Raw genomic sequence first — 50178 nt, forward strand, 5'->3', positions numbered from 1 at the left:
AGATTTCTCAAAACAAGAAACCAAACCCGTATAATATCCCGTCTTTTCAATAGACTTCAATTCTTTTTACGCGTTCCTTACTGTGAGGTTTCATTTTTTCTCGCTTCTTCCGCAGAAGTCTCATATCAACGTATAACAAAATAGAACCTTCAATAAAAAAGAGACTAACCTCAATGAATGCATTCTTTAAGGTTAGTCTCTTTATTTCATTAACTATTACATTTTTTCTGGGGCAGAAACACCTATTAAAGCTAATGCATTACGCAGTGTAATCCCAACGGCTTCAATAAGAGCTAATCTTGCTTTTGAGCGCTCCATTTGTTCTTGATCTAATACTTTTTCCGCATTATAGAAACTATGGAAAGTAGACGCTAAATCAAAAATATAATTTGTAATTCGATGTGGTAAACGTTTTTCAGCAGCTTCTGCTATTGCTTGAGGGAAATCCCCTAATTTCTTCAATACTTCAAATTCTTTTTCAGATGAAATTTGAGAAAGATCAAATTTACCATCTTGCTCTATTCCTAGTTCCTTGCCTTGACGAAGGATACTGCAAATACGAGCATGAGCATATTGTGCATAATATACAGGGTTTTCATTAGATTGTGAAACAGCTAAATCTAAATCAAAATCCATATGAGTATCCGCACTTCTCATTGCAAAGAAATAACGAGTCGCATCTAGACCTACTTCTTCCACTAGATCACGCATTGTTACGGCTTTACCTGTACGTTTACTCATTTTCATTTTTTCACCATTTTTATATAGGTGAACTAATTGAATAATTTCTACCTCAAGTTGTTCTTGATTGTATCCAAGAGCTTCAATTGCTGCTTTCATACGAGGAATATATCCGTGATGGTCTGCTCCCCAAATATTAATTAGCTTTTCAAAGCCACGTTCTAATTTATTTCGATGATAAGCGATATCCGGTAATAGGTATGTGTAAGATCCGTCTTGTTTAATTAATACACGATCTTTATCGTCGCCAAGCTCTGTTGAACGGAACCAAGTTGCTCCATCTTGATCAAAAATATGACCATTCTTTTTTAACACATCTAATGCTGAATCAATTTGACCATCTTGGTATAAAGATGTCTCGGAGAACCAAACATCAAATTTCACACGGAACTGCTCTAGATCTTCTTTAAGTTTTCCCATTTCATATTTCAATCCATATTCACGGAAAAAGTCAAAACGAGCTTTTTCATCTTCGTGAACGAAGCGATCTCCAAAATCAGCAGCTAGTTTTTGTCCAATTTCGATAATATCTTGACCGTGATATCCATCTTCTGGCATAGCAGCATCTTTTCCAAGAGCTTGGAAATAACGCGCTTCAACAGAATATGCTAAATTATTGATCTGGTTTCCAGCATCATTAATATAATATTCTCTAGATACATCATAGCCAGCTTTATCTAGAATGTTACATAAAGAATCACCCACTGCTGCTCCACGAGCATGGCCTAAATGTAAATTTCCTGTAGGATTAGCTGATACAAATTCTACTTGAATTTTTTCTCCATTACCTACAGTACTTTCACCATATTTATCACCAGCATTTAAGATGGTTGGGATTAAATCTGTCATGTATTGATTGTTTAAATAGAAATTAATAAAACCTGGACCTGCAATTTCAATTTTTTCAATAGATGTATTCTCTTTTGAAAAATTAGCGATGATAGCTTCAGCAATCATGCGTGGTGCTTTTTTTGCCACTCTAGCAAGTTGCATAGCCATATTTGTAGAGTAGTCACCATGTGTCTTATCTTTTGGTGTTTCTAATATTACGTTTGGAATTTCTTCTTTTGTAGCAAGTTCAGCTTTAACAACAGCATTAATGATTTCTTGTTTAAGCTTTTCTTGCATTTGCTCAACTATATTCATTTATTTGCTTCCTCCTTGTAAGTAATTTGCATTTCATATTTTCCAACATCATTTCCATGCATGTTCAAATCATATACGAGAACCATCTTGCCCTCTTTATCAAGTTCATTCCATGTTTGATCCATTTTTTTCGTAAGTGTTAACATTTGCATTGTTCCATATGGACTTTCATAAGTACCTGTTGTCATCAAATCTTTCTTAAAACGTTGCCTCATTTTAATCGGACCACTTCTCATAATAAACACTTCATCAGGTGACCATTTTAATATAGTATGAACATTTTGCATATCTTGCTGAACTTCATCATAGCGTAGATAAATTGTATCTTTTTTATGTTGTAAAGTTCCAAATGTCACAAGTTCGTACACCTCTGTGTCCTGTCCATTTGAAATGATTGTATTTAATTGAATGGTTACTTCCTTCGTTACTGACATACTTTTAACACCCTTCTCGATGCTCTAAAAGGCTATATTTCATGCTAATGTATTTAATAATACTATTTATTAAACGTAGCTACAATGATAAGAACGCACAAGAACCAGTAATTGTAGAATAACGTCTAAAAACGAATCTTTCACCAAGAAATCTTGCAAGCATGCAAATTTGCTAGGCTTTTATACTAATAATAGTTTAGCTTCCTCTTATAGCTCTTCTATCTCCATAAATAACCTCTAACTTTCATAAGTATAAAGATTCTTGATTTAAGTTTCAACTATACAGAAATAGCACAAGATGAGATGACTTTCCATATCAAAAGTATCTAAATACTCCTCATCAGATGTCATCATTCCCTCCTGTTCTCCTCCATAACCATCCATTTATGACTTCAAAACAAAAGGCTGTCTTCTTTAATATTGTTATTTTTAAATAAGTTCGGTGAATAGATTTAGTTATCAAAAGCTTGAATGGAGTGTAAAGTGCGATACTCTAGCAAGAGTCTCTCCGCACGCAGAAAGCGAGCATCCTGGAGTGACATACGACTCAACCTATATTCACTACTTGTTCATAGGCAACAAAACAAAGTATCCGTAAAAAACCAAACAAAATGAGAAAGAACATTATGAGACTATTTTTTTCATCTTCATTAAAAATGTTTAAAAAAGGAAGTTTTTTTTCATACTAATAAGAAAAGCGTTAAGTGAAGGTGAGAATTTTGGAAATGATAACAGGGCAAAGATTTCGTAAAACCCCAAAAATAGTAAGAGCAGCGATAATCCTGTTATTTTTAAGTTTATCCCTCTTACTCTTCCTTTATTTTGGCGTACTTATATATGCCAAAATACTAGGAGCACCTCAATTAGCAGTGCCACAATCCTCCATTTTCTACAGCAGTAATGGCACTGTAATAGGAGAAACAAATACAGGTCAAAAAAGATATTGGGTTAACCTTAAGGATATATCTCCTGAAATGATTCACGCCGTATTAGCAGTTGAGGATCGTAGTTTTTATGAGCATAATGGATTCGATTATAAGCGAATTGCCGGTGCTGTACTTGCAGATATAAAAGCAAGAGCTAAAGTTCAAGGTGCAAGCACCATCTCTCAGCAATATGCTAGAAACTTATTTTTAACACATGAAAAATCATGGAATCGTAAGCTTAATGAAGCATTATATACGAAAAGAATTGAAATGAACTATTCCAAGGATGAAATTTTAGAAGGCTATTTAAATACGATTTATTTTGGTCATGGCACATACGGCGTTCAAGCAGCTAGTCAATATTACTTTGGTAAGAATGCTAATCAACTAACCTTAGCAGAAGCGTCTCTTTTAGCTGGAATTCCGAAAGGACCTTCGCTTTACTCACCTTTTCATTCTTTAGAAAAAGCTAAGCAACGTCAAAATGTCGTACTCTCATCTATGAAAAATGCGGGCTATATTAAGGAAAAACAACTGAAAAAAATTATGAATGAGACCATTACTTTAAATGGTCAACATGAGCATAAAGAAAGTATTGCTCCTTACTATTTCAGCGCTGTAAAACAGGCATTAAAAGATCAATTACATTTGGATGAAAAGACGATCGCACTTGGAGGATTGCGAGTTTACACTTCCCTCGATATGAAGACGCAGGAAGCAGCAGAACATGCTTTCAGCAATCAATTAACAGATGACTCAGATTTACAAGGGGCACTAGTTGCCATGAATCCCAAAAACGGTGAAGTAAAAGCTCTAATTGGTGGAAAAAATTATGAGGAGAGCTCTTTTAATCGTGCTACTCAAGCTGTTCGCCAACCTGGTTCTACGATTAAGCCAATCTTATATTACTCTGCTTTAGAAAATGGATTTACACCAGCAACCATGCTAAAAAGTGAGGAAACTACTTTCTCTTTTGATAATGATCGAGCAGCTTATACTCCTCACAATTTCAATTCTGTCTATGCAAATAAAAAGATTACTTTAGCTCAAGCTATTGCCTTATCTGATAATGTATACGCTGTTAAGACACATTTATTTTTAGGTGAAAAACAATTAGCAAAAACAGCTACTAAATTTGGTATTCAAAGTAAAATCGAAGCCATCCCCTCCTCCGCTCTGGGTACTTCTGGTGTAAAAGTAATTGAGATGGTAAATGCCTATAGTAGACTCGCTAACGGAGGAACAGCAGTTGAGCCTGTCTTTATCAAGAAAGTAGAAAATCATAAAGGAGAAGTTATTTATCAGGCACCAAAATACAAAGAAAAAATCCTAGATTATAACAATACCTTCGTCATGACAAGTATGCTAACTGGCGTATTTAATCAACAATTAAATGGGTATTCTACGGTTACTGGTTCAACACTTATTCCTAAACTGTCTCGACAATATGCGGGCAAATCTGGAACGACTAAAACGGACAGCTGGATGATTGGCTATACACCTCAACTAGTCGCAGGAGTTTGGACTGGATATGACCAATCTCAATTAATGGATCGACCTACGGAAAGAGTATTTGCAAAAAATATTTGGGCTGATTTCATGGAAAACAGCTTAAAAAAATCAACATTTAAACAGTTTAAACCAAAAGGTAAGCAGCTCATTGGAGTCAAAATAAATCCTGAAAATGGGAAAATTGCAACGAAAAACTGTCCAGTTGCGGTTTTAACCTATTTTACAAAAGGGACTGAACCAACTGAGCATTGCACGGCGCATTTGGATGAAAATGGAAAACCTTCTGAAAATAATAATACGGATAAAAAAGAAAAACCTTGGTACAAAAAAATCATACCTTTTTGGGGATGATTTTTACACAAAACCTAAAAGCAAACGGACTGTCGAAGATCTATTTTGACAGTCCGTCTTATTTTACACCATAGCCTTCCTTCGAGTGAGTCGCTACAATAACATATTTCTTTTTGTCATGAACAAGGGATAATAAAATACTCATAATATTTTCTTCTATTTCTTTATCAAGGTTTCCAGTTGGTTCATCCGCAATTGTTATATCCGTAATTTTTTCTGTATCCACAGTCGCTAGCCCTTGATAGGCGGCTATCAATTCTTGCCCTTGAAGTATATACACGCCTCCATCAGTGCGACAGTTTGGTTCGAATGGACACTTGAATATTAAAAATAATATATTCCAACGATAAAAGTGAATGTAACGAATAAAGAATACAAGAGAATAACGATACCGATTTTAATATTCACTCATCGCATAAGAAATAACCTTTGCCTCGAATCGTTTGTAGCAAATCTTTTTTTAAACTCTTTTTAATTTCTCCTAAATCTAGTCATAACATAACTCTTTTAAAGCCAAGTCTCTATTAATGAGAAATAAGCAATAAATGCTCTCTATACATCAATCGCTCATGATTTTTCTTGTCTCACCTGTGACTGGAGTTTGCAATCGAACAGCCTTTCTCATAGAGGTCTTGCTTACTTTGCTCATTTCAAAAATCAATAGCTATTGAACATTGTTCTAAAACGATAAAGGTGGAATTCAACTATCATGCTTTGAATTCCACCTTTTTCATTTTATATAACATGCTATCATTTCCTTACATGCACTCACGAATATGTCTTTATCGGAGGTGCCTGGTAGGAAGAAAATGCATCTATTAAAGCTTTAGGATGTTCATAAACTAACAACATCGATTTATACTTTTCTTGTAAAAATTGTTCAGTGACCATATGATCAAATAAAGCTAGCAGAGGTTTATAATAATCAGCAATATTTAAAATGCCACATGGTTTGTTATGTAAACCAATTTGAGCCCATGTAAAGATTTCGAAAAACTCATCTAATGTGCCTGGACCACCTGGTAAAACAATAAATCCATCAACTAAATCAGCCATTTTAGCTTTTCTCTCATGCATAGATTCAACTACGATTAACTCCGTAAGATTTGGATGAGAAATTTCTCTTTCGTGTAATAAATGTGGCATAACCCCTATAACAGAACCGCCTTCTGCTAATACGGTATCTGCTACTATTCCCATAATACCAATACTTGAGCCACCGTATACTAAGGTAATATTACGTTTGGCTAACTCTTTACCAAGAAGAACAGCTCCTTGTTGATACTCTGGAGATGCCCCCATACTCGATCCACAAAAAACAGCAATAGCTTTCATAACAATTCCCCCTGTCATGAATAATTATATACGAAAATCAGCTCTTCTTTTGTGAAATAATGCTATAGAATTGTAAATGATTCTTATGAATCTTTTACAATCTAATCCATTAATATGTTTTTTCCAAACAAAAAAGCCTATTTATCGAAAACTTACTTTTCTAATAAATAGGCTTTTTTTGTGTCCTAGCTTTATAGCGTTCCACGCTGATTCTAAGTTTACCATTTTTATTCAAAACAACAAGTAGTAAAATAAAAATTTCCTATTTTTCAATTTTTAGACAAAAACAAAAGATCCTTAAGCAAGCTGATTTTTCAACTCTTCGCTAGAGCGCTCCCACATTCCTGCATCATGGTTTTGTAAAAATTCTTTTAATACATGCTTTGAAGCAGCATCCATATGTCCTGTTAACATTCTTCTTTTCATCGCTTTGTCTAGATTATTCACATGCTCTGGAAGAGACTTATATCCTCTACGAATACTGCGGTCAACGGTCATTTCACATGCCGTTACTCCCGCATAATAAGGGCCTTCTTCACCGCGTTCAACAGCTACCCAAACCAGCCAATAAGGTTTTCCGTTAGGAACTTCTTCTTTATTTTTTAGAAACTTAATTCCTTTTTCAACAGCACTTCGAGCATGTAAAGCACCAATTTCAATGGAAGCTGCTTTAGCCTCTACATCAATTATAATTGGAGAAATGTTCTCCAGACTTAAAGAACCCGCTCCAAAACCTTTATGTCCATCCGTAGGATCATTTTTAATAATATTAAATTGCACTTTTTTCTTCTGATTATCCATATTTTCCTCCTTCTAAGTTACTTAAAAGAATATTTTATAAAAAAACTCCCCTAAGCCATTCTTGATTGCTGGAATTACAGTATTAAATATAGGATCAATTGTATAATAATCTAATGGAGTAACAATTAAGATTAAAAAGATTAACACACCATATTGTTCATATTGTGTCATTTTCGCTCGAACATTTACTGGTACCAAATCTTCAATAATCCGATATCCATCCAATGGTGGAATGGGTAATAAGTTAAAAACAAATAGTAAGATGTTCAAATTAATTAATATGGTCAAAAACATTCTCACATAAATAAAAGCCTCAGCCGTACTCCCGGAAGCTTCAATACTGAAGTAAATGAAATACCCGATAATCGCAATCAGCAAATTACTTACTGGTCCCGCTAGTGACACAAGAACCCCTGCTAATCGTGGATTTTTAAAATGATATCTGTTAACTGGTACTGGTCTAGCCCAACCAAACCCAGCAATAAGTATAAGAATCGTTCCAAGCGGATCAATATGCTCCATTGGATTTAATGTCAATCTTCCTTGATCTTTAGCAGTAGGATCACCAAATTTATAAGCAACAAATGCATGAGCAAACTCATGTACTGTAAATGCTATTAACAAGACGACAATCACATAAGGTAGCTGCTCTAGAGGAAAAGCTAATATCCTATTTAAGAAATCCATATTTCACACTCCATTATATTCGTATTCATTAGTATAACGTATATTATAAAAAAATTTAACTTATAAAAATAAAGCGTTACCACTGCTTATGTGATTCACAGATTTCTGTGCTGTATCCATTTCCTTGTAACTATTATTTCCAGTTTGAAAAGCTAGTCTTGATTTTCATTTGATATTATGAAAAACTACAATCAGAAAGTATGAAAGGAGTCATCATAGTATGCCATATATTACTGTAAAAATGTTAGAGGGACGCACTGAAGAGCAAAAGAAAGCTTTAGTAGAAAAAGTAACAGAAGCTGTTTCAGAAACAGCTGGTGCTCCGAAAGAAAACATTGTTGTATTTATTGAAGAAATGCAAAAAAATCATTATGCAGTTGCAGGGAAACGTTTAAGCGATCAATAAGATTACATAAAACCCCTTGCAACTTGAATTTTTTTAATTTTATATTAAGTCGAAAAAAGCTAAGCTCCTTTAATGAGACTTAGCTTTTTTCATAAGTTGATCGATATATGTATACGCTTCATCGATTTCATCTTCTGTATATTTTTGTTTACTTTTTAAAGTATTAATTTTTTCAATAACTTCTATTTTAGGTAAAGAATCAAAATATAAAACAGTCGATACCAGTTCTAAAAACCGTGCGTTCTGCTCATTCATGTTGATTAAACATTCCTTCAAAGCTGGAATTTCTAAGTCAAATAACTGTAAAAAATCCTCGCCTGCAGCTGAAATGGAATAACAATATTGTTGGTAACCATTCTTTTTTTCTTTTACTTCATTCAAATATCCCATTTCACAAAGTTCTTCAACTCGTAAAGTTAATTCTTCTGAATAAGGACCATAAAAATGGAACTGATATTTCTCTTGAAACGGAAAAGAGATTTTTTTAGCTATATAAATGATTTTTTGCAATTTTTTTCTTCCAGCTATTTCTCCTACTGCAGAGATGGCATGAATAATTCTAGCATGATCTTTTAACACTACTGTTCCTCCTTAATTACTATGTACATGCTCTAACTTTAAGGTATTAGTAGCCCATCTATAGTGAACGCTAATCAATTCCTAAAATCGCTCGTATTTGTTTTTTGATATTACGTTTCGATGATTCGTCCTTTAAAAAGTCCTCTGGAAAATATAATTTATGATCTGTTCTTCTCTTACCTGTGATGGCAACAACAATTTCCGATTCTCGGGATAGTTCTTTAATCTCTCCGTTATTTTTTAACAGGTGAATCGGTAGTCTTTCTTCTTCTTCACCTGGGCGATAAAAATCATATGGTAAATCCGATGAAGAATCGACTACTAAATAATAGTTCGGATCGATTCCTGCTTTTTTAAATAATGTTGTTAATTCAATAACTTTATTCATTTCATTCGAAGGATGAAATTCGGTATACTGAAATAATTTACGATTCACAAAACGTCTACATAAATCTTGTAAAATAAAATCTTTTTCATTTTCCCATTCTTGAAAATAATACATCATTACGTTCTCATCAAGTTTTAAATATTCTTCTATTGAAACATTTCCTTTAAAAAGAGAAAGAAAATGAATCGGTTTTTGGATAAATTGATATCCGTTTTCATGAAGTTCTTTTGCTCGATGAAGAATTTTTGTCAAAATTACTTCTGCACTTCTCGTCACAGGATGAAAGTATACTTGCCAATACATCTGATAACGACTCATAATATAGTCCTCAACAGCATGCATACCACTGCTTTTAAAAACGACTTGATCCTCACACGGTCTCATAACTCGGAGTAGTCTTTCCATATCGAAATGCCCATAGCTTACACCCGTATAATACGCATCTCTCTGCAAATAATCCATTCGATCTGCATCTATTTGACTCGATATAAGACTTACAACTAGTTTATTCTCGTATGTTTTGGCAATAACCTCAGCTACTTTTTTAGGAAAGGTCTGATCGACACGCTTTAAAATATCATTAACCTGAGTATCTCCTAATATAATCTGTCTCGTAAAATTTTCATGATCTAAATTAAAGACCTTTTCAAAGGAGTGCGAGAAGGGACCATGGCCCAAATCATGTAATAGCGCAGCACAAAGCGATAATAAGCGTTCCTGCTCATTCCATTGAGAACGGCCAATAAAGACATTATCAGCTATTCTGCGGACGATTTCATATACACCAAGCGAATGATTAAAACGACTATGTTCTGCTCCATGAAAAGTTAAAAATGTCGTCCCTAATTGCTTTATTCTTCTTAATCTTTGGAATTCTCTTGTTCCAATCAAATCCCATATCACTCTATCTTGCACATGCACGTATCGATGGACAGGGTCTTTGAAAACTTTCTCCTCACTTAATTTCTCATTAGAATATCCCATAGATTTACCTCAACTTTTCATTATGGCGTGCTTATAAGTTAGTGTAACATTTATACGGCAGTGAAAAATTAAAAATCACATTAAAGTACTAATTTTTACACATCCTAAAATACAGATATGCTATTACAATAACACTACTTTACTTCTTCATTTACAATAAAATAAGGCTACCCTATGTCGTAAGTTCGTAACGATCAAAAGGCAGCCTATATATGATACTTTATGCTTATTTATAAGGCTAAATCCTTATAAAGTAATGTGAATTACAGTTATTTTAACTTTGCTTGTACTTTTTCAATTAGCTCATCTTCAGAAGGAGCTGCTACTGGACGACTATTTACAAAAGCGAAGGATTTCTTTCTCCCAGGCCCACAATACGATTGACAAGCGATATCGATTGATGCGTCAGGGTCCAGTTGTTTTAACTTAGGCACAAGTGTTTTTATGTTGGTTGCTTGACATTCGTCGCACACTTTAAATTCGTTAGCCATTCGCGGTAACCATCCCTTCAACGTAATAAATCTAATGGGTATTTTACTCTTTCTTTCTTAGAAAGTCAAAATGTAACCGTTTTTAGTCTGTCCTAAATACTCATTTTTATGTAAGCTAGGGCCCTTTATGTAAGTACCTTTTTCTTAAAAGCTTAATAATGAATTTTCTTAACATCTGGCTTAGCCATCCACGCTTCTCTCAAAATCTCACGATTCCTTCTCTTTTACTTTATTTTTTATGTATTATCATTACTGCCATTTCTTCCAATCTAGCTTTTTATTTTTTTGTGTATAAAAACAATTGAAATTGACCAAAATATGTACTACTCACATTACCTTTTTTAGGAAAATAAAAAGTTAGATAGAAATAGAAAGGAAGTTAAAAATGAAAGTTAGACAAGATGCATGGACAGAAGAAGATGATTTATTATTAGCTGAGACTGTTTTACGTCATGTTCGTGAGGGCAGTACGCAATTAAATGCGTTTGAAGAAGTAGGCGATAAACTTAATCGTACATCTGCTGCTTGTGGATTTAGATGGAATGCCGTCGTTCGTCACAACTATGAAAAAGCATTACAGCTAGCAAAGAAACAAAGAAAACAGCGTCATCGTTTACTTGGCAAAGAACAAGGTGGCAAGAAAAAACTATTATATACTCCACCAACACCAACTATCGTAGAAGTTGGATTGTTACCTGAACCTCAAGAATTCCTAACTTCAGATATCCAAGATGATTTTACAGAATCAACAGCTCTTTCAAGCTACGAAGATATAGGAAACATCACTACACCATCTAAACTGAGTGTACCAACATCAATCGCATCCATTGATGATGTTATAACATTTTTACAATCTATGAATACACAAAGCTTACAGAGCGAAGTATTAAAAACGGAAAACGAGAGATTAAAAGCGGAGATTCGAGATAAAAAGAATGAAATATATCGTATCCAAAAAAGAAATGATGAATTAGAATCTCAAATTGCAAATCTTGAAGAAAACTCCGAAACCATTCAAGAGGATTATGAAACAATTATGAAAATCATGAACCGCGCTCGTAAGCTAGTATTATTAGAGGAAGAAACGCCTCACAACACTAAGTTTAAAATGGATCGCAATGGGAATTTAGAAAAAGTTGCAGAATAACCACATTTCTCCAATGTGAATGTAAATTCTTTTGAAGATTGCTTTAATCCGTTTATTGTTATAAAAAAATTAACAGCAAAGTAGACCAATGCCTAAAAAAGAATTCGTTAGAATGAGGATAGGCAACACCTTTCTTGTAACATAGCTAAAACGCCCTTTAGTATGCACTAATGGGCGTTTTTTAATAATTTTATAATAGAAATACTGTCTTGCACCAGTACCTTTGCCAGTGTTCCTCCATGAAAAACATCATCGAGTATCTTGTCAAAGTTATGACTAGTGATAACTTTGACAGTTCGAGATCATTAGTCAATCCGTTCAGAAGGTCGATGAGCAGCCTTCTAACCAGCTCGTCTTATGCCGGTCAGAGGCCTACAGCTACAGCGTTTCCATAAGACGTTAGACGATGTCCTCTACATGCAAAGCGCTACCGCTGTTCTAATTAAAGTTCTATTACAACTTGATCTTTAACTGTGTATTCTTTGTCACCACATGTAAATGTGATTTCATCATTATTGTTTGTTACTTTCTTAACAGTTAATGTTCGCTTAGTAACAGTAACTTCTAGGCGATCACCTTGCCAAAAGATTGGGAAAGTTAATGCATTCCATTTTTCTGGTAATGCAGGTACAATGCGAAGCTTACCGTTCAGCATTCTCACTCCACCGAAGCCATTAACAACACATTGCCAAATACCACCTAATGAAGCAGCGTGAATCCCGTGATCACTTGTCTTCATGTTTGGTCCTAAGTCAATTGCGCATGCTTGGTTGAATAGTTTATATGCCATTTCTTTATCACCCATATCTGAAGCTAATACACAGTGTGTAGATAAGCTTAAAGATGAGTCATGAAGTGTTTTTGGCTCATAGTACTCCCAGTTTGCTTTCTTCACATCTTGGCTAAATAAATCTTCAAGTAAGTAGAACAGAACCATAATATCTGCTTGTTTAGATACTTGGATTTCATTTACTTGTGTTAAGTTGTAATCTTTGAACATTGAACCAACGTTTTCTTGGTTTTTGTACTTTGTTAAGTCGATGATTTGTTTAGAAAGGTACGTATCATCTTGTCCGATTACTAAATCTTCTTGACGTGGTTGTGGTAAGTAGATTTTATCTACTTTTGCAACCCATTTTTCGTAAGTTGCATCAAGATCTAACTTCTCGTTTAGACGTGCAAAGATTTCTGGCTTATCTGCCTTCAACATGTTGTAGTAAGCCATTGCATTTTTGATTGTCCAATGAGCTGTATAGTTCGTAAACGCATTGTTGTTTACATGTTCTTTATATTCATCTGGTCCGATTACATTGTTGATGTGGAATTCTTGTTTCTCCTCGTTCCACTCTAAACGAGATTGCCAGAATTTCGCTGTATCAAGAAGTAATTCATAGCCGTATTTCTCCATGAAATCTTCGTCCCCAGTGATTTGGTAGTATTGCCATGTCGCAAATGCGATATCAGAAGTGATATGTTGCTCAATGAAACCTGACCAAATTTTTGTAGCTTCACCCGTAATGATATCGGCAGCACCCCATACAGGTGTTACTTCTCCATCTTCAAGCCATGCAGATTCCCAAGGGAACATAGCACCTTCGTAGCCATTTTCCTTCGCTTTTTTATGCGCACCCGGAAGTGTTAAATAACGGTATTCTAATAGACTACGAGCTACTTTTGGATGACTATAAATGAAGTATGGAAGAACGAATAATTCTGTATCCCAGAACGTGTGTCCTTTATATCCTTCGCCCGATAATCCTTTTGCACCAACGTTCATACGGTTATCATGCGCTGGTGTAAATACTGTTAAGTGATACTGAGCGAAACGAATTGCTAATTGATCAAAGCTTTCTCCACTTTCAATTGTGATTGGGCATGCGCTCCATACTTGCTCCTCCCAAGCTTGTTTATGAGCAACGAATAATGTATTGTATCCCGCTTTTAACACGCCTTCTAAATGCTCTTTAGAGAATGCTTTTAAGCCTTCTAATCCAGCTAATTCAACGTCTTTATCACGGCTTGTAAATACATTTGTTAATTTTTCAATAACAAGTGTTTCACCTTTTGCTACTGAAATGTTGTTGTAAGCATAGTAGATTTTACGACGTTCCATTAAAATTAATCCGTCTACTTCTACAGCTGCATTGTTTTTTTCAAACTGATGAGCTGTATTGAAAACAAAGTCGATATTGCTTTCAGTAGTTGTTTGAATTAATTGCATGATTTTTTTATCAAATAAGCGTTTTTCGCCTTCTTTAAAATGTTGAACACCACTGTTTGACACTTGTGCATTAATACCAGAAGTGATTGAGATTTCAGCATCTTGGTCAACTGGCGTAATTTCTACACGTTGAGCAATCACATGCTTGTCTTCTAAAGAAATGAAACGACGGAAAGTTAATTCATAAGTACGATTTTCATTAGAAGTCCATACTACTTTTCTTGTTAATTCAGCTTCTTTAACGTTTAAAGAACGTTCATAAGATACAATTGTACCTTGCTCAAGATTGAAAGCTTGGCCATCAAGAGTAAAGTCCATCCATAATACATCAGCAGCATTTGGAAGTTCTGTCACTTCATTGTCTGCGAATTTGTTAAACGTTCCAGCAACAAATAAGTTACGAGTTTCTCCCATGTTTTTTTCTTCAGCAGCTGCACGCTGACCCATATATCCATTTCCTAAGCAAAAAATAGCTTCAGCTTTACCTACTAATTTGGGATTATATGCAGATTCTGTTACAACCCAATTCTCATAAGCTCCAGTACCACGGTTGTATTGCATGATTGAATTAGACATTATAAAATCGTCCTTTCCTACGAATAATAAATATAATTTTCTATTGCGATACGTATCATTTTCTAAATTTTTCTTGTGAGCAGCGATTTGTAAAGCGCTTTCTTAACTCAACACCATTCTATCCGAAACGTTTCGGATATACAAGTTATTTTTTATAATTTTTTTCAAAAATACTATGTTATAATCAGCTTGAAATAACAAAAACGTTTCGGAAATTTCAGAAATTAGGTGGTAAAATGAATTTAATAGATCAATTTATAGCAAGCATTGGATTCTCCGCTAAAAAAGTCGCTTCCTGGAGAAGTCAAAGTGTCTGGAAATCATTTTTTTACGTTCTGATTCTTGTATTGCTTTCAAATGCTGTCATTTCAGGATACGCTCTTTTCAAAGGGGCTCAAAACACATTATACGAACAAGTGAAATTGATAGATGACTTTACTATCACAAAAAATGGTTTACAAAAAGCAGGTAAACCACAGGTTATTTCTTTACCTCAAATAGAAACTATGATTATCGTTGGAAGCACTGAATCCTCTCAGCTTCCGATGCATGGAATGAAAAATATTATTGCTTTAGGAGAAACAGAATGGAGTTATGGTAGAGCAGGCTTTCCAGGAGCAAAGTTTGATTATAAGTCCTTCCCTTTACTAGCTAACGAAACTGATGGAGTATTCGATAAACAGGATAGTGTCAAATTAGCAAAAAGCTTTTCTCCACAGCTAAACTACTTTGCACCACTATATCAATATGTCAATATAATGATTGATTTAATCGTCCATTTAGTGATTATTAGCATGCTTGCATTGGCTGGTTATGGTTTTAAAAAATTCGTTAAAATTTCTTATAAAGAAGCTTGGACAATTACAGCTTATGGGATTAGTGCTCCGATATTCGTAAAAACAGTATTTGATTTAATGGGCTTTGAAATTAGCTTCTTCTTTTTACTTTATTGGTCCGTGGTTGGATTTTTCGCACTTCGTACCATCCGATCCATTCAGCATACTTAATTAAGAAAAATGTAAATGCCTTGCAAGTAGAGAACATGTAACAAGATTATATTCTGTCAAAACAAAAAAGAGTGGAAGTTTACATAGTTCAACTAAAATACGTAAACTTCCACTCTTTTTTAATTATTCGATTCTGATAAAATAGGGGCAGCTGTCGAATCCCTTAATGTTAATTGATTATCAAGTTCAACAACTCGATCGGTTTCCTTGTCTTCAATAAAAGAAACCATCATATTAGCTGCTCTTCTCCCCATTTCATATGGATTTTGACTAACTGTAGTAAGACTTGGTGTAACATACTCTGATAATAAAATATTATCAAAACCAATAACAGATAGCTGTTGTGGAATCGAAATATTTAATTCTCTTGCTGCCTTCATGACCCCTAATGCCATTACATCACTGGCACAAAATATGGCTGTAATTTCTGGATATGCTAGAATTAAAGAAATCGCACATTGCTTTGCCTTATCTTCATCAAATTCTCCATTACCAACATACTCCTCACGAAATGGTAAATTACATTCGTCTAAGGCTTTTTTATATCCTTTCAATCGCTCGATACTTACATGAGCAGTATCATGTCCATTAATAAAAGCAATATGTTTATGTCCGAGTCGATATAAATACTTGGTTGCTTGTTTAGAACTTTCTTGCTGATTCGTTGTTACGTAACCTGTATTGTGAGCATTAGTCGGAATATCTATAAGAACGCATGGTTTACTACTCTTTTGCGCTTCTTGCACATAAGGATCATCTGTTTTCAAACCTTGAATAATAATACCATCTAAATTTCGTTCATTACATAATTGCTGATACGTTTTATTTCTTTGCTTCGATGTAGTAGTTGTTAAGACAACTAGTTCATACTCTAAATTTTGCAAGTAATCCATGGCACCACATAATGTTTCAAACAGAAAATTATCTTTTATACCAGATCTTTTTAAATCTGTAATAAGAAATCCAACTGTCTTACTATTTTTCATTACCAAACTTCGCGCAAGCATATTAGGTGTATACCCAAGCTTTTCAGCCGCTACCTGGATTTTCTTTCTTGTGTTCTCATTTACATCTAGATGACCGTTCAACGCTCTCGACACAGTAGTAGTAGAAAATCCTGTTGCTTTTGAAATATCTTTGATTGTTGCCAAAAATCGCTCCTCCTCTCTTTCCTACTAATCCATTTGGTTTACTATAATAACATTTTATATCATACGTTATCCTTACCTAACAATAGATTTAATATTTCCATTATTTTTATTATAAGCGTTTACAAACTTTTTTCAAAAAAGTAATTGAAATCCGAAACGTTTTGGATATAATAAAAGTGTACCCGATGAAAACGGTTTCTAAATACAAAAAAAATACTGCTTTAATAAGGTTTTATTCTGTAAATTCAGTATTTATGAACACTTAAACGTTTTCATAAGGTAAGAGTATGACAACATGAGGAGGATATTCAGCATGAAAAAGTTCATCAAACCTGCAGTTGCAGTTATGACTTCTGCAATGTTGCTTGCTACTGCTGCTTGCGGATCTGACGACAGCAAAGACAAAGCAACTGGTGGAGACAAAGAAAAGGCTCAAACAATTACAGTTGGTTCTTGGAAAGGCACTGAAGCAGAAGCTGCTACTTACGATAAGTTATTAGAAGCATTCACAGAAAAAACTGGAATTAAAGTAGAAAAACGTATTTACAACGATTATGCTACTCAATTACAAACAGATTTAATCGGTGGAACAGCACCAGATGTATTCTATGTGGACGTATCTGAAGCTCCAGCACTTATCGAACAAGGTGTTCTTGAGCCACTTGATTCATATATCGAAAAAACAGATGACTTCAATGTAGATGATTTCTATAAACCAGCTTACGAAGGTTTTACTGGTACTGACGGAAAGCAATATGGTGTTCCAAAAGATAACTCTACTTTAGGAGTATACTATAACGAAAACTTATTTAAAGAAGCTGGCGTTGACCCAGCAACAATTCCAACAGAAGCTACTGAATGGCCAGCATTCTTAAAAGATTTACAATCTAAGCTTCCTAAAGGAAAACAAGCCTTCGTTTCAACAGCAGAACTTACTCGTCATATGCAAGTATTGCAAGCGAACGGAACAAATATCGTAGATAAAGATGGTTATGCAGTTCTATCTAAAGACGATCAATTACAATATCTACAAATGTATGTAGATGCTTTCAAAAATGATAAAACAATCAACACAGCAAAAGATTTAGGACAAGGTAACTCTGGAGATTCATTCGGTGTTGAAGCTGCTGCAATCATGATAGAAGGTAACTGGAGCATTGCAAACTTACAACAAAACTTCCCAGAAGTGAAGTTCGGAACGATGGAACACCCAACAATCGGTGGTAAAAATTCTTCAATGATGTTCACAGTTTCTTACTCAATGAACGCTCAATCCGAAAAGAAAGATGCTGCTTGGGAATTCATTAACTATGTAACTGGTCCAGAAGGAATGAAAACATGGGCTGAAGGCGCTGGCGTTATCCCTAGCCGTGCATCTGTAACTGAAGCAATGAACCTTCAAGACAACAAATTAATGGCTCCATTCATCGCTGCTGCTGATTACGCAACAACATGGCAAAACGGACCAACTTTACCAATTATCATGCGTGAATTCAATAACATGTTACCAGCTGCTATTAAAGGCGAAATGACTTTAAAAGATGCTATGAAAAAAGCAGAAACAACTGCTAACAAAGATATCAAAACACAAATTAAAAACTAATCGAATGATACATTAGTGTCGAACATCGATCTTTTTAAAATATGTATTGAGCTAGAAGGCGCCTACTAAGGAAAATCCTTAGCAGGTGCCTTTTACCAGTACATGGAAGGAGCGAATCATATTGGCTACAGAAACAACGTCTACAATTCAAGAGAAAAAGAAATCAATCAAAAAACGACGTGAAGCCTTAACGGGTTATGGTTTTATGCTACCAGCACTAATCATCATGATTGTCTTCACACTTGTCCCGATTTTCTACGCACTCTTCCTTTCTTTCACAAAAGTAAATTTAATTGGTGAAATGAGCTTTGATTGGGTAGGTTTAAAAAACTACGCAAATGCAATTAATGATGAACGAGTATGGATCGCATTTAAAAATACTCTTCGTTATGTAATTATTGTAGTGCCTTTGCAGACAGCAATTGCCCTATTAATTGCATCTGTACTGAACTCAGGAATCAAATTTCAAAATACATTCCGTACAATCTTCTTTTTACCAACATTAACATCTAGTTCAGCGCTTACAATGATCTTTATGTTCTTGTTTAGCTTAAATGGTCCATTTAATAGCATTTTAGTTCAAATGGGATTCATTGACGCACCAATTAACTTCATTAACGAAACAGAATTTGCTTTAAATACGATTATGGCTATGAATATTTGGTCAACAGTACCATTCTTCATGACAATCTATTTAGCTGGATTACAAGACATACCTCATTCCTTATATGAAGCAGCTGATATTGATGGCGCAAATGCTTGGCAAAAGCTTATCAAAATCACTGTTCCAAACTTAACACCTGTTACAAATTATGTATTACTAATGGGTATTATTGGATGTTTCCAATTATTTGACCAAGCTTATATCATCTCCGGTGGTAGTGGGGGACCAAACAACGCAACATTAACTTTCTCACTGATTATTTATCAGTATGCATTTAAGACAATGGGTACAATGGGATACTCAGCAGCTCTAGCTGTACTATTAACGATCATCATCTTCGCAGTATCTATGATTGCTAAAAGAGTAAACCGTGAAGAGTCGCATTATTAAGGAGTGAACAATTATGAAAAAGTTTAAATGGTCAAGGGCCATCCTGTATGCCATTCTCATCATATACGCTCTTGTAACGCTCTATCCGTTTCTCTGGGCAGTGATGGCATCTTTCAAACCGTATAAAGAAATTGTTGCTGGTGGATTAAACATTCTACCTCAAGATGGAACTTTAGATAATTTTAAATATATCTTCACGAAGGATCCACTTTTCGTGAAATGGATTGTCAACTCGTTCATCATCGCGGGTATTGGAACAATCGTAAACATTGTCATTAATACAATGTCTGGTTACGCATTAGCTCGCTTACGCTTTCCTGGGCGAAACTATGTATTTATCTTAATTCTTGCAGTTATGATGGTACCTGCTCAAATTTTATTAATACCAAACTATTTAATCATGAAATCTCTTGGATTACTTGATTCATATAGTGCTCTTATCTTGCCAGGTGCGATTAACTTCGCCTACATCTTCATGATGCGTCAATTCTTTATCAACTTCCCAAAAGAAGTAGAAGAAGCTGCTCAAGTAGATGGGTTAAGTCGTTTCCAAACATTTTTCAAAATCGTATTTCCAATGGCTCGTCCTTCGATTGCAACACAAGGTGTATTCGTATTTTTAGGATTCTGGAATGAATTCTTAAAGCCATTATTGTATATCTCTTCACCAGAGAAGTATACTTTAACGCTTGGTTTACAATCATTCCAAAGCCAAAACTTAACACAATGGAATTATATAATGGCGGCATCCGTCGTATCGATTATTCCAATCATCATATTATATATCATGTTAAATAAATACTTTATGCAAGGCTTCCGCATAGGTGGAGACAAATAGAAAAGCGAAAAGTGATCGTTCAGCTTCGTATGGACTGGAGACCACCGACTGAGATAAAGGAAACATGAAGAGCGGAGCGATTCGATGTTGACTTATCGAAAAGAGGCTGGCGAAGTCCACTAGAAGCTGGCCACTTGTAGCTAGACAAATAGAAAAGCGAAAAGTGACCGGTCAGCTTCGTATGGACTAGTGACCATCGACATTATGAGACATAAGCTCCTTCCTCTAGCAGATTTCTCTTTTGATCTCTAGAAGGAGCTTATCGCCTCAAAAAAGCTAAACAGATCTATTTAGCTTTTTACCAAACGAAATAAATATTAATTTTTAGAAAGTAGGAACATCCTTTGAAAACTTTAGAAGCAGTTATTTTCGACTTAGACGGTGTTATTACTGACACAGCGGAATATCATTTCCTTGCTTGGCAAAAGCTTGGTGAAGATTTAAATATACCATTTGACCGCGAGTTCAACGAAACGCTAAAAGGCGTTAGTCGTACAGAATCACTAGAACGCATTCTAGCCCTAGGAAACAAGCAAAATGATTTCACAGCTGAAGAAAAAGAAGCTTTAGCAACAAAGAAAAACGATCATTATGTTGAATTAATCGCTAATATAACAGCAAATGATTTGCTTCCTGGTATTGAAAGCTTTTTAAAGGAATTAAAAGCAGCAGGAATTAAAACCGGAATGGCTTCAGCATCTAAAAACGCATTCAAAGTAACTAATGGGCTAGGTGTTCAAGATTTATTCGATCACATTGTTGATGCAGCTACAGTTGCTCAATCTAAACCTCACCCAGAAGTATTTTTAAAAGCAGCTGAAGCTCTTGGTGTAGATCCAGCAAACTGTATTGGAGTTGAGGATGCTCATGCAGGAGTAGAAGCTATCAATGCTGCGAACATGCTTGCAGTTGGAGTTGGCGAAGCTTCTATATTAAATAACGCAGATCATGTGGTATCGTCTACGGATCAATTGACATTAGCTCTTATGAAAGAACTTTTCCATAAATAAAGCTTTACAAATCTAGGAGCCGAATCTAGATAATAGTATTTTAAATTCATAAATTACAAGAAAAACCACAAAGGCTTGGTAAAAAGATTTCCCCTACACTTTACGGAGTGGTATAAGGAAGAATTCTTTTGAAGAGCCTTTTATCATAACGATACTCAACAATTTAGGAGGATTTCCCCTATGACTTGGACATTAACATCCAATAAATTATCTCAAAAAGATTTACTACAAGATGAAAGTTTATTTTTCCTTGGTAACGGTTATTTAGGTATTCGTGGTAACTTTGAAGAAGGCTACCAAAAAGGATTTACAAGTATTAGAGGAACCTATATCAATGCTTTTCATGATGTAACTGAAGTAACATACGGCGAAAAACTATACGGCTTTCCTGAAACTCAGCAAAAACTTGTCAACATTATCGATGCACAAGATTTAGTTATTTATTTCGGTGAAGAACGTTTCTCTTTATTTGACGGAAACGTTCTAGCCTATGAACGTAATCTTCATATGGATAAAGGCTATAGTGAGAGAATCATTCATTGGAAATCTCCAAATGGGCATGAAATTAAACTACATTTCAAACGTCTTGTTTCTTTTATTGCACGTGAGTTATTTGCAATTCAAGTATCGATTGAGCCTGTTAATTATTTTGGAAAAGTGAAAATCATTTCTACCGTAAATGGAGATGTTGAAAACTTTACTGACCCTAATGATCCACGCGTTGCTTCAGGTCATGCTAAACGTTTAAAGGTTGTAATGACTAAAGAAGATAACAATGTGAGTATTGTGATGAACGAAACTTATGTATCGAAATTACAGACAGTATGTACATCTAAACATACTATAAATACTACACATTCTGTTTCACATAACGTATACAATGAAAGCGTACAATCTCAATATACATTTGAACTATCTCAGCCTGTAACCTTTACAAAGTGGAATGCCTATACAGACACCCTTCGTCATGGTGATCAACTTGTTGAAAAAGCTACTCTTGCGTTACAATCATACCCAGATTTTGAAAAAGCTCTAGAAGCTCAGGCTGACTATTTAGCAAACTTCTGGAAATATGCTGATATTACAATTGGTGGCGATTCAGAACTACAGGAAGGAATTCGCTTTAACCTATATCACTTATTACAATCGACAGGTCGCGATTCTCACTCTAATATAGCGGCTAAAGGTTTATCAGGAGAAGGATATGAAGGGCATTATTTCTGGGATACAGAAATTTATATGATTCCTGTATTTTTAATGACTAAACCTGAATTAGCAAAAGACTTATTAATCTATCGTTATCATATTTTAGATGGTGCACGTGAAAATGCAAAAATATTAGGTCATAAACAAGGAGCACTTTTCCCTTGGCGTACTATTTCTGGCACAGAATGCTCCGCATTTTTCCCAGCAGGTACAGCTCAATACCATATAAGTGCTGATATTGCTTATAGTAATATCCAATACTATTTAGTAACAAAAGATCTAACATATATGTCTGAGTACGGAGCTGAGATATTATTCGAGACGGCAAGATTATGGATGGATGCAGGAAACTTCCATAATAATCAGTTTGTTATTAATGATGTAACCGGTCCAGACGAGTATACATGTATTGTAAATAATAACTATTATACAAACGTAATGGCTAAGCATAACTTAAAATGGGCTGCTAAAATTTATCAATTATTACTAGAAAACAACCCTACAGCCTTAAACAAACTTTCTGAGAAGATTACATTGTCTTCGGAGGAAATAGCAGGTTGGCAAAAAGCCGCTGAGCTTATGTTCTTACCATACGATGCAGAACTTGATGTAAATCCACAAGATGATAGCTTTTTCCAAAAAGAGATTTGGGATTTTGAAAACACACCAAAGGAGAAACATCCTCTATTACTTCATTATCACCCTCTTACTCTTTACCGCTATCAGGTTTGTAAACAAGCTGATACTGTATTAGGTCATTTCTTACTAGAGGATGAACAAGCTTTTAGTACAATTAAAAATTCTTATGATTACTATGAGAAAATAACAACACACGATTCTTCGCTTTCACATTGCGTGTTTAGTATTATGGCTTCAAAAGTTGGATATAAAGACAAAGCATATCAATACTTTATCGAAACAGCACGTCTTGATCTAGATAATACACATGGCAATACTAAAGATGGACTACACATGGCAAATATGGGTGGTACTTGGATGGCAATTGTCTATGGATTTGCAGGTTTACGTGTAAAAGAGTCAGGTTTAGAGCTAGCACCTTCTCTTCCAAAACAGTGGACAAATTATCAATTTGCCATCACATATCAAAACCGACAAATTTCAGTTACAGTAACTGATTGTAATGTATCACTTCAATTACTTGAAGGTGCGGCTTTACAGATAAAAGTTTTTGATCAAACAGTTGAATTACAACCAACTAACAAGATTGATTTAGCTATACAATAATCAAAAAAAATCCCTATCAGTAGAATCTTACTGATGGGGTTTTTTTTGCTGTTTTCTAAAAGATTGTTGTTTTTAAATTCGTTCAGTGAAATAAAAGGTCAATTGGAGCTTATGGCGTGAGACCCGTGCAGGAGCAAAGGGATAGGTGAACCTCCTAGAGCGAAATTCCACTCAACCTAAATTCACTTGCCTGTTTATAGAAAACAGCCTTTTTATTTAATCTATTTTCTTATTAAAAACCAATTGTTCATATTCCTTAATCGTCATTGGCTTAGCAAATAAATACCCTTGGGCTAAATCACAGCCAATCATACATAAAAACTCTTCTTGCTTAGTCGTTTCAACCCCTTCCGCTACCACTCTAATATCTAAGTGATGAGCCATCGCAACTACATCCGCAACTAAGATTTCTTCTCTCTCAGTAGTCTTCTCACAATTTAAAAAGGATTTATCTAACTTCAGAACATCAACAGGTAATACTTTTAATAAGTTGAGTGATGAAAAACCTGTTCCGAAATCATCCATAGAGATGAGGAAGCCCTCTTTCTTAAGTTCTTTCATAATTTCAATTAGCAAGTCTATATTATCGATAAAAGTAGTCTCAGTTAATTCAAATTCAATCAAAGAAGGTGGTATACCATATTTTTTTACAATTTCTATTAAACGATTTGTAAAATCTTTTCTGTTTAAGTGAACGCGAGAAATATTAACAGAAATCGGTAAAGGCTCATAGCCTAAATCAAGCCATTCTTTTATTTTCTGACATACTTTTTCTAAAACATAAAAATCCAAATGAATAATAAAATTATTTCTTTCAAAAATAGGGATAAAGTCCATAGGAGACAAAATTCCCTCTACACGATGATTCCACCTCACTAAAGCCTCAGCACCAACGATTCGATGTAGAGCTAGATCATATTTAGGTTGTAAATAGACAAGAAACTCTTCATTCGCAAGAGCCGATTCCATACTCTCTTCAATTAATTTTTCTTTCAAAATTTGATTGTGCATATCAGGCGTATAGTATGCAAAGGCATTTTCTCTGTCTACTTTAAGAGCTCTTCTTGCTGCATTTGCCTTATCCATCATAAGTATAGTGTCCGTTTCATTTTCCTTAATTAAATAAATACCGCATCTCATGAAAAGCTTATAAGGCTTTGATTGCTCTTCACCAAAAGATTTTATTTGAGTAAAAATTTCCTGTAATCTACTTGATAATGTGTCAGGATCTCTCTCCTTCATAAGCGCTACAAAATAATCTGCAGATACCCTACAAAAGAGTTCCTCTTCTCTTATTTGATCTGTAAGACATTTAGAAACAAAAATTAAAGCTTCATTTCCTTCTTTAAAGCCATATGTATCATTAATATTTTTAAATTTTTCTATATCCATATATAAAATGGTATAGTCTTTAGGATTATTCTTCTCAAACAACGCTAATGAGTCTAATCTAAATTTCTCTAAATTTCTTACCCCCGTCAATCCATCAGTATAGGCAATCTCTTTAAGCTGCCTTTCCATCCGGATTTTAGCAAGTAAAATAAATAATATAATTAAAACGAATAATAAAGTAATACCTGTAAATATATAAACACTATATTTTTTTATAATAATCTGCCACGGAGTCCTATATGCTTCCTCGATAGTATTAGAAAAAATACTTACATCAATCTGTTTATCGGTAATATTGGCTATTGATTTATTCAATATAGAAAGCACTCTAGAATCGACTTGATCAGCTATACCAATTCTCATAGAAAGAACAACATCAGTTATTCCTAAAATAGTGTATGCATCATCATTCGAGCTTCGAGCAATTTTATCAAACATATAGATATTAACAATAGTTGCATCCACTTCCCCTTTATCCAAAGCCCTCACACAATCATTTATCGTATTGTATATAACAATATTTGCTCCATCGTAGTTTTTCTCGATATTTTGAATACTAGACATATAGCTCCTAGGCAGCGCTAATGTAATGTTCTTATCATCAAAGTTTGACCCAACCTTCCCCATTTTAACTACAGGAATATCAATAATACTATCTGTTTTTAGTAAGGGTTTAGTTCCGCTAATCTCTGTATATCCAACAATTAGGTCGGCCTTTCCTTGTTCGATATAATCAACACTTTCTTGATAATCACTTGTTCTTATATATTCAAATTCTAGTCCACTGTAGTCAGAAATTAATTGAAATATATCCGCATTAATTCCTTTAAACTTTTCTGTCTCATCATCATAATAAGCGACTGGTGAATAATCTGGATCATATACAACCTTAAGCTTAGGATGTGATTTTACAAACTGGTTTTCTTCTTTAGTAAGAGCAACTTTACTTGTCTGATATTGATAATAACGATCGTACAACTTTGATCCAAAGTAAACATCTTGTAATCGGATTCTTTTTAACGCTTTATTCAATTCCTGTAATAATGATTGCTTCTCTTTTGTAACAGCTATATAAGTGGGGGCGACCGAAAATTTTCCAATGATTTTCACGTTATCTAGTTTATTTATTGTACCAGAAATGATAGCATCTACCTTATGTTCTTTAAGTGCTCTTAGAAGATCTTCGGTATCGTTATAATCGCTATAATTTACAGTGAAATTATTTTCCTCAGCATATTTTTCAAACGCAGTGTTAAAATAATTATTTGGAATCCTTCCGACCTTCATTCCATTAAATTTTTCGAAATTATTATAAAACAACTTATTATTCGACTCATCTACAAATAATGCTCCATATTCATATCCAAAAGCGTATTGTGGAAATGCGTACTCTTTCCCTCTTTCATTCGTATATTGCAATGGTCCAAAGAAATCTAACTCGCCATTCGCTAATTTCTCTAGCCCTTGTTCTAAAGTGACTGGTACAAATTTGTACTTCCAACCAGTATATTTTGCAATTTCTAATAAATAATCATAGATATAGCCTCCGGTTGGCTCCTCATTGTATTTTTGAATAACACTATCCTTTTCTATATAGCCAACTTTCACCACTTTTTTATCTTCCTTAGCTAACGGATTCAAAGGATATGTCATCGATAAAATACAAACGAATATACATAATAATAAGTAGTATTTTTTATTTTTTATGATACTTATAAACGGTTTTGAATTCATAAAAAGTCCCCTATAACAACAAAAAGATATGGTAATATATGTTTTTCGAAAAAATTACAAACCTCTTCATAAATAGATTATCAAATATTTTTATGAAATCATTATATAAATAATAATTTTTTTAAATTTTTAGATTACGTTTAAATTATATAAAAATAGGAATTATTTTTTAGATTTTCTAGTAGTAAACTAAATTCATTAGAGGTTTAGTTTACTAGATATTCTCTTATGCGCCAATAATAAAAACCACTGTTTAAACAGTGGTTTTTTAAAAGCTGTGTGCTCATAGTGTTTTATATCAAAATTGTTTAGCTCTGCTATGATTAAAGATTCACTTTATTATTCCGTTCTTGCATACGTAATAAATAAGATTCGTAGCGATTTGCTTCCTCTTCTGTCAACTGAGAAGAATACATTGATTTGCTATGCTCTTTTAACGTTTGAAGAAGCAGCATGATTACATCTTGTATAGTTAAATTTGATCGCAATAATTCATTTAATGATGCCATTACATCAGGAACAATAGTAGGGTAAACGAATTTCGTTTCCTCATTTCCTTTAGCGATTGTATAAAACTCTTTAATCATTTTAGCACGTTCAGAACCACTGCCAGTCACACACAGATAAATTTGAACCGCTACTCCATTACGAATTCTTCGCTGTGAGATGCCTGCAAATTTCTTTCCATCTATACTTAAATCATAACTTCCTGGACAATAAGAACCGACTATTTCCTTAGCCTCAATCGTTACATTATAATCTTTAAACATGTAACGAATCAGTTCTACCATCGCATCGTAGCCTTTATTAATATCAATTCTGTTATCCATTTCTGTAAAGATAAGAGAAATGTTCAGTACACCTTCATCTAATACAACAGCTAAACCGCCCGAATTACGTACAATCACTCTTTGATTCGCTCGTTTTAAATAGGCAATCCCCTTCTCAAGAAAAGGTAATCGACTATCTTGTATTCCCAATACTACTGTATGATGATGAACCCATGTTCTAACAGTTGCAGGTGTTAGTCCTAAACCGGCAGAATGACACAAAGTATCATCTATCGCGAATGATTGTAAGGCAGAAAATGCCGAACCGAGCGACGTATGATCTATAATTCTCCACTTATTTTGTTTTAATAATGAATTGCATTCACTCATATTGTTATGTACCCCATTTATACAGTATAAACGAATAATCGGTGGGCAATGAAAAGATCCCACCGATTATAATTTCACGTTAAATCAATAACTCATTCGTTATTATTAAGATACACGGACTTTACATAGACTGTCCAGCTGTAATAAGCGCTAATTTATAAACATCTTCCTCATTACATCCGCGAGAAAGATCATTAACAGGTTGATTTAATCCTTGTAAAATCGGACCTACCGCTTCAAAATTACCTAAACGTTGTGCAATTTTATATCCAATATTACCTGCTTCTAAGCTTGGGAATACAAAAACATTAGCATCACCTTGAATGTCAGCTCCTGGAGCTTTTTGTGCTGCTACCGAAGGTACGAACGCAGCATCGAATTGGAATTCTCCATCCACAACAAAAGAACTATCCATTTCTTTTGCTATTTTTACTGCTTCTGATACCTTCTCAGTTTCTGGTGATTTTGCTGATCCTTTTGTAGAAAAGCTAAGCATTGCTACTTTTGGTTCAATATTAAACATTTTTGCTGTTTTAGCACTTTCGATAGCAATTTCAGCAAGGTCCTGACTATCTGGAGCAATATTGATTGCACAATCAGCAAATACGTACTTCTCATCTCCACGTACCATAATGAATACACCAGAAGTTTTTCGAATACCTTCTTTTGTTTTAATAATTTGAAGAGCTGGACGTACTGTATCGGCAGTTGAATGCACCGCACCACTAACTAAACCGTCTGCTTTATTAACATATACAAACATAGTCCCAAAATAGTTAGGATCAAGCAAAATATTAAATGCTTGCTCTTCTGTCACTTTCCCTTTACGACGCTCAACAAATGCCGCTACAAGTCCATCCATCTCACTATAATTTTCAGGATCATAAACTTCAACACCATCCAATTTAACCCCTAGTTTTTCAGCCTTTTGCTCAATGACTTCTTTTTTACCAACTAGTATAGGGATAATTAGATTTTCAGCTGCTAACCTACCAGCTGCTGCTAGAATTCTCTCATCAGTACCTTCTGGGAAAATAATTTTTTTATTTTGTCCTTGTACTGTATTTTTCAAAGATGTAAATAAATCACTCACTACAAAATCCTCCTTAATATCTATATAACAAGCATACTCTGTTGAGTGAAAAATTTCTATGAGAATAGAAGGAATTATATTGTTTTCTTTTGTTTTTTCTTTATTCATAATTATTTTTATATAATGTTTTTTTATAATTCAAACAAAAAGCAACACAAGTATTTATTACAATTACTTGTCTGTAAGCCTTATAAGCCGATTGTTACTATAAATTATGGTATAGTATTAGTGAAAAAATAGATGGTAATTTTAGGAGTGGTGAAAATGGGTGAAGCAGCAGTAACTCTTGATGGCTGGTATTGTTTACATGATTTTCGATCGATTGATTGGACAATTTGGAAAATGCTTTCAAGCGACGAAAGACAAGCAGCTATTTCTGAATTTTTATCCTTGGTAGAAAAATGGAATAAAACAGAATCCGAGAAAAAAGGTAGTCATGCTTTATACACAATTGTTGGACAAAAAGCAGATTTTATGATGATGATTTTACGTCCAACTATGGAAGAATTAAATGAAATTGAAACAGAATTTAATAAATCAAAATTAGCAGAGTATACAATTCCAACAAGCTCATACGTATCGGTAGTGGAATTAAGTAATTATTTACCTGAAAGTGAAGATCCATATCAAAATCCACAAATTATAGCTCGTTTATATCCTACACTTCCAAAAGCAAAACATGTTTGCTTTTACCCAATGGACAAGCGTCGTCAAGGTAATGATAACTGGTATATGCTTCCGATGGCTGAACGTCAAAGCTTAATGCGCTCACATGGTATGATTGGTCGCCAATATGCTGGAAAAGTTAAGCAAATCATAACCGGTTCAGTAGGATTTGATGATTACGAATGGGGTGTAACATTATTCGCAGATGATGTTCTTCAATTCAAAAAGCTTGTTTATGAAATGCGCTTCGACGAAGTTAGTGCCCGCTATGGCGAGTTTGGTTCCTTCTTCGTAGGTAATCTTTTAAAAGAAGATAAAGTAGCTGCTTTTCTTCATATTCAATAAGAAAAAACGGCAACGAGCCTTTTGGGTATAGGAATAGACAGTAGTCTAGTGAAAAACAAATAATCTTATTATATTTATAAAAACTCTTAGCGTAGTTGCTAAGAGTTTTTTTTTGGTATATTTTTTGGCTTATCTCATAAATATGAAATAGAAAAGCTTCCTTTTGTTTATGATTAGGTTTTGCATTTTACATGAAACGCTAACAACCACTTCAACAAGATTAGGCAGTGAGGTGAAATAAATGGCGGTTATTGCTGCTAACGAAGAAGATGTTAAATTGCTGGCTCGATTAATGAGGGCTGAAGCAGAGGGTGAAGGCGAGTTAGGAATGTTAATGGTTGGCAATGTAGGCGTCAACAGAGTAAAAGCTACCTGTCTAGATTTTAAAAATATTGATACGATGTCGAAAATGGTTTATCAAAACCCAGGAGGCTTTGAAGCAACACAAAAAGGATACTTTTATCAACGAGCTCGCCAAAAGGATATCGATTTAGCTAGGAAAGTCATTAAAGGTAATCGTTATCATCCTGCTTCTTATTCATTATGGTTTTTTCGTCCCGAAGGAGATTGCCCACCACAGTGGTATGGTCAAGCGAATAGCGGACGATATAAAGCTCATTGCTTTTTTGAACCGACTGGAGATGATTGTCCAAGCGTTTATCAAACGTTTTAGATTCACCTTTTGCTTAAATCACAAATGATTCTCATATGGAAATGAATTCTCATTATGTATTAAGACTACACATCAGAGAAAAATGTTTTTTCTCGTATGTTTCTTAAGCTTCATATTCTTAAATGTAAATAATGGAGGTTAGTTTGAATGAATGAAAACAGAGCAAATCCATATGCGAATTATGGATATCAAGCACAACCAACACCAACACCGTATTACGGAACCATGCAAGGCGCTCAGCCACAGCCGCAACAAGCCTATCAGCAACCACAACAACAGCAACCTTTCCAGCAACAGCAAATGCCATCACAACAACCAATGCAAACTTATCAAGGTGGCTTTTTAGAACCATCTGGGGGTGTTTTAGTACCAACCAAACAAAATGGAACGAGCAAAGCGCCTCAAATACCAGGCATGCTCCCACTCGAACAATCTTATATTGAAAATATCCTGCGATTGAATAAAGGAAAGCTAGCAACCGTATATATGACTTTTGAAAATAATACTGAGTGGAATGCCAAAATATTCAAAGGAATTATTGAAGCGGGTGGTAGAGATCATATCATCTTAAGTGATCCTCAAACCGGTCTTCGATACATTCTATTAATGGTATATCTAGATTACATTACTTTTGATGAAGAAATTGAATATGAATATCCATTTACCGGTGGACCTCAACTTGCCACATACCCTCCAAGATAAATGGCGAAAAAGGGGATGTCGGATAGAAGTGAATACTTTTATCTGGCGTCCCCTTTTTAAATGATTCTTAAAGCATCCTCTTCTAAACCATTAAGCATATTTATAAACAGCAATAATCATTAGCACCCAAGCTACTAAAAATGATACTCCACCAATTGGGGTAATCGCCCCTAGCATTTTAATTTGTGTAATACTTAGAATATAAAGACTTCCTGAGAATAATAGAATACCTGCAAACATTAACCAACCAGACCAATTAATAGATGTTTGAGGACCTACTTTTCCAGCTAGTAAACCTACTACTAATAAACCAAGCGCATGGAACATTTGATACATAACTGCTTTTTCCCATGTAATCATATATTTTGCAGGTATTCTTCCATCTAAAATGTGAGCTCCAAATGCACCTAACGCAACAGCTAAAAATGCATTTATAGCCCCTAAAATAATAAATAATTTCATTTAGCTTCCACTCCCCAGAATTTTAAATTTTAAAAAATTTAGTCATTTCTCATTAAATCACAAGTTGATTCTATTGGACAGTAAGAGGTATTCAGGACATAAATAATTCATATTTTTCCACTATACACTTCAAATGCTTTACAAACACCACCAATGATCATTCTTATACTAGATTTTATTGATTTACTTAGCCTTTACTCTTAGCAAAAAGAGAATCAGACAAAAAGAAAAGGATTCAGTAGAATCCTTTTCTCCATATTCATCTGAACATCGTCTTTGTAGCCTTTGCAATAACTTTAGGATCACGATGATATGGTGTTACAGGGCATATTTCTTTATCGATATCAAATAGTGTATATACAGCTATTCTTGCTGCTCGAACGGAATACTCTTCAGTAAACACCATATCTTGCGGTATTTCGACAAATTGACTAATCATGGCAAAGTTTGTACTACCATCAGGCACTACTTTTGGACGATCACTCATTTTACGAGGTTGGAATTGAGCATCAATAAACGGCATATAGCAAGGAATAACATTAATGACATCTTTCTTAATGTCCTCCCAATCGTCTGCCCATTTTAAATGGCATATTAATTCATATAGAATTTCTTCACCTGTACATTCTTTCATTGGTTTTTTTACATAGTCACCTATTCGATTTGGATATAAGCCATAACCCCAAAATATAGTTGTATTGGCATCTTGCGCTTTAAAGTGCGGTTGAGCAGCTACAACTGTGCTCATCAACCAATTTGAATCTTTGAATGTCATTAATGCTCCACTACCTGGAATATTTCCAGTAAAGCGTTCTATACGTTTTAATAATCTATCTCCACGACAAGTTACCGTAAAGCTCTGCCAATTTGTTTGATTCTCATGACCGAAGAAAGGTTCTGGATTACCAAGTTGCGGCTTTTTCTGAGCAATCTTATACCAAAGCTCACCAGAAATTGGTCGTTCTTCAGGTTGAGGTGCAGGAGTATGTAAATCACCTAGTGTTGCACTATCTGTCATACAAGCATTTGTCATAAATACAACATCCTCTTCTCCAAGGACGATTGTTTCTTCGTCGAACAAATGTAGAACTGTGGCTGTAATGCTATCCCCCTCTTTAAAATCGATATCTGTAACTACTTTATTAATTGTAAAATCGACATGATGACAATCCAAAAAGGCTTTAAGAGGTAAGATTAAGCTTTCATATTGATTATAACGTGTTCTTGTAACCCCTTCTAACGTATCTATTCGACTAAACTCTAGCATCATTCGATTCATATAACGTCTAAATTCAAACAAGCTACTCCATTTTTGAAAGGCAAAAGTGGTTTGCCACATAAACCAAAAGTTGGTTTCAAAAAAGTGTGAATCAAACCAATCTTGAATAGTCATATCATCTAACTTTTCTTCTGGAGTTGCTAATAAACGGGTCATCGCAAGTCGATCACTATTATTAAACCCCATGGAGTGTGCATCTATTATTTTACAATTTTTATCTACTAATCTTGCTTGTGCATGCGTTGGATGCAAATGATCAAAATTAAGGATTTCTTCTGTTACACTTTGCTCTGGCATCTCAAGCGAAGGAATACTACTAAACAGATCCCAGAAGTTTTCATATGTTTCTTCATTTAACATTCGTCCACCACGACAAACAAATCCTTTTTCTCCACTGCCTGCTCCGTCATTGCTACCACCTAGGATATCCATGCCTTCGATGATGTGGATATTTTCACCTTTAAAATGAGCATCACGTATTAAATAGGCTGCACCAGCCAGACTTGCAATCCCTCCACCAATAAAATAGACTTGTTTGTTTCCATAATTTCGAGATTGAATATCTTCATCTACGAGACGTTGTTTATTTTTATGTTTACGCTCATTCACTTTCTTAACAGCAAAAGCTGCTCCGATAGCTGTTCCCGCTGCAATGACTCCTATATCTCTTTTTTTCATGAATAATCCTCCTCCAAATTTGTTGTATAGGTACTATACCGCTTATTTGAAAAAGTAATCTAAACAGTTTATGTTATCTGTCAATTTTTTTGACAAATTGGAGGAATTGTCTAGTTAGTCTACAATTGTGAGACCAAAAATTGCGTATCTTTTGCAAGGCGAACCATTTGTTTAGCGATTTCTTCCGCCGATTCTGTATATTCGTCAAATATCCATTTCAAAAGTACTCCACTACACCCATACGAAAAAAAGCGAGAATAAAATTCTCGATCTTTCAAGCATACTTGATTATGTTCATCAAGACGCTCAAATAATTCATGAAATAATTTATTCGTCATCTCTGAAAAGCATCCCGTTAGAATGTTTTGATCAAATTTGACGGTAGTATGATAAAACGATCCATTTGTTTGTATTTGCTGTAGCATTTTTAAAACATGTTGATTCCAATTTTCTAGACTAATATCATCTGATAAATATAAAAGAGCATCTTGTCTATATATCCACTCTAGCAAATCATATTTATCTGTAAAATGATAATAAAATGTTTGACGTTTCAAGCCACATTTATTCGTTATATCAGCAATGCTTATTTTATCAAATCGTTTATGAGCACATAAATCAACAAGTGCCTGTGAAATAGCCTTTTTTGTAATCAGTGATTCCGTCATGGTTCAACCTACCTTTCTGTTCATCCTGATTTCTCATATCTTAAATAGCGTGTATATTATAGCATGGTATAAATATCAATCGGGCTCTTTGCTAGAACAATTAAAAAGCCTTACATCCAATAGATATAGATGTAAGGCTTTTGTATAACAACATGTTCACTTAAAAATCTAATAATGAAGTTCCATTGGCTTCTTCGATAGACATCGGCTTTTGCGAAGCTACTTCAGCCACAGATGCTTGGGGTGACATCGTTTGTCTTTGTGAAGAGACTACTTCGCTAATTGGTTGTATGGTCTCTTCTTCAGATAACAATTCACATAAAGCTTTTATGGCTGTTGCATAGCTTTTCTTTTGCTCTAAGGTTTCTGCTACTTTTGCTTTGTGAATTAATTCTTCCATTTTATTCAACACTTTATCGGATGAAATACTCATTCTATATACCTCTAGTGTAGTTTTTCCTTCATTCTAACATATTCAAGCTATCAATCAACAATCTCGATACACTATCGAAATTTCGGTTCATATTTCAAACAAGCTTGTCCAGAAGATTGTAATACTATTAAAGAAGGTATTTTAGTAGCTTTAAAATTAAAAGCCTTACAACCTTTAGGAGCGGTAACATCCCATGTTACAAAATAATGCTTACACTTTATGCAATTTACTTTCATTGGTCTAACCTTCATCTCCCTATTTGCATGGATATGTCTTTGTAGAAAAATGTTGTTTCACGTGAAACAATGTCGATTTATGATTCAAATCCATTTAATATAATCTTTAGATTGTTCAAATCCTTTGAATTTCAAAAAATCATCCTCATATTTCACGCTACACATCATTGGATGCCTACTTTCAAAAAATTCTCCTTGTTGAATATACTCTTTATTAGATATTGCTTCTTTTCCCCATAAAAACCATTTAATCTGAGGATTTTCTTTTGATATATAGGTTAAAACTTGTTTAGAAAAATGCTCCCATATTTTTTTGTGACTATTTGGTTTACCAATTTCACATGTAAAAGAAGTATTTAAAAACAACACCCCTTGCTCTTCTAAATAATCAAACCATTGATGTGGTGGTTTAATGGGAAAAGTTCCTGCTTTAATTTCCTTCTTTATCTCCTCATAGCTCTTTATTTCGTCGTAGTGATGAATATTATGATAATTTTTATGCAATAAACGAATGATATTCTTTAGCGATACTTGGCGAAAAGGGCCAACCCAACTTTCTAATCCTCCTACTTCAAAAGATCTTCCTGTAGCTGCTCCCTTCATTGGATAGACATCTTGACCTAACCAAACCACCTTTACTTTATGCAAATCCACTGATAGAAAGCGTAAAATATTATCTGGATTAATCGGATTATAGTTATCGCCAATTTCCCTTTCAATTTCTCTTATTTCTTGTATGATTTCTTCAGTTAAAAAAGGTTTCCAAGATGAATGCACGCTATCTAATATAATCATGTTATCCCCTAGCTTTCTCTTACATAGTCGTTATTTTTATTGTAGCTTTATTTGCAGTAGATGTAAGTTTTTTTGTATTTTTCAACATTTATATGTTTCAAACCTTATAAATGAGGTTATATAACGTATAACTTACAAACAACACAGATTCAACATAAATACCAAAAACCGAGGAGGAATATTTATGTATCAAGTACACGTTGTAGAAAATGGAGTTCAAGCAAAGGAAAAAATTGAGGTTTTAACTGCTACAGGTTATACAAAAGAGGACATTTATATTTTTGCTCACGATAAAGATCGTTCTAAACACCTTACTGAAATTACAGAAACTGAAAAGGTTGGGATTCAAGAACAAGGCGTTTTAGACAATCTCGGTAATATGTTTAGATCACGTGGCGATGAATTGCGCGCTAAGATGGAAAGTTTAGGACTAACAGAAAATGAAGCCAATAAATACGAGCAAGAATTGGATTTTGGTAAAGTAGTCGTCATTGCTGAAAAATAAGCTTATCCACTATTGCCCCCTCTTTTCTTTTTAAATAAAGCAATGCAGTGTCCATATGGACATCGCATTGCTTTTTTTTATATTTCCCTTAGCGTTACCGTTTTTTGAAAATTACATTTTTATTTCTTGTAAATAAAATTAAGGGTATTATAATCTAAAAGAGATCATGAAAATTATTTACATAGATTCACGTACTTATTAGGAGGGTTCACATGACAATGAAAAAAGCTTTAACAATTGCAGGTTCTGACTCTAGTGGCGGTGCAGGGATTCAAGCCGATCTCAAAACCTTTCAAGAACTAGGTGTTTATGGAATGACTGCATTAACAACAATTGTAGCCATGGATCCAAAGGACCATTGGCGTCATCAAGTTTTTCCACAAAATACTGATGTAGTTGAAGCTCAACTTGAAACCATTCTTTCAGTTGATGTTGACGCTCTTAAAACGGGTATGCTTGGCTCTGTTGAGATTATCGAGTTAGCTGCTAGAAAAATTAAAGAGTACGATATAAAGAAAGTAGTCATTGATCCTGTTATGGTGTGTAAAGGGGAAGATGAAGTTTTATTCCCTGAACATACAATAGCCTATAGAGAAGCCTTACTTCCTCTTGCGACTGTTACAACACCTAACTTATTCGAAGCATCCCAGCTAGCAGGTATGCAAACGATCACTACTGTTGATCAAATGAAAAAAGCTGCTGAAAAAATCCATGCACTAGGTGTCCAATATGTAGTGGTAAAAGGCGGAAGTAAGCTACATGGTATTGAAAAAGCAATCGACCTAGTATATGACGGAAAAGAACATACAATTATTGAAAATGATCTGATTCCAACTTCATATACTCACGGTGCGGGCTGTACCTTTGCTGCTGCTATTACAGCTGAATTAGCTAAAGGAGCTTCTGTTAAAGAAGCGATTTCTGTAGCTAAAGATTTTATCACCGAAGCGATTCGCCATTCTTGGAAATTAAACGAATATGTTGGTCCAACTATGCACGGAGCATATAAATTATATGGAGCTAACAAAAACAAATAACATCCTGTAATGTGTAAGGACTAATGTAGCAGTTAGTCCTTTTCTCTTTTTTATTTCACTTAAAAGGAAGCATTTGATTAATCTTTTTACTAAAAAAGAAGGTATTCTCTTCGCATTCTCTGCTTTCTTTTAGTAAGATAGTGTAAACAGATTATTTTGAAAGACATCATTCCATTCAAATATAATAATTCATTTAAAGAGGAGGAGCTGTTATGAAGCCAATCATACCGTCTGTTGTACAAGAAGCCATTGATTCTTTTCAACAAAAACATGTTTATGTACATCTAGAAACTACAAACGGAGCCTATGCTTCCCATTTCGGTGGAGGTACTTATTCAGCGGGAGCTTATATACGAAACGCTCTTGTTCAATATGACCACGGAAAAATAATGGGAGATGGACCTTATCGTGTTGGATTAAAGCTTCCTATAGGCTGGGTTTACGCGGAAGGATTAAATCATTATCAAATTGATGAACATAATCGATTACTTCTAGCTGGACTTGATGAGACTGGAAAGCTAGCTGTTGCTTTACAAATTAGTATGACTCCATTTGAATAATACATTAGACTAGAAAGGAGAGTTTCATTTTGAATCAGGAAAAACACGTACTTGTTGTATTTCCTCATCCCGATGATGAGGCATTTGGTGTATCTGGTACAATCGCGAGCTTTACACAAACAGGAACACCCGTAACTTATATTTGTTTAACTTTAGGTGAAATGGGAAGAAATTTAGGGATTCCACCCTTTGCGACACGTGAATCTCTTCCTTTAATTCGAAAAAAAGAGCTAAAAAAAGCTGCAGACGTAATGGGTATTTCTGATTTACGTATGATGGGTTTACGAGATAAAACAGTAGAATTTGAAGATGAAGAATTTCTCATTAATATAATCTCCTCAGCTATAAAAGAATTACAACCTACACTCGCTATTTCCTTCTACCCTGGTTATAGTGTTCATCCTGATCATGAAGCTACAGGAAGAGCTGTTGTAAAAGCTTTAGGTAGAATTGCAAAAGAAGACCGCCCTAAATTGTATGCTTGCGCCTTTGCACACAATAGCGAGGCAGATTTAGGGGCTCCAGATATTATTCATGATGTAAGTGCTTATCAAGATATTAAAATTGGAGCGATGAAAGCTCATAGTTCTCAAACACAATATATGATGGCTGAATGGGATCAGCTACTTAAACAAAAAGATCCAGCCATCCTAGAAAGAGTGAATACCGAAAAGTTCTGGACCTATAAATGGGAAGATTGATTTTATCATATAGAATGTATATCTTATAAAAGATTTGGAGATACTATAGATGTGATGAACTTTCCATAGTATCCCCTTTATTAGCCACTCCTAGATGAGTGGCTTTTTTTATATTCTTTTCGTTCAACCCATATACCGAAGTTTTAAGATGTTTCAGATAGCTTTATCATATATAATTTATCATCTTCTGGCTTAGGTACGCCTCTCCCATCTGTATTATTGGTTATAAAATACAAATAGTCTCCTTCAATGAAAACATCTCGAATTCGTCCAACACCTGTTACGACATTATGCATAACTTTCGATTGGATATCGAATCTTTTTACAGACTCCCCTCTTAGCATTGCTATATAAAGATTTTTTTTATAATAAGCTATTCCAGAAGGAGCCCATGTATCCTTTCCTGAATGTATAAGTGGATTTTGCATGTTTGTTTTTGCTTCATCTCCTTTTATAATAGGCCATCCATAATTATTACCTGGTGTAATAAGATTAATTTCATCATGAGCCGAAGGTCCATGTTCACTACTATAAAGCTGACCGTTTTCATTCCATACAAGTCCTTGTGAGTTTCTATGTCCATAGCTATATACATAAGAATTAGGAAAAGGATTATCTTCTGGTATTGTGCCATCTAGCTTCATTCGAAGAATTTTCCCATTTAAAGAGCTTATATTTTGTGCTCGCTCTTCGTTCAAAGCATCTCCAACTGTGATATACAACTTATGATCATGACCTATTTTCATACGCCCTCCATGATGATATTGCCCACTTGGAATTTTATCTAATAAAGTTCTTATTTCTTTCCATCTATGATTTTCTCTCTTTAAAACAATTATTCGGTTAAACGATTCTCCTTCTTGATCATACGTATAATAGGCAAAAGCTTGTTGAGATTGCTTAAAATCAGAGCTTAACACAAAACCTAAAAGACCTGCTTCTGGTTGTGATGATAATACTTTCTTTAGCAATATATTTTCTCGATGACTTTTTCCATTCTCAATCACAGCAATCGTACCATTACGTTCACTAATGTAAAACGTATCTTCTTCCTTTTGAATGGACCATGGAATATCTAGTTTTTCTGCTACTACTGTCATTTCATCTAACGGCTTGCTAGTGGTTTCCGTATCTGTTATTCCTTGATCTTTTGATTCTGTTTCTGCCTTATTACAACCAACCAATATCAAGATAAGAAAAAACATTAAACATTGCTTCGATAAATTCATTACCATTCCCCTTTGTTATTTTTTAAAACCTAGATGTCTGACCCAACTCTTTACTAGCTGGTCGATAAAATTAAAAAAGAAACACCAGTAAGAGTGCCTAGTTCCTTTGAGCTCTCACTGATGTTTCTTGACTTTGTCACTTATTGCTTATTTATTGGAAATCGCTTTAAGAATAGCATGTGCTACGCCATCTTCAGCGTTTGTTAATGTAACTTCATCACAAAATTCCTGAATGTCTAATGGTGCATTTCCCATCGCTACAGCTTTTCCTGCTTTTTCAAACATTGACCAATCATTATAACTATCTCCAATAGCCATTGTTTCGCTTAATGAAATGTTCTTTTCAGCAACAAACTTTTCTAGCGCTTCACCTTTTTGCGCATCAAAGCTAGTTATTTCCAGATTTCCTACTCCAGATGAACTAACAACTAAAGTTGTTGTTGACTTTATTTCTTCACCAGATTTTCCAAGCTGATTAAGCTCATGAGAAAATGCTAACATTTTGTACAATTCTACTTCGTCATCATTGATAAGTTCTTCATAATTGTCAATTTCATGAATATGACCCATTTCGAAATGTTCATTTACTTGCTTTTCCAAATTGGCTGGATCTTCGTTTGGAAAGGCTGACTTTAAAATATCCATTATAATGGCGATTGAAACACTACGTTTTTTCGTAAATCGACCTTTACTTGTAAATAACTCAAAATAAATAGAAGCATCCTCTAAAATTTTTTGAGCTTTGCTAACATCACTTTTCAGCATTGGATTAGATGCTATTTTCTCTCCCTTTTCATTCCAAATTACAGCACCATTTATAGAAATAAGGGAACATGTAATATTCGCTTCATCTAATGCATGACGAGCTTCAATGTATGGGCGACCTGTTGCTACAACCACTTCTACACCTTGCTCCTGTGCACGCTTAAACGCCTGTTCATTCGCCTGACTCACTTTTTCATTTTTATTTAACAACGTTCCATCCATATCTATTGCTATACATTTAATCACTTATAACACATCCTATTTCTTATGATTAACTAATCTGCTTTTTATACTTAATCAACGTTTTTGCCTCTTGATGCAACCCAAATTTCATACCATTGTTCCCTATTCATCCTTAAATCTAGCGCATTAACAGCATTTTTAATGCGTTCTATTTTTCCTGAACCAACTATTGGCATAATATCTGCTGGATGCATCAATAACCAAGCATAAACTACTTGATCGATACTGTCTGCTCCAATTTCATCTGCAATTTTATGTAATACTTTTCGGACACGAAGGGATCTTTCATCTTCACTATGGAAAACGGCTCCTCCCGCTAATGGAGACCATGCCATTGGTGGCATCTTTCTTTCAATTGCTTGATCAAGCGTTCCATTTTCGAATTGATCTCTTACTAATGGCGATAATTCAACTTGATTCGTTACAAGTGGGTACGGTAAAAAAGCTTGTAGCATACTTACTTGCGAAGGAGAATAATTAGATACACCAAAGTGCTTTACTTTCCCTTGTTTTTGTAAAAGACTAAAAGCTTCTGCTACTTCTTCAGGATTTGTTAACACATCTGGTCTATGAATTAATAATACATCAATATAATCCGTTTGAAGATTATGAAGTGACGTTTCTACGCTAGAAATAATATGCTCCTTACTGCTATCATAATGATTTAATAATACATCTTCTCTACTTGTTAATTTAATTCCGCATTTCGTGACAATCTCCAATTTTTCTCTTATTTCTGGTTTTAATGCTAATGCATTTCCCAAGCCAGCCTCACATGAATAATTGCCATATATATCTGCTGTATCAATTGTTGTAATGCCTAAATCTAAGCACTCTTCTAGTAATTGTAGTACCTGTTGATTACTATAACCCCAATCCATTAGCCTCCAATGTCCATGAATAATTCTTGAAAATTCAAGGTCATCAGCCATTTTTATTCTTTCCATAAAAACGCCTCTCTTACTTTTTATTATGCCTAAATAATAAATAACCCTAGCAAAGTTATTATACACATTAAAAATATACTTGTCTTATATACATATTAAATAAGAAATAACGACATAATGTTTTACATAAAAGATAAAACATTTACTAATAACATTTCCGAATAATCATCGAAAAATTATTTTAAAATACTAATAGATTTTTTAATTATTATGCATTAAAATGTATATATATTAATTATCTATATCATTTATTTAAGGGGAACAAGATGAAAAGCACATATAAATTTTCTTCTATATTACTATTTATAATTCCTTCTCTTATTGGAATTTTATTATTCATTACGCCTGTTTCCTATAAAGGAAATATCACCATTCCAATCGCTATCCTCTCTAGTACTTTCAAAGACATATTGGGTGATTCGATTCCGTACATTATGACGATTATTATTATACTTGCTGTTATTGGTACTGTAGCCGCTAAGTATTTTAATATACCTTTTTTAAAGAAAAGTCCTTTTTTTATTTCTTTATTTGAAGTGAACTTATTCTGGTTTATTACAAGAATTATTGGAGCCATTTTCGCTCTTTGTGTCCTTTTCAAAATCGGCCCTGAATGGATTTGGTCTGAAGACACTGGTGGCACATTACTATTTAGTCTATTACCTACTTTATTTACAGTATTCTTCTTTGCAGGTTTATTATTACCTCTATTACTCAACTTTGGATTATTAGAGCTATTTGGAGCTTTATTAATGAAAGTAATGCGTCCTCTCTTTAAACTTCCTGGACGCTCTTCTATCGGTTGTGCAGCTTCTTGGTTAGGAGATGGAACAATCGGAGTATTATTAACGAGTAAGCAATATGAGGAAGGCTACTATACAAAAAGAGAAGCGGCTATTATTGGAACTACATTCTCAGTCGTTTCTATAACATTCAGCTTAGTAATTATTTCTCAAGTAGATTTAGAGTATCTTTTTATTCCATTTTATTTAACTGTATTATTATCCGGCTTAGTAGCAGCTATTATTATGCCAAGAATTCCACCATTATCTAGAAAACCTGATACGTACCATGTGAATAATCATCATGATGATGAAGAAGTTACTCCAGAAGGCTATAATCCACTAACATGGGGTATTAAGCTTGCTGTGGAACGTGCTGAGAAAAACAAAAATATAAAAGATTTTCTAGTGGATGGAGGACGAAATGTTCTAGATCTATGGATGGGAGTTGCACCAGTTGTAATGGCAATGGGTACACTTGCCTTAATTATCGCAACATATACTCCAGTCTTTCAATGGCTCGGCATCCCATTTATCCCTATATTAGAAATGCTACAGATTCCGGAAGCAACAGCTGCTTCGCAAACGATCTTAATTGGTTTTGCTGATATGTTTTTACCATCTGTACTAGCTTCTGGAATTGAAAGTGATCTAACTCGCTTTGTGATAGCTACTTTATCAGTAACTCAACTTATTTACATGTCCGAGGTTGGTGGCCTATTATTAGGTTCAAAGATTCCAGTAAACTTTAAAGATCTCGTTGTTATTTTCTTATTACGTACGGTGATAACATTGCCAATCATAGTAGGTATCGCACATCTTATTTTTTAATTTAGTTATCTCTTTAATCCACCCAAACAGCGCCTTTCCGTTATCTTTAGACAGTCAATACCCCTTCTCCAACTCATTTTATGGATTCGGAGAAGGGGTATTTTTTCATTTGCTATTCCTCGATGGCATCCACAATAGCTTCTTCAATAGATTTCATTTTCCGCAAATCTATACAGGAACAATATATTTTTTCAATTTCATTCCCCAACGATTTCCCTAAAGCTAAGTGCGCAGTTGCTTCATTCATTTTAGCCCGATAGCGTTGTGCCACGTTTTCGATATCTAGACTATAGTCCTCATCTGTATTAGGGGTTATACAGCGTTCATAAACATCTATTATTCGATCTCCATTACGAGTTGGAAAATACTCATGAGGAGCTGTACTATCAAAAATAGCAAAATCCAACTCTCGAACAATAACCATATCTAAACTATGTGGATCAAAACCACAATGATAGATTTCAACAGTATATCCTCTTTCTTCTGCTTGTTCAGCAATCTTTTTTAACATTGTTGATTTTCCAGAACCAGGGCGTCCTTTTACAAAATATCGATTATGAATATCAGCTGTCAGATTGGGGACAAAATCAATCGCACCTTTAGGAGTTGCCGCACCTAAATAACGATGGTATACCTTACTCGTACCATGCTTTAAAAAACGATTTTCAAATAAAAGACCTATCAACTCATCTGTCAGATCATTTGCTTTATCGAAATCCATGTTGTCGATAAAGATCGCTTCCCACTCGTCATGAATACTTAACGCTTCCGCAAAAGTATCATAGGCTAATTGATTAGCTTGTAATCTTTTATTTGATAGCGACTCAATCATTTCCTTTTGTGATACGATTGACTTCATATCCTTTGCTTCCCCTAAGCTTATATATACTTCTTTAGCTTGTAATCCATTTAAATCTTTAGCTTGTAATCCATTTTCAGATACAATGCCTACCGCTAATTCCTTAATAATTAGTCCTTCTAATACATCATGATTCGATGCACTATGAATATATTCCAACGAATAATCTTGATTTTCATACCTCCGTCCTATTTCTTTCATCAAATTAGATTTACTAGTATCTGGTGCTCCAATTAATATAAAAAGCTTTTGCAAATCAACTAAATTTGATTGATAAAGACTATGAAAACCTCTTGCTGTATTCCCCGCCGCAAAATAATGAAGTATACGCTCCTTCAATACCAAGCACTCCTTTTTTCAAAGATATATATCCTCTCACATCAATATATGAGCGCTCACTTTTTTAGGTGAATGCCTAATAAGAAAAAACGACACCGGTCCTTTTGGGTAATCCCCATATTCTTTAGAACTATTTAAAAAAGTTCAACATCATAAAAAAGAGGCTGTTTCTTTTCGAAACAGCCTCCCACTTCATTCCTTAATGAACAATATCAACGAATTTTGCTATAAGAATATGAGCTAATTGTTCCGCTTCTATTTCAATTTGCATACCTATTTTACCACCACTAACAATAATGGTTTCCTGACCTAAGGCATCTTCTTGAATAAAAGTTGGATATTTTTTGCTCATACCAACCGGAGAGCAACCTCCTCTAATATATCCAGTTAATTTTTGAATATCCTTTACTGCTACCATTTCAACCTTCTTTTCACCGGCTACTGAAGCTGCTTTTTTCAAATTTAATTCTTCTTCCACAGGGATTACAAATACATATACATTTTTACTAGTCCCCTGCGCAACTAAGGTTTTATAAACGATTTCTGGATTTCTCCCAATCTTATTAGCAACAGATACCCCATCAATTTTTCCATCTTTCACTTCATAGGACATCATTTCATAGGGAATTTTAGCACTATCTAAAATCCGCATTGCATTTGTTTTACCTTTTGCCATGACATGCAATCCTCCTCTTATTGATTCAGCTTTAGTTAAATCTAGATATTGGATAAAACTAACTTTTCTCTCTGTTCATCTCTTGGTTACGATAACCTTTTACTCTTTAAACCTCTACTTATGTATACATATAACCAAAACCAAAGTAAAAAACAAACCATGCTAATTGCTTCTAATCAATTAAAATTATAATACTAAAAACGTATGAATTATATAATCCATGAGTGGAATTATTCATACTAAGATTATGGTGGATAGAACAGTTATAAGTATTTCCATTTCTTCGTCTGCTTACGAGTATGATTTATTGTATGCGCCATGACAGAACCACCAAAAATATTCAAAAAAGCATTAGATGAAGTTGTCAATCAAGCTATTAAATAAGCTATCTCCTCTTGCAACAAGAAATACTATATAAAAATAATTGTTCACCAATTACTGGCTTCCATATATAGTTTTGATGCTAACTAGAAGTCGATAAGTCATTTCCTCATTGAAACTATGGTATATTAAACGGTACATAGCTAGTAAAGGAGTTCGAAAAAATGGCAAAAAGTGTAGTAATTGCTGAGAAACCTTCTGTTGCACGAGATATTGCAAATGTTTTGAAATGTACAAAGAAAGGAAATGGATTTTTAGAGGGTAATAACTATATCATCACTTGGGCGCTAGGACATTTAGTAACACTAGCGGATCCTGAAGTATATGATAATAAATATAAAACATGGAATTTAGAAGACCTTCCAATGCTTCCAGAACGCATGAAATTAGTTGTCATGAAACAAACTGGAAAGCAGTTCAATGCTGTAAAGGCACAATTAAATCGCAGTGATGTAAATGAAATAATTATAGCTACTGATGCAGGACGCGAAGGAGAATTAGTTGCACGTTGGATAATTGATAAAGCGAAAGTTCACAAACCTATCAAGCGACTGTGGATTTCTTCTGTAACAGATAAAGCTATTAAGGATGGATTTAATAATTTAAAACCTGGAAAAGCCTATGAAAACCTATATGCTTCAGCGGTAGCACGTTCAGAAGCTGATTGGTATATCGGTTTAAATGCAACTCGTGCCTTAACAACAAAATTTAATGCTCAATTAAACTGCGGACGTGTGCAAACACCTACAGTCGCAATGGTTGCAGCCCGTGAAAATGAAATTAAGAATTTCAAACCTGTAACGTATTATGGAATTGAGGCTCAAACAGAAGGACTTAAACTAACTTGGCAAGACGCAAATGGTAATAGCCGTAGTTTTAATAAAGAAAAAGTCGATGCAATCGTAAAATCACTTGGACGTAAAGATGCGATTATTGTTTCTGTTGATCGAAAAGCAAAGAAATCATTCTCGCCTGCTCTATATGATTTAACTGAGTTACAGCGGGACGCCAATAAAATTTTTGGTTATTCTGCTAAAGAAACACTAAATATCATGCAAAAACTGTATGAACAACATAAAGTGCTAACATATCCTCGTACAGACTCACGTTATTTATCTTCAGACATTGTTAGTACACTTCCTGAACGTTTAAAAGCATGCGGTATAGGGGAATACCGTTCTCTTGCTAATAAAGTATTAACAAAGCCGATTAAAGCAACAAAAGCCTTTGTAGATGATAGAAAAGTCAGTGATCACCATGCTATCATTCCAACGGAAGGCTATGTGAACTTCTCAGCTTTTACAGATAAAGAACGTAAAATTTATGATCTGGTCGTAAAGCGTTTCTTAGCTGTACTATACCCTGCTTTTGAATACGAGCAGTTAATAATACAAGCAAAAGTCGGTGATGAAAAGTTCATCGCTAAAGGCAAATCAGTAAAAAATGCTGGGTGGAAAGAAGTATATGAAAACCGTTTCGATGATGAGGAATCAACGGATGATGTAAAAGAGCAATTATTACCTCATCTTGAAAAAGATGAAGTCTTAAAAACAAAATTAATCGCTCAAACTTCAGGGCAAACAAAGCCACCTGCGCGATTTACAGAAGCTACTTTACTATCGGCAATGGAAAATCCTACAAAGTACATGGAAACGAATGACAAAAAGTTGGCAGATACATTAAAATCCACTGGTGGGCTTGGTACAGTGGCCACTCGTGCTGATATTATTGATAAATTATTTAATTCGTTCTTAATCGAAAAACGTGGTGGAAAAGAAATCTATATAACCTCTAAAGGACGCCAGTTACTTGATTTAGTACCAGAAGAATTACGTTCCCCTGCAACAACAGCCGAATGGGAGCAAAAGCTTGAACTCATTGCGAAAGGTAAGCTAAAAAAAGATGTTTTCATTAATGAAATGAAAAAACATACTAAAGAAATTGTGTCCGAAATTAAAGCAAGCAATAAAAAATATAAGCACGATAATATCTCAACAAAATCTTGTCCTGATTGTGGTAAGCCAATGCTTGAGGTTAATGGAAAAAAAGGAAAAATGCTTGTTTGCCAAGACCGTGAATGTGGTCATCGAAAAAATGTATCACGTGTGACAAATGCTCGTTGTCCGCAGTGTAGAAAGAAAATGGAATTACGTGGTGAAGGAAAAGGACAAATCTTCGCATGTAAATGTGGGTATCGTGAAAAACTATCTGCTTTTGAAGCAAGACGTAAAAATGAATCTAGAGGAAAAGTGGATAAGCGAACCGTTCAGAAGTATTTAAAACAACAAGAAAAAGAGGCTGAACCAATAAATAATCCCTTTGCTGATTTATTAAAAGGAATGAAATTTGATAAATAAAATAATTTAAGATGAATGAAAAACTCCTTTCCACTATAGGAAAGGAGTTTTTCATTCTCAATTCTCCAAGCATCATATAAAAAGTATTTCCATAATTTTATCCTAATTAAAATCGACTACTGTCGTTTTTCACTTTACATCGATTTATAAACTCGAATACAATAATACAATATGTGCAACGATAATTTCAGGAGTTGAAAAAATAAATGAGCTTGTTAAATGTAGAAAAATTGACTCATAGTTTTGGCGATCGAATGCTATTTAAAGAAGTTTCTTTTCAATTAAATAATGAACATGTTGGTCTTGTAGGTGCGAACGGTGTAGGAAAATCAACAATGATGAACATCATTACTGGTCAAACAATGTATGATAGCGGTAAAGTCCAATGGACACCGGGTGTAGTTTATGGCTACTTAGATCAACATACAAATCTTACACCAGGTAAAACAATACGAAATGTTTTACAAGAAGCTTTCAAAGACCTTTTTGATGTGGAAGCGGAATTAAACGAAGTAACAGGTAAGATGGGAGAAGCATCTCCAGAAGAATTAGAAGAATTGCTAGAAAGAATGGCTGAACTTCAAGATAAATTGGATGCAGGTGGTTTTTATTCACTTGATTTAAAAATTGAAGATGCCGCACGAGGACTTGGTTTAGATGCAATCGGTTTAGATCGAGACGTCTCTGCACTAAGTGGCGGTCAGCGTACAAAAGTTTTATTAACAAAATTATTGCTTGAACAACCTCAAGTTCTTCTTCTTGATGAGCCTACCAACTATTTAGATGAAGAACATATTACATGGTTAACGAAATATTTAAAAGAATATCCTCATGCTTTTATATTAATTTCACATGATACGGAGTTTATGAATGCTGCAACGGATGTTATCTTTCATTTAGAATTTGCTAAGTTAACTCGCTATACAGCTACTTATGAAAAGTTTTTGGAGTTAGCTGAGCTTCATAAAAATCAACATATTAACGCGTATGAAAAGCAAAAGGAATACATTAAAAAGCAAGAAGAATTTATTGCTAAAAATAAGGCCCGTTTCTCAACGACTGGCCGTGCAAAAAGCCGTCAAAAACAACTTGATCGTATGGAACGAATTGATCGACCGGAAACAGCTGCCAAACCAACATTTGAATTCAAAGAGGCTCGTGGAAGCAGTCGCTGGGTATTCGAAGGAAAAGATTTTGAAATCGGTTATGACCATCCTCTTCTACCCAAAATGTCGATGACTATCGAACGTGGAGATAAAATTGCGATTGTCGGCTGCAATGGTGTTGGGAAATCCACTTTACTTAAAACCATTCTTGGTGTTATTCCTCCGCTGAGTGGTGATATTTCACGTGGTGACTTCTTATATCCTGTCTATTTCGAACAAGAAGTAAAAGCTGGCAATATTACACCGATTGAAGACGTGTGGAATGCTTATCCTGGCATGGATCAACATCAAGTACGAGCTGCCCTTGCACGCTGTGGTTTAAAAAATGAACATATCTCTCGTCCACTTAACCAACTGAGTGGTGGAGAACAAGCAAAAGTTCGACTATGTAAATTGCTAATGGAAGAAAGCAATTGGGTTTTATTTGACGAACCAACTAATCACTTAGATGTTGATGCCAAACAAGAACTTCAACGTGCTTTAAAAGCATACAAAGGTACGGTTGTCCTCGTATCTCATGAACCTGATTTCTATAAAGATTGGGTAACAAAAGTTTGGGATGTTGAAGGTTGGTCTCATAATAAGTAATTACGTTGATTTTTTTAAATATAGAAGAGCCCTAATAAATCGAGGTCCTTTAGAGGC

44 protein-coding genes (1 of these 44 cut by a window edge) are annotated in these 50178 nt (G+C 34.4%); 20 read left to right on the forward strand and 24 right to left on the reverse strand.

All coding sequences use genetic code 11. From position 1 onward, the window contains the following. Positions 1 to 53: the 3' end of a polysaccharide deacetylase family protein gene (locus BN349_RS15505; protein WP_019243247.1), read on the forward strand. 718 nt of this gene lie to the left of the window's left edge; the window shows 53 of its 771 coding nt (coding positions 719–771); the start codon falls outside the window, past its left edge; its stop codon occupies positions 51 to 53. Between the two features lie 163 nt (positions 54 to 216). Here the strand turns inward: BN349_RS15505 and argS are convergent, their stop codons facing one another. Next, on the reverse strand, positions 217 to 1887 hold the full coding sequence (gene argS / locus BN349_RS15510; RefSeq protein WP_019243248.1) for an arginine--tRNA ligase: 1671 nt from the start codon (positions 1885 to 1887) through the stop codon (positions 217 to 219). Then, the gene (locus tag BN349_RS15515) at positions 1884 to 2321 is read right to left on the reverse strand and encodes a DUF1934 domain-containing protein (RefSeq protein ID WP_019243249.1); all 438 of its coding nucleotides are present in this window, start codon (positions 2319 to 2321) and stop codon (positions 1884 to 1886) included. Before BN349_RS15515 ends, argS begins: the two co-directional genes overlap by 4 nt. Positions 2322 to 3040: 719 nt before the next feature. Here BN349_RS15515 and BN349_RS15520 point away from each other — a divergent pair. Then, the gene (locus BN349_RS15520) at positions 3041 to 5110 is read left to right on the forward strand and encodes a transglycosylase domain-containing protein (RefSeq protein WP_019243250.1); all 2070 of its coding nucleotides are present in this window, start codon (positions 3041 to 3043) and stop codon (positions 5108 to 5110) included. A 58-nt stretch (positions 5111 to 5168) separates the two neighbouring features. Here BN349_RS15520 and BN349_RS15525 read toward each other — a convergent pair whose 3' ends face one another. The 4 genes from BN349_RS15525 to BN349_RS15540 form a co-directional block, all read right to left on the reverse strand. After that, entirely contained in the window at positions 5169 to 5390 is a 222-nt protein-coding gene (locus BN349_RS15525; protein WP_019243251.1) for a hypothetical protein, read from the reverse strand. A 488-nt stretch (positions 5391 to 5878) separates the two neighbouring features. Further along, positions 5879 to 6445 carry a TIGR00730 family Rossman fold protein gene (locus BN349_RS15530; protein ID WP_019243252.1) on the reverse strand — a complete coding sequence of 189 codons (567 nt, stop codon included), beginning with the start codon at positions 6443 to 6445 and terminating at the stop codon, positions 5879 to 5881. Positions 6446 to 6742: 297 nt separating this feature from the next. After that, the gene (locus BN349_RS15535; protein WP_019243253.1) at positions 6743 to 7246 is read right to left on the reverse strand and encodes a YwhD family protein; all 504 of its coding nucleotides are present in this window, start codon (positions 7244 to 7246) and stop codon (positions 6743 to 6745) included. A gap of 21 nt (positions 7247 to 7267) precedes the next feature. After that, entirely contained in the window at positions 7268 to 7933 is a 666-nt protein-coding gene (locus BN349_RS15540; protein ID WP_019243254.1) for a site-2 protease family protein, read from the reverse strand. 190 nt (positions 7934 to 8123) lie between these two features. On the opposite strand from BN349_RS15540, the gene BN349_RS15545 reads away from it, so the two are divergent. Beyond that, a complete protein-coding gene (locus BN349_RS15545) occupies positions 8124 to 8339 on the forward strand; it encodes a 2-hydroxymuconate tautomerase (RefSeq protein ID WP_332306682.1) in 216 nt (71 codons plus the stop codon). A 69-nt stretch (positions 8340 to 8408) separates the two neighbouring features. Here the strand turns inward: BN349_RS15545 and BN349_RS15550 are convergent, their stop codons facing one another. From BN349_RS15550 to BN349_RS15560, 3 genes are all read right to left on the reverse strand, one after another. Continuing rightward, entirely contained in the window at positions 8409 to 8918 is a 510-nt protein-coding gene (locus tag BN349_RS15550; protein ID WP_019243256.1) for a YwgA family protein, read from the reverse strand. A 70-nt stretch (positions 8919 to 8988) separates the two neighbouring features. Further along, positions 8989 to 10290 carry an HD domain-containing protein gene (locus BN349_RS15555; protein WP_019243257.1) on the reverse strand — a complete coding sequence of 434 codons (1302 nt, stop codon included), beginning with the start codon at positions 10288 to 10290 and terminating at the stop codon, positions 8989 to 8991. Between the two features lie 269 nt (positions 10291 to 10559). Beyond that, on the reverse strand, positions 10560 to 10781 hold the full coding sequence (locus tag BN349_RS15560; protein WP_019243258.1) for a DUF1450 domain-containing protein: 222 nt from the start codon (positions 10779 to 10781) through the stop codon (positions 10560 to 10562). 385 nt (positions 10782 to 11166) lie between these two features. Here BN349_RS15560 and BN349_RS15565 point away from each other — a divergent pair, with 385 nt between their 5' ends. After that, positions 11167 to 11928, forward strand: coding sequence for an RsfA family transcriptional regulator (locus BN349_RS15565; protein WP_019243259.1), 762 nt, complete (start codon positions 11167 to 11169; stop codon positions 11926 to 11928). 442 nt (positions 11929 to 12370) lie between these two features. Here BN349_RS15565 and BN349_RS15570 read toward each other — a convergent pair whose 3' ends face one another. Then, positions 12371 to 14725 (reverse strand): glycoside hydrolase family 65 protein, encoded by a 2355-nt coding sequence (locus tag BN349_RS15570; protein ID WP_019243260.1) that lies wholly within the window; start codon positions 14723 to 14725, stop codon positions 12371 to 12373. 236 nt (positions 14726 to 14961) lie between these two features. On the opposite strand from BN349_RS15570, the gene BN349_RS15575 reads away from it, so the two are divergent. After that, positions 14962 to 15732: a DUF1189 family protein gene (locus tag BN349_RS15575; RefSeq protein ID WP_019243261.1), complete on the forward strand. Its 771-nt coding sequence runs from the start codon at positions 14962 to 14964 to the stop codon at positions 15730 to 15732. 119 nt (positions 15733 to 15851) lie between these two features. On the opposite strand, the gene BN349_RS15580 is transcribed toward BN349_RS15575, so the two are convergent. Continuing rightward, on the reverse strand, positions 15852 to 16883 hold the full coding sequence (locus tag BN349_RS15580; RefSeq protein WP_019243262.1) for a LacI family DNA-binding transcriptional regulator: 1032 nt from the start codon (positions 16881 to 16883) through the stop codon (positions 15852 to 15854). A 313-nt stretch (positions 16884 to 17196) separates the two neighbouring features. Between BN349_RS15580 and BN349_RS15585 the strand changes: the two genes are divergently transcribed. The 5 genes from BN349_RS15585 (at position 17197) to BN349_RS15605 (ending at position 23839) form a co-directional block, all read left to right on the forward strand. Next, a complete protein-coding gene (locus BN349_RS15585; RefSeq protein WP_019243263.1) occupies positions 17197 to 18486 on the forward strand; it encodes an ABC transporter substrate-binding protein in 1290 nt (429 codons plus the stop codon). Positions 18487 to 18691: 205 nt separating this feature from the next. Then, on the forward strand, positions 18692 to 19540 hold the full coding sequence (locus BN349_RS15590) for a carbohydrate ABC transporter permease (RefSeq protein ID WP_081591258.1): 849 nt from the start codon (positions 18692 to 18694) through the stop codon (positions 19538 to 19540). 13 nt (positions 19541 to 19553) lie between these two features. Then, positions 19554 to 20378 carry a carbohydrate ABC transporter permease gene (locus BN349_RS15595; RefSeq protein ID WP_019243265.1) on the forward strand — a complete coding sequence of 275 codons (825 nt, stop codon included), beginning with the start codon at positions 19554 to 19556 and terminating at the stop codon, positions 20376 to 20378. A gap of 344 nt (positions 20379 to 20722) precedes the next feature. Further along, positions 20723 to 21388, forward strand: a complete 666-nt coding sequence (gene pgmB, locus BN349_RS15600; RefSeq protein WP_019243266.1) for a beta-phosphoglucomutase — start codon at positions 20723 to 20725, stop codon at positions 21386 to 21388. 180 nt (positions 21389 to 21568) lie between these two features. Then, on the forward strand, positions 21569 to 23839 hold the full coding sequence (locus BN349_RS15605; RefSeq protein WP_019243267.1) for a glycoside hydrolase family 65 protein: 2271 nt from the start codon (positions 21569 to 21571) through the stop codon (positions 23837 to 23839). A 216-nt stretch (positions 23840 to 24055) separates the two neighbouring features. Here BN349_RS15605 and BN349_RS15610 read toward each other — a convergent pair whose 3' ends face one another. From BN349_RS15610 to pta, 3 genes are all read right to left on the reverse strand, one after another. Then, complete coding sequence (locus tag BN349_RS15610) at positions 24056 to 26965, reverse strand: EAL domain-containing protein (RefSeq protein WP_019243268.1); 2910 nt, start codon at positions 26963 to 26965, stop codon at positions 24056 to 24058. Positions 26966 to 27288: 323 nt separating this feature from the next. After that, on the reverse strand, positions 27289 to 28125 hold the full coding sequence (locus BN349_RS15615; protein WP_019243269.1) for a lipoate--protein ligase family protein: 837 nt from the start codon (positions 28123 to 28125) through the stop codon (positions 27289 to 27291). A 121-nt stretch (positions 28126 to 28246) separates the two neighbouring features. Then, positions 28247 to 29218, reverse strand: a complete 972-nt coding sequence (pta, locus tag BN349_RS15620) for a phosphate acetyltransferase (RefSeq protein ID WP_019243270.1) — start codon at positions 29216 to 29218, stop codon at positions 28247 to 28249. 264 nt (positions 29219 to 29482) lie between these two features. Between pta and hemQ the strand changes: the two genes are divergently transcribed. From hemQ to gerQ, 3 genes are all read left to right on the forward strand, one after another. Then, positions 29483 to 30229, forward strand: coding sequence for a hydrogen peroxide-dependent heme synthase (gene hemQ, locus BN349_RS15625; protein ID WP_019243271.1), 747 nt, complete (start codon positions 29483 to 29485; stop codon positions 30227 to 30229). Positions 30230 to 30470: 241 nt separating this feature from the next. Then, complete coding sequence (locus BN349_RS15630; protein WP_019243272.1) at positions 30471 to 30902, forward strand: cell wall hydrolase; 432 nt, start codon at positions 30471 to 30473, stop codon at positions 30900 to 30902. 147 nt (positions 30903 to 31049) lie between these two features. After that, positions 31050 to 31604: a spore coat protein GerQ gene (gene gerQ, locus BN349_RS15635; RefSeq protein ID WP_019243273.1), complete on the forward strand. Its 555-nt coding sequence runs from the start codon at positions 31050 to 31052 to the stop codon at positions 31602 to 31604. 90 nt (positions 31605 to 31694) lie between these two features. On the opposite strand, the gene BN349_RS15640 is transcribed toward gerQ, so the two are convergent. The 5 genes from BN349_RS15640 to BN349_RS15665 form a co-directional block, all read right to left on the reverse strand. Then, entirely contained in the window at positions 31695 to 32066 is a 372-nt protein-coding gene (locus tag BN349_RS15640) for a DUF423 domain-containing protein (protein ID WP_019243274.1), read from the reverse strand. Between the two features lie 259 nt (positions 32067 to 32325). After that, on the reverse strand, positions 32326 to 34023 hold the full coding sequence (locus tag BN349_RS15645) for an oleate hydratase (RefSeq protein ID WP_019243275.1): 1698 nt from the start codon (positions 34021 to 34023) through the stop codon (positions 32326 to 32328). Between the two features lie 119 nt (positions 34024 to 34142). Then, positions 34143 to 34691: a TetR/AcrR family transcriptional regulator C-terminal domain-containing protein gene (locus BN349_RS15650; RefSeq protein WP_019243276.1), complete on the reverse strand. Its 549-nt coding sequence runs from the start codon at positions 34689 to 34691 to the stop codon at positions 34143 to 34145. A 160-nt stretch (positions 34692 to 34851) separates the two neighbouring features. After that, positions 34852 to 35124: a DUF5327 family protein gene (locus BN349_RS15655; protein WP_019243277.1), complete on the reverse strand. Its 273-nt coding sequence runs from the start codon at positions 35122 to 35124 to the stop codon at positions 34852 to 34854. 320 nt (positions 35125 to 35444) lie between these two features. Continuing rightward, complete coding sequence (locus tag BN349_RS15665; RefSeq protein WP_019243279.1) at positions 35445 to 36155, reverse strand: uracil-DNA glycosylase; 711 nt, start codon at positions 36153 to 36155, stop codon at positions 35445 to 35447. Positions 36156 to 36339: 184 nt separating this feature from the next. Here BN349_RS15665 and BN349_RS15670 point away from each other — a divergent pair, with 184 nt between their 5' ends. The 4 genes from BN349_RS15670 to bshB2 all read left to right on the forward strand — a co-directional run bounded on the left by BN349_RS15670 (position 36340) and on the right by bshB2 (position 38958). Next, entirely contained in the window at positions 36340 to 36660 is a 321-nt protein-coding gene (locus BN349_RS15670; protein ID WP_019243280.1) for a general stress protein, read from the forward strand. Positions 36661 to 36872: 212 nt separating this feature from the next. Further along, a complete protein-coding gene (pdxK, locus tag BN349_RS15675; RefSeq protein ID WP_019243281.1) occupies positions 36873 to 37697 on the forward strand; it encodes a pyridoxine/pyridoxal/pyridoxamine kinase in 825 nt (274 codons plus the stop codon). A 212-nt stretch (positions 37698 to 37909) separates the two neighbouring features. Beyond that, positions 37910 to 38257, forward strand: a complete 348-nt coding sequence (locus tag BN349_RS15680) for a YojF family protein (RefSeq protein ID WP_019243282.1) — start codon at positions 37910 to 37912, stop codon at positions 38255 to 38257. A 29-nt stretch (positions 38258 to 38286) separates the two neighbouring features. Further along, complete coding sequence (gene bshB2 / locus BN349_RS15685) at positions 38287 to 38958, forward strand: bacillithiol biosynthesis deacetylase BshB2 (RefSeq protein WP_019243283.1); 672 nt, start codon at positions 38287 to 38289, stop codon at positions 38956 to 38958. Positions 38959 to 39101: 143 nt separating this feature from the next. Here bshB2 and BN349_RS15690 read toward each other — a convergent pair whose 3' ends face one another. The 3 genes from BN349_RS15690 to BN349_RS15700 all read right to left on the reverse strand — a co-directional run bounded on the left by BN349_RS15690 (position 39102) and on the right by BN349_RS15700 (position 42142). Beyond that, positions 39102 to 40187, reverse strand: coding sequence for a PQQ-dependent sugar dehydrogenase (locus BN349_RS15690; protein WP_019243284.1), 1086 nt, complete (start codon positions 40185 to 40187; stop codon positions 39102 to 39104). Positions 40188 to 40334: 147 nt separating this feature from the next. Then, positions 40335 to 41198, reverse strand: a complete 864-nt coding sequence (locus BN349_RS15695; RefSeq protein WP_019243285.1) for a Cof-type HAD-IIB family hydrolase — start codon at positions 41196 to 41198, stop codon at positions 40335 to 40337. A gap of 47 nt (positions 41199 to 41245) precedes the next feature. After that, the gene (locus tag BN349_RS15700) at positions 41246 to 42142 is read right to left on the reverse strand and encodes an aldo/keto reductase (protein WP_019243286.1); all 897 of its coding nucleotides are present in this window, start codon (positions 42140 to 42142) and stop codon (positions 41246 to 41248) included. Positions 42143 to 42408: 266 nt separating this feature from the next. On the opposite strand from BN349_RS15700, the gene BN349_RS15705 reads away from it, so the two are divergent. After that, positions 42409 to 43755, forward strand: coding sequence for a YjiH family protein (locus BN349_RS15705; RefSeq protein WP_019243287.1), 1347 nt, complete (start codon positions 42409 to 42411; stop codon positions 43753 to 43755). Positions 43756 to 43867: 112 nt separating this feature from the next. Here the strand turns inward: BN349_RS15705 and BN349_RS15710 are convergent, their stop codons facing one another. Both BN349_RS15710 and ybaK read right to left on the reverse strand, forming a co-directional pair. Next, entirely contained in the window at positions 43868 to 44953 is a 1086-nt protein-coding gene (locus BN349_RS15710) for a PRK06851 family protein (RefSeq protein ID WP_019243288.1), read from the reverse strand. Between the two features lie 199 nt (positions 44954 to 45152). Continuing rightward, a complete protein-coding gene (ybaK, locus tag BN349_RS15715) occupies positions 45153 to 45629 on the reverse strand; it encodes a Cys-tRNA(Pro) deacylase (protein WP_019243289.1) in 477 nt (158 codons plus the stop codon). Positions 45630 to 46174: 545 nt separating this feature from the next. Here ybaK and BN349_RS15720 point away from each other — a divergent pair. Then, the gene (locus BN349_RS15720; protein ID WP_019243290.1) at positions 46175 to 48367 is read left to right on the forward strand and encodes a DNA topoisomerase III; all 2193 of its coding nucleotides are present in this window, start codon (positions 46175 to 46177) and stop codon (positions 48365 to 48367) included. A gap of 206 nt (positions 48368 to 48573) precedes the next feature. Then, positions 48574 to 50121, forward strand: coding sequence for an ABC-F family ATP-binding cassette domain-containing protein (locus BN349_RS15725; protein ID WP_019243291.1), 1548 nt, complete (start codon positions 48574 to 48576; stop codon positions 50119 to 50121). Positions 50122 to 50178: the final 57 nt, after the last annotated feature.

Source organism: Bacillus sp. AP8, from assembly GCF_000321185.1.
GTDB classification, from domain to species: Bacteria; Bacillota; Bacilli; order Bacillales; family DSM-1321; genus Bacillus_AD; species Bacillus_AD massilioanorexius.

Bases quoted from the DNA above. Each gene is read 5' to 3' on its own strand.
- argS (WP_019243248.1), bottom strand. From the start codon at position 1,887: ATGAATATAGTTGAGCAAATGCAAGAAAAGCTTAAACAAGAAATCATT.
- BN349_RS15515 (WP_019243249.1), bottom strand. From the start codon at position 2,321: ATGTCAGTAACGAAGGAAGTAACCATTCAATTAAATACAATCATTTCA.
- BN349_RS15530 (WP_019243252.1), bottom strand. From the start codon at position 6,445: ATGAAAGCTATTGCTGTTTTTTGTGGATCGAGTATGGGGGCATCTCCA.
- BN349_RS15535 (WP_019243253.1), bottom strand. From the start codon at position 7,246: ATGGATAATCAGAAGAAAAAAGTGCAATTTAATATTATTAAAAATGAT.
- BN349_RS15540 (WP_019243254.1), bottom strand. From the start codon at position 7,933: ATGGATTTCTTAAATAGGATATTAGCTTTTCCTCTAGAGCAGCTACCT.
- BN349_RS15555 (WP_019243257.1), bottom strand. From the start codon at position 10,290: ATGGGATATTCTAATGAGAAATTAAGTGAGGAGAAAGTTTTCAAAGAC.
- BN349_RS15560 (WP_019243258.1), bottom strand. From the start codon at position 10,781: ATGGCTAACGAATTTAAAGTGTGCGACGAATGTCAAGCAACCAACATA.
- BN349_RS15565 (WP_019243259.1), top strand. From the start codon at position 11,167: ATGAAAGTTAGACAAGATGCATGGACAGAAGAAGATGATTTATTATTA.
- BN349_RS15570 (WP_019243260.1), bottom strand. From the start codon at position 14,725: ATGTCTAATTCAATCATGCAATACAACCGTGGTACTGGAGCTTATGAG.
- BN349_RS15575 (WP_019243261.1), top strand. From the start codon at position 14,962: ATGAATTTAATAGATCAATTTATAGCAAGCATTGGATTCTCCGCTAAA.
- BN349_RS15585 (WP_019243263.1), top strand. From the start codon at position 17,197: ATGAAAAAGTTCATCAAACCTGCAGTTGCAGTTATGACTTCTGCAATG.
- BN349_RS15590 (WP_081591258.1), top strand. From the start codon at position 18,692: ATGCTACCAGCACTAATCATCATGATTGTCTTCACACTTGTCCCGATT.
- BN349_RS15595 (WP_019243265.1), top strand. From the start codon at position 19,554: ATGAAAAAGTTTAAATGGTCAAGGGCCATCCTGTATGCCATTCTCATC.
- BN349_RS15605 (WP_019243267.1), top strand. From the start codon at position 21,569: ATGACTTGGACATTAACATCCAATAAATTATCTCAAAAAGATTTACTA.
- BN349_RS15610 (WP_019243268.1), bottom strand. From the start codon at position 26,965: ATGAATTCAAAACCGTTTATAAGTATCATAAAAAATAAAAAATACTAC.
- BN349_RS15615 (WP_019243269.1), bottom strand. From the start codon at position 28,125: ATGAGTGAATGCAATTCATTATTAAAACAAAATAAGTGGAGAATTATA.
- hemQ (WP_019243271.1), top strand. From the start codon at position 29,483: ATGGGTGAAGCAGCAGTAACTCTTGATGGCTGGTATTGTTTACATGAT.
- BN349_RS15630 (WP_019243272.1), top strand. From the start codon at position 30,471: ATGGCGGTTATTGCTGCTAACGAAGAAGATGTTAAATTGCTGGCTCGA.
- gerQ (WP_019243273.1), top strand. From the start codon at position 31,050: ATGAATGAAAACAGAGCAAATCCATATGCGAATTATGGATATCAAGCA.
- BN349_RS15640 (WP_019243274.1), bottom strand. From the start codon at position 32,066: ATGAAATTATTTATTATTTTAGGGGCTATAAATGCATTTTTAGCTGTT.
- BN349_RS15645 (WP_019243275.1), bottom strand. From the start codon at position 34,023: ATGAAAAAAAGAGATATAGGAGTCATTGCAGCGGGAACAGCTATCGGA.
- BN349_RS15650 (WP_019243276.1), bottom strand. From the start codon at position 34,691: ATGACGGAATCACTGATTACAAAAAAGGCTATTTCACAGGCACTTGTT.
- BN349_RS15655 (WP_019243277.1), bottom strand. From the start codon at position 35,124: ATGAGTATTTCATCCGATAAAGTGTTGAATAAAATGGAAGAATTAATT.
- BN349_RS15665 (WP_019243279.1), bottom strand. From the start codon at position 36,155: ATGATTATATTAGATAGCGTGCATTCATCTTGGAAACCTTTTTTAACT.
- BN349_RS15670 (WP_019243280.1), top strand. From the start codon at position 36,340: ATGTATCAAGTACACGTTGTAGAAAATGGAGTTCAAGCAAAGGAAAAA.
- pdxK (WP_019243281.1), top strand. From the start codon at position 36,873: ATGACAATGAAAAAAGCTTTAACAATTGCAGGTTCTGACTCTAGTGGC.
- BN349_RS15680 (WP_019243282.1), top strand. From the start codon at position 37,910: ATGAAGCCAATCATACCGTCTGTTGTACAAGAAGCCATTGATTCTTTT.
- BN349_RS15690 (WP_019243284.1), bottom strand. From the start codon at position 40,187: ATGAATTTATCGAAGCAATGTTTAATGTTTTTTCTTATCTTGATATTG.
- BN349_RS15700 (WP_019243286.1), bottom strand. From the start codon at position 42,142: ATGGAAAGAATAAAAATGGCTGATGACCTTGAATTTTCAAGAATTATT.
- BN349_RS15705 (WP_019243287.1), top strand. From the start codon at position 42,409: ATGAAAAGCACATATAAATTTTCTTCTATATTACTATTTATAATTCCT.
- ybaK (WP_019243289.1), bottom strand. From the start codon at position 45,629: ATGGCAAAAGGTAAAACAAATGCAATGCGGATTTTAGATAGTGCTAAA.
- BN349_RS15720 (WP_019243290.1), top strand. From the start codon at position 46,175: ATGGCAAAAAGTGTAGTAATTGCTGAGAAACCTTCTGTTGCACGAGAT.
- BN349_RS15725 (WP_019243291.1), top strand. From the start codon at position 48,574: ATGAGCTTGTTAAATGTAGAAAAATTGACTCATAGTTTTGGCGATCGA.